Genomic DNA, 55,241 nt, shown 5'->3' on the forward strand with positions numbered 1-55,241 from the left:
TGGATCGACGAGGCGGAACTGGAGGCCAATCCGGGCCTTGTGAAGTCGAAGAATGTGCGCCCGCCGCGCGGCAGCGGCCGCATCCGGCTGGTCTGTATCGGCGACGAGGCTGCCGTGGACAGTCAGCCCTGCGGCGGAACGCATGTCTCGGAGACAAGTGAAATCGGCACCATCCATATCGGTAAAATAGAGAAAAAGGGACGCGAGAACCGCCGGTTCCGCATTCGCTTCGGCGAACTGCCCGGCTGATCGTCGCGGGAAAACACATGTCGGAAAAAAGCGCCTTCGTCGTCTCTGCAGACTGGCTTGAGGAGCGGCTGGGCCAGGAGGGCCTGCGCATTGTCGATGCGTCCTGGTATCTGCCTGCGCAGGAGCGCGATGCCCGCACTGAATACGAGGCCGGCCACATCCCCGGCGCCGTGTTCTTCGACCAGGATGCGGTTGTCGAACCCGGCGCGGACCTGCCGCACACCCTGCCGAGCCCCGCCGTCTTCGCCGACCATGCAAGCGCGCTAGGCATTTCCGACACAGACACCATCGTCATTTGCGACGGGCCCGGCATGTTCACTTCGCCGCGCGTGTGGTGGATGTTCCGCGTCATGGGCGCAGGCAACGTCTTCGTTCTCGATGGCGGCATCGACGGATGGAAGGCGGGCGGGCGGGCGGTCAGCACGGAGACACCATCCCATTCCAACGGCACATTCAATCCGACATTTGACGAAGGCGCCGTTATCCGCCTTGCGGAGATGCGCGACGTGGTGGATTCAGGCGCGAGCCAGATTGCCGACGCGCGCGGCGGCGGCCGTTTCACCGGCGAAGAGGCGGAACCGCGCCCGGGCATGCGCTCGGGACATATGCCGGGCGCCCGCAGCGTGCCCGTCTTCTCGCTTTCAGAGAACGGCCACCTCAAATCGCTGGACGACCTGCGCGCAACGCTCGAAGGGGCCGGCATCGATCCGCAGGGCCCCGTCATCACCACCTGCGGCTCCGGTGTCACCGCAGCCGTGATCACACTGGCGCTCAATTCGCTCGGCAATGACAGGACGCGCCTCTATGACGGCTCGTGGTCCGAGTGGGGGGCGCGCGACGACACACCCGTTGAAACCGGGGACCCGTGATGGCCAGGGGACGCGCTCCGCTCAAGGCGACGGTGACCTATCTGGAACAGACCCAACGGACGACACAGCTCTGCCCGATGCCGGTGAACCTGCATGTCGCGCTGATGAAGCAGGCCGAGATGCCGCTGCATTTCTACCGCTACCTGCAGCTTCGCACCGGCCGCGAATGGCACTGGGTGGCGCGGCTGCGCCTCAGCGACGACGCGCTCTCCAAGATCATCCACGCGCCGGAAGTCTCGATCCACGTGCTTTATCTCAACGGCGCGCCTTCCGGCTTCTTCGAACTGCGGCAGGTCAATGCCGAGACCGTCAATCTGGAATATTTCGGTCTTATGCCGCACGCCCACGGCCACGGGCTCGGCCGCTGGCTCCTGGCGCAGGCGCTGGAAACGGCGTGGGAATCAAGCCCACTTAAAGTGACGGTCAACACCTGCACGCTGGACCACCCCGCCGCCCTGCCGCTTTACCAGAAGCTCGGCTTTGCCCCCGTCGGCCAGAGCGAGACATTCATCCACCCGCTCACCGACGCGGATCTCCTGCGCATCGCGAAATCCGCCTGACACCTGCGTTTTCCTGAACGCCTCGTTCATCCCAGCTTCAGGCGCACTCCTCTGGAGCAATACGAATGGGGTTGAAAAGGCACCATCCTGTTTTCGCTCGAAAACCGGGCGGTGCCGATCGGAATCACGTCACCGGATTCCGGGATCCCTATCGAGAAACATTTTGGGCGCAAGGTAGGTATAGTCGTCACCGGGTTTGTTGCCGCGGGAGGCGGCAATGCCTGAGGCTATCAGCGAGCCGATCAATCCGCCGCTGGCGCCGGCATTGGAAATCCGTTCAGCGGTCAGGTTGCGGACCTTGATGGACTTGAATCTCTTCGTGCCTTTATAGGTGCATGACATCGAAAGATCAGATGTCTTGACACCAAAAACCGGCAGCTCGAGATTGGCGGGGGTCTTGTAGTTCAAGGAAAATCCGTTGCCATCCACGGTGCACGGTACGCCATCGATTTCCACCCGTTTTTTCTTATCGTTCAAGGCGGTCGTTCTGCTTTGCAAGATAACGTATTTTTCCACATCCGCGCGCGTGGCTTGCGAACTGAATTTAGCCGTGACCGGCGGTGTCGTCAGTGTCCGGGTCGATTCACAGGCGGTCAGGAACATGGCTAGAGAGACCGTGCAAACGGTCATTGGCAATCTCATTTCAAACATACCTCTAGTGAAGAAAATAATCGCAGGAATTGCATCTGCATATATCCACAACTTTTCATCGCTGACAATGGTAAGCGGCCCGCCAGGTGCCAATACCCATGCGGCGCATCACCGGGTGGTTGCCGGAGCAAGACCCTGATCCGCCCGCTCACCGACGCGGATCTCCTGCGCATTGCGAAATCCGCCTGACACCTGCGTTTTCCTGAACGGCCCGTTCATCCCAGCTTCAGGCGCGCTCCTCTAGCCTTTCTCCATCAGATCAGCGGCCGGATGGTCCGGCCAACGATGAGAGAGGAAGACAATTATGAAACGCCGCACGTTTTTGACCGCATTCGCCGCCGCGGTCGCCGCGCCCGCCGCGGCGTCCGCCGCAACACTCAAACTGACCGCCGACAACGCCAAGACACCCGAGAAGGTCTTTTATGCAAAGAAGATCAACAAGAAGGTGCCGGATGCGCTGACCATCGAAAAGAGCCTCAGCGCGCCGCCGGCGATGAAGATCAAGCCGTCGATGAAAGGCTCGGTCAAGGACGTCAAGCGCCGCCGCGCGCTGCGCCACATCGCGCCGTCGATCGAGATCCAGGCGATCAACTTCGCCTTCGGCTCGCCCCGGATCCCGTCGAACCAGCACTGGAAGGTGGAACAGATCGCGCAGGCCATGCACAACATGCTCGGCCACAATCCGCACGAACTGTTCCTGATCGAGGGACACACCGACGCCGTCGGCTCCTTTGAGGCCAACCAGGCGCTCTCCGAACGCCGCGCCACCTCCCTGCAGCGCGTGCTGACCGACTTTTTCGGCGTGCCCTACCACGCCCTGGAGACCGTCGGCTACGGCGAGGACGACCTGCTGGTCAACACGCCCTACGCCGACTGGCGCAACCGCCGCGTCACGCTGCGCCGGATCACGGATATTGTTTATCAGTGAGAATGAACAAGAACTGCCCCGCCTGGTTGGCGGGGTGGCCAATCCGGCAGACAACTATTCCCCCGCAAGCTTGTCGTCGTCCTTAATGTAGATCCGTAAAAACTTCAGAAGCTGATAATTGCGAAGAGCCGCTTCACCGTGGCCGCCAGGCTTCAACCATCCTTTCTCTTGCTCGATTTCCAGTGGCTTGAAAATGATATTCGCTGCATGTGGAACAACGCCCCAGCCCCAAAAAACAAACGCGCCGATACAGCCAATAATCCAGAGGACATAGACCAGGTAAAATTCGGTTTCCCGCTCCGAGCTTCCTTCAAAGATCTCTGGAAACGCAAAGGCAATGCCGACAAATACTGCCATCGGCAACAGGGCAAATCTCAATATCAGCCGGTTTGTTTTCCTCTCCACTAAGTGAATTCCTTATTCTGCTTTCAGCCAGAGGTACCGTCCGTTTCGGGAGACCATGACTATCAAAACAATCATATCATCGAGTATCAGAAGCGCGATATCATATCCCTCGCTTCGGACACGATGTTCTCGGCATGGACCTCGGAGGCAGGCAGGGATTGTGTGCTTGTGTTGGAGATGAACCCGCTCGAATTGCCTTTCAGTTCGATGGTCGCGTCTGCTTCAAACGGCTCGACAAAAAACAGATAATCGACACCGGCAACGACCGGGACACCGCAACCGCCAAAATACGCGTTATGTGTCGAAATCGGACCGATTTCGGTCGGCTGACCTTTCAGCACTTCCTTGAGCTCATAGTATACGTCCACCAACTGCCATTGCTTTTGCACATCCGAAAGACCCGCGTTGGGCCTTACCTGTACCTTTGTCACAAAGGCTCTGAATATCTCCTTCGCCGACCGATAAGCCTTTTCCTCAGACCAATCTGCTGACGATGAGCAGGCGTCGGCATGCGGGGAGAAAATGAAAATGCCTGCCGCAAGAAATAGAAAGGATATCGATTTCATTCATTGGTCCCTTCTTTGGCAAAATAAGAGCATACACTGCACGGTTGAGTTACATAATTCGCTTTCCTGTCGTATGGACGCCAGAAAAGCCGACTGAGCGCCATCTTTGAACATATGAATTGTTGGGCGGCGCAATAAACACTCTGTGGAGCGCCCAGCGAAACGTCGAGGAAGAAGAGTTCGCCGGTGGGAGGAGATGGTACACGGGAATTCCATATTACTTATTTAAATCATATTATTAGAATACTGAACACGTCACAAGATCCGGAAAAACTCGGCACCGATATGATTTTCATGCACACACTAGATGACGGGACATTCAAGGAGGGGTTGTCGAACAGTGATTAGTGTTGTTCATATCAATCCAGCAATCTCAGCCGCTTTTTCAACATGCATAGGTAGCAATAGCAACTATCACAACAGAATATGAGGACCACAGACAATGCGATTCCTAAATTACCTGGCGTTTGCCTGCATTGCGTCAGCATTAAGCGGATGCGCAGCAACGCCGATCGTTACCGGCGGCGGCAAGAGTCAGGGCCTGGTTGAGATGTCAGTGATGCATTCCACAATAGCTCCGCCTATCTTCGATTGGGCAGCAGCGCGAAAGAAGGCGTCTGCAACATGTAAGAATTGGGGATATCAAGACGCCATTCCTGCGAATGGCCCGGAGGATTACCGAGAAGGTGACACTCAGGAATGTGTATCTGGAACGGAAGCTTTATGCGCAAAACGGAAAGTATCCCGTCTTTATCAGTGCACCGGCTAAATCCTCATGGATCATCTACTGAACTGTAAATGCTGGCGTAGCTCTGATCGACTGAAGGATGAGCTCAATCGAGCTCTTGAGTAGTAGTGCTTCGGCCCCACTACCCAGCCAGCCTGACCGCCGCGCCAAATCCCCGCGCCCGGCCGTAGAACTCCAGCGTGACGGCGTTGAAATAAACCCGGTATTCCAGGCTCTTGCCGCCGCAATTGGCGAAATAGACCGGCAGGCCGCGGTGGGTGCGCGATTTCGTCCAGCCGCCGCTTTCGCGCAGGTCGTTCTCGCTGCAGATGCGGGCTTCGATCAGCCAGCGCGCCGCGCCGATGAAGGTCTCGCCATATCTGTCATGGTCGTCCGAATACGCCACCAGCCGTTCATATCCCTCGTCGGTGAGGGTCGGTGACGGCAAATCGGTCGCGGCCACCACACAGATGGCGCCGAACAGGCCTATTGCAATGAACGATCCGAAATTCACTAGACGCGCCCCCCGATATCTAGCTACGGCAAGGAGTGTAGCAAGGCGCGATTAAGGTCCGATTTTGGAAAACGCTAAAATTCGACGGAATTGATTCAGGGACTTACAAGGCAATCAGCGCCCTTCCCCACCCGGGCGGACAAAGTCAATCGAGCCGCCCGGCTTGTCCGGCCGGACAGCTTTGGATTGGTCTCTCTGGCCACTCAGGCGACCTTGAGCACCGTGTCGGCTTCGGCAAGCTCGTAACCGAGCGCCTCGGCAACGGGTTTGTTGGTAATGCGGCCGCGATGAACATTGAGGCCGGCGCGAAGATGCCGGTCTTCGGCGATCGCCTTGAGGCCCTTGTCGGCAAGCTGCAGGCCGTAATGCAGCGTGGCGTTGTTCAGCGCATGGGTGGAAGTCACCGGAACGGCGCCGGGCATGTTGGCGACGCAATAATGGATGACACCGTCAACCTCGAAGGTCGGCTCCGAATGGGTGGTCGCATGCGACGTCTCGAAACAACCGCCCTGGTCGATGGCCACATCGACAATGACCGAACCCTTCTTCATGCCCGACAGCATCTCGCGTGTCACCAGTTTCGGCGCGGCAGCGCCCGCGACGAGCACGGCGCCGATGGTCAGGTCCGCGGAGAAGACCTCGTGTTCAAGCGCCTCGATGGTCGAATAACGCGTGCGCACGCGCCCGTTGAAGATGTCGTCCAACTGGCGCAGACGGGGGATCGACCGGTCGAGCATCGTTACCTCGGCACCAAGGCCGGCGGCCATCTTGGCCGCGTTCAGACCGACGACACCGCCGCCGATGATGGTGACCTTGCCGGGCAGCACGCCCGGAACGCCGCCGAGCATGACGCCCCGGCCGCCATTGACCTTCTCCAGCGCCGTCGCGCCGGCCTGGATGGACAAACGTCCGGCGACTTCCGACATCGGCGCCAGCAGTGGCAGGCCGCCATGATCGTCCGTGACCGTCTCATAGGCGACGGCGGTGCAGCCGCTTTCGACCAGCCCCTTGGTCTGCTCGGGATCCGGCGCCAGGTGAAGATAGGTGTAGAGGATCTGGTCCTCGCGCAGCATCGCCCATTCCGACGGCTGCGGCTCCTTGACCTTCACGATCATGTCCGACTGGTCGAAGACGTCCCTGGCACTCGCCACGATCTTGGCGCCGGCGGCCTGGTAGACGCCGTCATCGGCGTCAATGCCGAGGCCGGCATTGGTCTCGACAATCACCTCGTGGCCATGAGCCACATATTCGCGGACCGAGCCGGGCGTCAGGCCGACGCGGAATTCGTTGTTCTTGATTTCTTTCGGGCAACCGACACGCATTGAGCGTCCTCCACATCTTCATGCGCGATTCGCGCGGCTTATCGTGGTCGCATTGCACCACACGAACCATGAAATGTCCTTGCGAAGTGTGGGCTTCGTGGCGGAAAAATGCGAATATTGTTGCGAGAATCTAAATTTTGTAGAAGAATCGTCGAATGGATAAGCTCGATACAATCGATGTTGCCATTCTGCGAACCCTTCAGGAGGACGGCAGAATCTCCAATGCCAACCTTGCCGAGAAGGTCGGCCTTTCGGCATCCGCCTGCTCGCGCCGGCTCGATATCCTGGAAAAGTCCGGCGTCATCCGCGGCTACCACGCCAGGCTTTCCAACAAGGCACTGGACTATACGATGACGGCGATCGTGCACATTTCGCTGTCCGGCCAGTTCGAAAAGACGCTGAGCGAGTTCGAGGCGGCGGTCAAACGCTGCCCAAACGTGCTGGTCTGCTACCTGATGTCCGGCGAATACGACTATATCCTGCGCGTCGCCGCCAAGGACCTGCAGGACTATGAACGCATCCACAAGGAGTGGCTGTCGGCGCTGCCCCACGTGGTGCGCATCAATTCGGCCTTTGCCTTGCGGGAGGTCATCGACCGGCCGAATATCGACGTTGATAAACGGTAGCCTTCCCGCCTAAGCTGAAATATCGAAATTTGGCGCCGGAGATTGGCAATGGCGAAACGGTCTCGACTGACTCGATGGTTGTACGGCATTGTCGTGCTGATAGTCGCAGGCGCAATCCTCATTTATCTGGGACCCCGCACGCATGTGAGCACCGATATCAAATTCGATCCGGCGACAATCGGCGAGGATGTCGAGGACTTCATCGCCAGCCAGGAAGCCCGTTTTTCCGATATCAGGCCGGGCCAGGGCAAACAGATTGTCTGGGCCTATCCGGCTTCGCGCGCCAAGACGCCGCTTTCTCTGGTCTATATCCACGGCTTTTCGGCTTCGCCCGGCGAAATACGTCCGGTGATGGACATCGTCGCAAAGGATATCGGCGCCAATCTCTTCTACACGCGGCTGGTCGGTCACGGACGCACCAGCGATGCGATGGCGGAGGCAACGGTCGAGGGCTGGGTCAACGATCTCGCCGAGGCCATCGCCATCGGCCGGCGCCTGGGCGAGCGCGTGATACTCGTCGGCACCTCGACCGGCGGCACGCTGACGACCTGGGCGGCAACGCAGCCGGACCTCACCGCCGACGTCGCCGGGATCGTCAATATCGCGCCTAACTACGGCATCCAGGCCGCCGGCGCCGGGCTGCTCACCATTCCCTGGGCGAAACAGATCCTCGGCGTCATCGCTGGCGAGCGCCGTTCGTTCGAGCCGAAGAACGACCTGCAGCGCGCGAACTGGACCCATGAATATCCGTCCGAGGCGGTTTTGCCGATGGCCGAACTGGTCAGGCTGGTAAAGGATTCCGATTTCGAGACGATTGATATCCCGATCCTCTTCATCTTCTCGGAGAACGACACAGTCGTGCAGCCGGACGCGACCAAGGTCGTCGCCGGCCGATGGGGCGGCGAAAGCGAGCTGGTCATCATCAATGACAGCGACGACAAGGATCATCACGTGATCGCCGGCGATGCCATTTCGCCCTCGACGACACAGAAAACCGTCGACATTATCGAACAGTGGATCGGCAAACTTCCAGGCGAATCCTAGAGCGTGCCTGGCTTCTTGTCCTGTGAAAAGAAGTAGATCGCGACAGCGAGCGCCAAAATCACACCGTAAAAGCCGAAGAGCATCGAGAAGGTCGGCGCCGGATCGAGCGGATCGAAACGCGCCTGCGCCATCTGCCCGGTCAGGAACTGTCCGAGGCCGACCCCGCCGATCGTGAAGAAGTTCATGAGCGTCACGCCGCGCCCGGTCAGCTCCTTCGGAAAGAAATCGCGGGCATGGGCCATCATCACACCGAAGCTGGCTCCGAAAAGGCCGACGGCGAAAAGCAGAACCGTTACCTGCCACAGCGGCTGCACCGGAAACAGCGCAAGGAAAATCAACGCCAGCGCTCCGAGTAGATTGCCGAAGAAGGAAACCCATTTGCGCGTCCCGAAGAGCGTGTCGAGCGGCCCGTAAAGAACGCTGCCCAGGATCATGGATACGGCCATGAAGAGCGAGATCGTGCCGATGAGCTGCGTCGAGGCGCCATAGACATCGGACAGGTAGGGACCGACCCACAGGCCACGCATTCCGGCCGCCGGCGCATAGTTGACCGCAACGAGCGGGATGATCAGCCACAATGCCGGTATCTTCAACAGTGCGACATAGCCGGAAAGGCCGGTGCTGCCGCCCTCTTCCCGCTCAACCTTCGGATCTCTCACAAAGGCGTAGATCGCAAGCGCCGTCAGCAGCGACAGCACGCCGAGGCCGAAAATCGTCTCCCGCCAACCGAAACTCTCAACTGCGATCGCCAGTGGCTTCGCGCCGATGACATTGCCGGCGGTGCCCAACGCGACGAACCATGACGACGCGATCGCGAAACGCGCCGGCGGAAACGTATAGGCGAAAATGAAGAACGCGGCCATCAACACGGGTGAACACCCGATCCCGATCAGGCTCATCGCAATGATGATCTCAACGGGCGTTGTCGCCGCGGCGAACAGGAACGCGCCGCCTCCGACGCCGATGGCGAACAGGACCGTGGCTGTGCGGCGCGGCCCGAACCGGTCAAGCGAGATACCGACAACGAACTGCATCAGCGCGAAGGTCAGGAACCAAAGGCCAGAGGCCTGCGAGAGGTCGGCCTTGCTCATCCCCAGCTCTTCGGTGAGTGCCGGCGTCAAAACCGCAAGAAACGAACGATAAAACTGCGAGAAGATATAGGCCGCGGCCAGCGCGGCGATCCCGGCCATCAGGCGCGCCGGACGGCACACGGCGCGAACGGCTGCTTCGCTTCGCTCTCGACATCGCGCGCTGCAGGTAAAATACCGTGCATGTGCCCCCACTCAGAATAATGTGCCGGTTGAAAAATCAGGCTGGATGGCAACTCATTATCGGTAATGGCTTTTTTCTGCAAACGGCTTTTTGGTGACGCAGTATCCAAATCTCACAAGGCAATGGCATGGATGGCCGGATCGCCTTCGCCGCGAAAACAGATCGCGTTGCACTGTTTTGCAGTGATTTCTTGAATGCGGCGCGGGCGCGATTATGTTGTGCGACACGGACGTGCTGCCGGACTTACAACAGGAATCAAAGATGAACGACAGAGTCGCCAGAAAACCCTCGCGCGCGCAAATGCCCAGGACGCGGTTCGAGCCGATTGATGTCCTGACGGCAGCCGTCGCCGGATTCGCGATCATTTTTGCATTGCTGACGGCTTGGGCATTTATCCAGATTTCCGGCCTTCGGGCGCAGCTTTCGGCCGTGCGCACCGAACTTGCCGCGTCACAACAGGAAACAGCGGCGCTTGCGCAAAAACTCGGTGTCGTCGAAGGGAGCCTCTCAGGCGATCTGGCCCGGGATGCGGACGATCTGCGCAATCAGATCGTCCAGTCTGCCTCCGCCAAGCTCGACCATTCGATCAGCGCGGCCATGAGCGAACTGTCCTCCTTCGGCAACTCCAATTTTGTCTTCCACATGTCCGAGTTCGAGCGCCGGTCTTGTGTCAAGGGCGGCACTTTCATCGGCGAACAGCCCGACGGTTCCCTCCAGGAAGAAACGTTCGACGCCAATCACATGGTCGAAATCCAGCCGTCGCATGAAGACATCCGCGGAATTCCCTTCTACCGCGTCACGATCAACGATCAGACGCTGCAGTCGGCCGGCGGCCCAGGAGCCTACAGACACGGGACCATGCGAATTTCCTGCAGCTAAAGCGCTTCCACAAAAAATAGCGTATAATCCTCTGCTTCTCGCATTCGAGAGCTTGGGAGGAATGCCGCAATGAAGAAGGACTCCATGAAGCGCCGGCACCATCGCGCCAAACGCGCCGCCAATGAGAAGAAGCGTAAAGCGAAGAAGAAAGCCCGGTAGGGATCGGTCGTCATAACGGCCTTGCAGTCAGGACTTGGTCCACAATTGCATGCGCCGCTGCTTGATCCGCGCATCGCCTTCCGACGTCCCGTCATGGAAGGTTCGGAACCAGCTGTCCCACGGCGTCTCCCAGGTGCCGTAATTGCAGTCGAAGAACTTGTGATGCAGTTGGTGGAAGAAATCGCCCAGCTCGATACCGTCGCGGCCGCCGATCTTAAGGCGCTCGAAACCGGCATGGGATGTCGGCGCGCCGATCCCGTGGTGAAACAGCAGAAAGAGCACGTGGACGGGATGCGCCGGCACGATGAAGAAGATCATCGTATCGAACATCAGGAAGAAGCTCTCGACCGGATGCATCGCCAACCCGGACCAGGGCCCGGTATTGATGTTCTTGTGATGCCACGCATGGACCCAGATGTAGAGCCTGCCGACGTGAAGCAGACGGTGCAGCCAGTAGAAGTGGAATCCGGCCCAGATCGGAACAAGCACGATAAGCGCGACAAACCAGACCGGATCGCCTTCGAACGTGATCATCCTCGCCCAGCCATTGGCATAGGACCACCACATCAGGCACTCCCAGAAGGTCCAGAACTGAAGGGCTACGAAGGACCAGAACATATTGTCGTAGACCTGGTTCTTGAAGGAAAAGACCTTCGCGCCCCTGGCCATCGGCCGCAGATCGTAGCGATAGTCATCGCCCTGCAGCCTGTAGCGCAGCAGGAACAGGTGGAGACCGCCGGCAACACCGGTGAGGATAACGAGATTGCGCAGCCAGACCTCGAATACCCAGCCGAATTCGACCGTTTTTGCCCGCTCGATATCCGGCGTGAACCAAAGCCAGGTGGCAATGGCGGCAAGCAGAATGACAAACCGCATGGCGACCGGGTTCCAGCTCTTCAGCAGATAAAGCAAGGATGCCAGAGGCCGCATGGGCCAGTCCCAGTAAGGCGCCAACCGCAACGGAAGGACCGGTGTGTAATGCCACACCTTTCGGGCCGGCCGCTTGGCCGGTTTGGCGGGTTTGCTCATGATCCTTGCTCCGGGTTCAGGCCTTGTCCCGCTCGGCCGCACTCGCGGCATTAACCAGTGGCTCGCGCGCACCGGGGCGGATGACGTCCTTGTCGTACGGATTACGGTCGAAAACCTCCCGCACCATCGGTGCGAAGAATTCGAGAGGAAGATCGTCATAATCCGGGTCGAAGCTTGCCTGGTCCCAACGTTCGCAGAACGCCGCGCAATCATCGAAATACTGGTGGCCCCGGTGCCGCTCGCGCTTGTTCCGATCGAAGCCATCCAGGTGATGTCCGTAATAGACCATCTGGAAATCGCCATGGGTCTGCACACACCAGGTGCATTGCTCGCGGACGAATGGCTTGAGGATGGCGGCCGCGTACTCATCGTGATTATACGGCGCATAGATATCGCCGATATCGTGCAGGAGCGCCGAAACCACCCAATCGATATCCGCGCCGTCGCGCCAGGCACGCGTTGCCGACTGCACACAGTGGCCAAGCCGGGTGACCTGATAGCCCGACAGGCTCTCATCAAGCTCGGTCATTGCCTTGAGCAGCCGGTCGGCCGTGTGTTTCGTGTGTCCGATTTCCTCTGCAACCAGGAATTCGTAATCTTCCCTGGTGCCATCCTTCATCTGGGTAAAGCTGACCTTCTTCATCGCGCACGTCCCAAAGCGTTACCTTAGCCCAAGTTTATCGCATGATAAAATTGTCAGAAATGCCTGAAATTGATAGGCTGCCATAACACGATATTATAGCAATGACTGGAATTTCGATGCGCCGACGCCTTCCGCCGCTCAATGCGCTGCTTGCCTTCGAGGCCGCAGCCCGGCACAGCAATTTCACCCGCGCGGCCGAAGAGCTGGGCGTCGCCCAGCCAGCCATTACCCGGCACATCAACAACATCGAATCATGGCTCGGCATCGACCTTTTCCGGCGCACCGGAAATGCCGTCATGCTGACGGCGGATGGCGAATCCGTCTCGGAACTCGTTACAACGGCCTTCGATCGGCTGGAAATATCATTGGGTGCGCTTGCATCCAGCAAGAGCAACGAGATAACCATCGGCGCCTCCTTCGGCATCACCCATTTGTGGCTGATGCCGCAGATCACCGCCATGCGCGGCGCCGCGCGCGGCGCGGCCATCAATTTCATCACTTCGGAGAATTATGTCGATTTCGACGCCGGCAAGGTCGATTTCTCGATCCGCTTCGGCTCGGGCGACTGGCCGGGCAAGCGCGCGGATCTTCTGTTTACCGAAACAACCTATGTGATCGCAGCGCCGGCCTTTCTGCAAAACACCCCCGAGATCGATCCTGACAACCTTGCCGCAACACTGCGCCCCGAATGGCTGCTGGAACACGGCGATATGCACGATTACGGCTGGATGACCTGGAGGAAATGGTTCGAGCAACACGGTTCGGTGCTGTCTGGAGAACTGCGCAATGCCGATATCCGCAACTATCCGACCCTGCTCGATATGGTCCGCTGCGGTGAAGGCGTGGCACTTGGCTATGTCGGCCTCGACAATCACCTCGTCGAAGCCGGCGAGATCCTTCGCTTGGGAAAACCCGTCAAACGCCCCAATCTGGGCTACTATCTCCTGACAAACGCCGGTGACGGCATACATGGCGCAAGCAAGGAGCTGTGGCAGTATCTGACATGTGAAGCCGGCCAGACGAAGCGGCACTGATATCGGTGCAATCAGCGCGCCGGTCGATGACGGTCACGATCCAGGCCACATGACCGCAACCAAATCGATTGCCTGATGCGACACCCGATCCTTGCCGTTACACCGTTGCGCGTTTCCGGTCATGCGAGCGCGATTCTCAAAACCATTCCCGTCAAAGCGCTTCAACCAGCTTGATAAAGCGCTCCGCTGTCGGCTTTGGCGCGTAGTGAGTCATTGCCCACTCCGACCCGTTCTTCGCGATCTGCTCCACATGATCGAAGTCGGAAATCTGCTCCACAAAACTGGGAACATCGGTAAAATCCAGGGCAAGATAATGCACGTTCTTTTCGGGCATGACCGGCAATTCGCACCCGTACTTCTCCAGATCGTAGTGGATCGTACAGCACCCGGACGTGAAGGACTCCCACAGCCGCCACGAGTCGAACTGGTTTATCCGCTCGAACTCCAAAGTCATCAATCTTTCGACCGCCGCGGTCACAAGCTTCGAGAACATGTTTCCACGATAAAGGAACCGTGTCTTCACCTCACCGCCGATCGTGCAGCAAAAGGCCGTATTTCCCATTCTCTCGAAATAGTTGGGATAGTGGCGCTTGTCGGTCTGGCGCCAGAACAACATGTCCAGATCGTTGAAGTCCGGCACTTCGAAACCGTCGGTTTCATCGTCCTTCGGGTACATGGTGTAGATATGCTGCTGGGCGATCTCCTCCCAGCGGCGACGCGCATAATGCATCACGCGAAAATTGGTGGAAATAACCCGTCTTCTTTCCGTGAACGCTTTGGGTTTGGAATAGTCGATGATTCTGTTTGTCAGCCCGAACTGCCACGGCGTGAAATTTTCGGGAGTGTCCTGTTTCCTGTTGAAGTGCGCTTTCAGAACGAGATCGGCACCTCTGAGTTCGTCCCTGAAACCGGGCGTGATGACCCCGGCAATCGCATCAATGAAGATAAGCGCGTATTTCCGTGTCTTCGAAAACAGATCTTCAGGAAGAAGGCCCTCATTCTTCAGGGCGTAATAATGGAATGAGAAGACGACGACATCATAGTCGTTCAAATCGGATGATGGTGCGGCCCGTATGAGAAAGTCATCCGGATCGGTCGAGCGTTGCCAGTAATTTATGTTGCCGTAGATTTCATGCCCGAGTTGGCTCAGACCTTCCGCAAGAGCGACAATTCCGTGTTCGTATCCCACGATCTCCGATACGTCGGGCGGATAGCACAGAAAGAATATCTTCATGGCGACGCTTATGTTTCCGATTGGACAACTGACGGTCTATTAGACGTCGAGGGACGATCGGTAAACCGCCCTTTACAGAACGAACGTTAGCGGACGAACGAGCAGCCATGCTGTCTGATGACTCATGCCTTCGTGTTTTGCGAGAGCACAGACCCGAATTTCAGGCTGGTGCCCCCTGCCGGACTTGAACCGGCAAACCCTTTCAGGTGACAGATTTTAAGTCTGTTGCGTATACCAATTTCGCCAAGGGGGCCCGCGCCTACTGGTAATTATCCATGACAGGATTGCAAGCTATTTAATACGGATCAGAGCTCGGCCTATCCGTGGTTGCAGACGCAATGAATTCGCTCTTTACCCGCCGCAATGTGTTTTACATCCGCAGCGAATGTGCATAGGATAATGCATAACGCATAATTCCTGAAAAACACCAAAAGTATATTCAACGGCTTCATAATTCTGCCATGGCTCAACTCAACACCAGACTGAAGGCCGCGCGGGAGGCGGCCGGGTATAGGACCGCCGCGATCGCCGCCGAGGCGCTCGGCGTGAGCTACTCCACCTATGCATCGCACGAGAACGGTTCGCGCGGTGTGAGCCGCCCTGCCCTTACGCAATATGCCAAACGGTTCAAGGTAACGACCGACTGGCTGCTGTCCGGAAAGGGCGACGGCCCGGACAGCGATGCCGACGGTTACCCGAACACCAGACTGGTCTCTGCCAACGGATCCGATACGGAACTCGATCTCGAACTGTTCGATCAGGCCACGCATGCGGCCGATATGATCATCGAGGACTACGGACGGCAGGTGTCGCTGGAAAAGCGGCACAAGCTCATTCAGCAGCAGTACCGCAGGCTGCGCGCGCTGCGCTCGAAGAATCTTGTGAAGGAAAGCAATTAGAAATTATCTTATCATCCAGGCGCCGGTAAGATTTTGGGGAAGTAACAGGAAATCCATAAATGATAAAATCCATAAATGTGAATATGGTCGGTTTCGACCATCCCGCCGCGCAAGCTATTTTAGACGCCCCTGACCGCTACGCCAACGACCGTGAATATCTCGACGCCATGTGCGAGCACTACGGGTGCCACCTGTCGCGTGACATAATTGCGGTAACCGTCGCCAGCCACACCGACATTGAGCGCTTTACCTCTGCGGAATGGGACAGGTTCGCTTCCCTGTTCGGTCGCGTAATCGCGCAGTTCGTGGCCGCCGAAGAGGCAGGATATGGCCGTCCACACTAAGCTTCTGGACGACGGTGTCTTCGACACGCTGGACGTGTCGAAAACGCAATTGGACCTATTCCGGTTGTGGGATCGAAGCGGCGGGCATGTGGACGAGCAACTGCATGCACGCCTTTTCGGTCTGGCCGATGAGCTGGTGCTGTTCGGAATGCCCATGAAGACCGCAATTCCGGAGATAACCCATGTCGGGCACCGCTCACTGGCGGGACGCGTCATGGGAACGGGATGGCGTAAGGATTTGAATGCCGGAGGCGGCAGCGATGCCGTCGCCGCCGCCTATCTGAAGGCCTGTCAAGGTGAGCCCGTTCTCGAACATGTAACCTACGAAACATGCCGCAATGAAGGGCGCTTCCAACTCGCCTACCGGCGTCTTGTCCTGATGATCAAGACACCAAAAGGTTTTCCATTTCTGGCGACATACTCGGAGCTTGAACAGCTGGACTGCGCAACTCGTCCTTCAGCCAGCCAAGGAATTCACTCCGGTTTATCGCGCCAAGCCAATAATCATGTTTTGCTTGGCTCGGGTGCTGCACCCATTGCAGCGCATTCTTTATCTGCGTAGTCAGTTCAATCGCAGCCATCAGGCCGCTGCGCACATCCTTGTTTTCCATGAAGATGTAGAAGAGGTCCGTGTCGGGCCAATAGCTCCAAGCCACCGGCTTGACGTAGGCCGCCATCAGTTGACCGATACCCTGCTTCTGATACTTCGGAAGCACCCGGTATTCGCCGCAATAGCACATTGTGCCGTGCATGCGCTCCAGGAAAGGTTTCTGATCCTTCTGGAATACAACCGGATTTTCCGAATCCGGCGTGTAGTAGCGCGTCCATGAACGCTTCGCGTAACTTGCCAGCGACTCCGAACCCAGCGGCTGACGCTTGCAGGCCACGGTGGCGACGCACTTGCCGTTGTCGTAAACGCCGACCCAGAACGCCTCGTCGCGGAAAAACGCGTTGAACCGCGGCGCAAAATGCGGCGTCGCCTCGAAGCCCATGCGCTCGGTTTCGGTCATGAAGAGTTCGAAGTCGGTGGAATGCCGCAATTCCAGTCCCAGTTCTTCGATCTTCCAGCGGTAATGCCCCGCTACACGGTTTATCGGTTCCAAATATTCTTGCATACAAAATCACCCACATACGTTCACTAAAGTATAGCGGTCTGGTAAAACCTGTACAATTTCAAGGGTATTAACGCGGATGCTTAATACGCCCTATGCATAATGCATAGACAATGGAACCACTCGCATTTGAAACATTTCGGAAACTTTGTTGACCGCAAGCGCGCCGTTGGGCCGTGAAATCGGCACCTCCGGCAAGGTATTCCTTAACAAGCGGCCGGGCGGACCCTGTCGGCCGGCGGGTTCGAAACCGGCATTGGGGCGTCAGGTCGCGCCCGGCCTTCAACCACGAGACGGAATAAACGTGGTGTACTCTTTATGCTTCCACAACTCGGGGTTGTCAATATCGCAATCTGCGGCCACCGAAACATCCACAATGAATCGTAAATCAACGATGCCTCGGACCGATCGCGTCAGCCCACGCCCCAGCCGCCGCCGCCTGGCGTCTTCATGCAAAACACATCATCAGGCGCAACCTCGGCATGATCGTTGCCTTCGAGCATTCGCTCCTGCCCATCGCTCCGCAACACGCTGTTTTCTCCGCAGGCGCCGTCCTCTCCACCGCGCACGCCGAACGGTCTCGTTTTCCGGTGCGAGGTCAGCGTGGTGACGGTCATGGCCTCGAGAAACCGCATCTTTCGAACGATCCCGTCGCCACCCGAATGGGCGCCGCTGCCGCCGGATCCGCGGCGGATGGCAAATTCCTCGACACGCACCGGGAAGCGCTTTTCGAGCACTTCCGGATCGGTCATGCGCGTATTGGTCATGTGAGAATGAACAGCGCTGGCGCCGGAAAAGTCCGGCCCCGCCCCGGTTCCTCCGCAAATGGTTTCATAGTTCTGCAGGCGATCATTGCCCCACACGAAATTGTTCATTGTGCCTTGCGATCCAGCGATCACGCCGAGTGCGCCGTAGAGGCAGTCGGCGATCGACTGGCTGACCTCCGTATTGCCGGCAATGACCGCGGCCGGATATTGCGGATTGATCATCGTACCGGCCGGTGCGATGATTCTGAGCGGCTTCAGACAGCCCTCGTTCATGGGTATGTCGGCACCGACGAGCGTGCGGAAGACATAAAGAACGACGGCCGTGCTTATCGATGACGGAGCGTTGTAGTTTCCTTCGTCCTGCCCGGATGTACCGGTGAAATCGATGGCCGCCTCGCGGGCGTCCGGATCGACGGTGATCGTGACGCTGATCTGCGCGCCGCTGTCGAGCGGATAGGTGAAATGACCGTTTTCAAGGCGCGTAATCACCCGCCGGACCGACTCCTCGGCATTGTCCTGCACATGCCCCATATAGGCGATGACGGCCTCCTGCCCGTAGGTGGCGATCATCCGTCGGACCTCGCGCACGCCCGTCTCGTTGGCGGCGATCTGCGCTTCGAGATCCGCCATGTTCTGATCGATGTTCCGGCACGGATACCGGCCCGATCCGAGCAGCGCTCGTGTTTCATCGCCAAGCAGCCGGCCGTCTTCAACCAGCTTGAAATTGCTGATCAGAACACCTTCTTCATCGATGTGGCGGCTGTCCGGCGGAGCCGATCCGGGCGTGCGACCGCCGATATCGGCATGATGACCGCGCGAACCGACAAAGAACAGAATCTCCTCGCCGGCTTCGTCGAACACGGGCGTGATCACAGTCACGTCCGGCAGATGCGTGCCGCCCTCGAACGGGTTGTTCAGCATATAGCTGTCGCCGGGCCGGATCTTGCCGCGGTTCATTTCGAGCACGGTGCGCACGCTCTGGCTCATCGAGCCCAGATGCACCGGCACATGCGGCGCATTGGCGACCAGCCCGCCGGATGCGTCGAAGAGCGCGCAGGAAAAATCGAGCCGTTCCTTGATGTTGACCGAATAGGCCGTGTTGGCAAGCGTCGCGCCCATCTGTTCGGCGATCGACATGAAGAGGTTGTTGAACACCTCCAGCATGATCGGATCGGCCTCCGTACCCAGCGCCGCCCGACGGGCCTTTTCGACAATACGGGTCAGAACGAGATTTCCGTAATTGTCGATGCGCGCCTGCCATCCGTCCTCGACCACATTGGTTCCGGTTCGCTCGGTGATGATGGCCGGTCCGGCAACGATCTGCCCCACGGCAAGTTCATCGCGTTCATAGAGCGGAGCATCCGTCCAGCTTCCGTCACTGAGCATGCGAACTGCGGCACGCGGCATGGCATCTTCCAGCCGGCCGGTGGCCAGCGTCTCGGATGCGGCTTCCGCCAAGCCGATCGCCTCGGCCGCCAGCATGTCTATGATGAGTTCCCGGCTCGGCGAGGCGAACCCGTAACGCGCCTCATGCGCGGCATCGAAGCGCCGCTGCATCTCTTCAGCTGTACCGAATGCCACCTCAAGCGTCTGGTGAGAGCCTGCATAGCGAAGGTGCGCCCGAAGCTCGGTCCGGATCCTTTCGGCTTCCACACCCTGCTGTGCCACCTCTGAGTGAACCTCCGCCTCGATCCGGTCCAGGACTTCACGCGCCCGTGCCGAATCGTCCACGCCGCCATCGAACTGCTCTTCCCGCATTGCCCGGATTTCAGCCAGCCCCATTCCGTATGCGGAAAGAACGCCGGCGAACGGGTGGATAAAAACCGATGTCATGCCGAGCGCGTCGGCGACCAGGCAGGCATGCTGGCCACCGGCGCCACCGAAACAGTTCAACGTGTAGGCCGTGACATTGTATCCGCGCTGAACGGAGATCTTCTTGATCGCATTGGCCATGTTCTCGACGGCAACCCGCAGAAAGCCCTCCGCCGTCTCTTCGGCTGTCAAAGGCGGCGATCCGGTGCGGTTGGCAATCTCCTGCGCCATCTCGGCAAATTTCAGCCGGACGATTTCGGCATCCAACGGCTGATCGGCATGCGGCCCGAAGACATTGGGGAAATGCTCCGGATTAAGCTTTCCCAGCATCACGTTGCAGTCGGTCACTGTGAGCGGCCCGCCGCGACGATAGCAGGCGGGACCGGGATTGGCCCCGGCGCTTTCCGGCCCGACCTGATAGCGTCCGTCGCGGAAACTCAGGATCGAGCCTCCGCCGGCCGCGACCGTGTGGATGTTCATCATCGGCGCGCGCATGCGCACGCCGGCGACTTCCGTCTCGAAACTGCGTTCATATTCGCCGGCATAGTGGCACACATCGGTGGAGGTTCCGCCCATGTCGAAGCCGATCAGCTTGTCGAAACCGGCTAGCCCGGCGGTCTTGACCATTCCGACGACACCACCCGCCGGCCCGGACAGGATCGCATCCTTGCCCTGGAAAAGCCGTGCATCCGTCAGGCCGCCGCTGGACTGCATGAACATGAGCCGCTCGCAGGCACCGCCCTCGACATCGAGCGCCTCGGCGACCTGATCGACATAGCGGCGTAGGATGGGCGTAAGATAAGCATCGACAACCGTCGTGTCGCCGCGCGAGACCAGCTTGATAAGCTTGCTTGTTTCGTGGCTGGTCGAAACCTGTGTGAAGCCCATTTCGCGAGCAAGCCCGGCGACAGCCAGTTCGTGTTGCGGATTGAGATAAGCATGCATGAAGGCGATGGCGACGCCCCGCACCCCATTGTCAAAGGCGCGTTGAAGCGCGATCCGAGCGGATTCCAGATCGAGCGGCGTCACCACCTTTCCCTCGGCGTCAAGCCGTTCGCGCACCTGCCCGACATCGCAGTAAAGCAGCGCCGGAAGTTCGATCTTCAGGTCAAACAGGCGGGGACGGTTCTGGTACCCGATGCGCAGCAGATCGCCCAACCCTTCGGTGATCAGGAGCAATGTGGGATCGCCCTTGCGCTCAAGCAGCGCATTGGTCGCGACGGTCGTGCCCATTTTGACCGCCGCAATGGTCGATGGCGGAAGCGTGGAACCGTCGGGAACGCCGATCAGTTCACGAACCCCCTGAACAGCGGCGTCCTTGTATTGCTCGGGATTTTCCGACAGCAGCTTATGCGTCACGAGCGATCCATCGGGCCTGCGAGCCACGATATCGGTGAATGTTCCACCACGGTCTATCCAGAATTGCCACATTCGGCACATCTCCATTCTTCGGCGGCCCGAAACGCCCACCGTCTGCATTTTTCAATTTTCAATCAAGCCTTCCGGCTTTGAGGGTCCTTAATAGACCAGCGAGGGCAGCCAGAGCGCCAGTTGCGGAAAGGCCAGCAGCAGCGCGATCATCGCGAACATGGTGATGACAAAAGGCGCCGCGCCCTTCATGACATCGACAATCTCGCCACGGCCGCGAATGCCCTGCACCACGTAGAGGTTGATGCCGATGGGCGGCGTGATCAGCGCGGTTTCCAATAGCACCATCAGCAAAATGCCGAACCACACCGGATCGTAGCCGAGCGCGATGACGATGGGTGTGATGATCGGCGCCGTCGTCAACAGCATCGACAGTGTTTCCATGAAGCATCCGAGCACCACCAGCACGGCGATGATCAGCAGCATGGTCTGGAACGGTGTCAGCCCGAGGCCGGAAACGAAATCGGTCAGTGCCGTCGTCAGGCCGATGACCGACAGGACGAAGTTCAGGAACACCGCTGCAAGGATGATCAGCATGATCATGGAGGTGGTGCGCATGGTGCCTTCGACCGCATGGCGCAACATCGTCAATGTGAGCTTGCCGTTGCGCGCGGCGAGGATCATCGCGGCGACGACACCCAGCGACGCCGCCTCGGTCGGTGTCGCTAGCCCCGCATAGATCGAGCCGACGACGACCAGGAAGATGCCGATCGGCGGTATCAGCGCCGGCAGTGCCGCAAGTCGCGCGCCCCAGTCCGTTCTGATGGCTTCGCCACCCCAGCCGCGCCGCATGAGACACAGGATCACCACCGTGCCCATGAACAGGCTGGCCAGGAGAAAACCCGGAATGAAGCCGGCGAGGTAGAGCTCAGGCACCGAGGTGTCTGTCAGAAGTCCATAAAGAATGAGGTTGATCGAAGGCGGGATGAGAATGCCGAGCGTGCCGCCGGCCGCGATCGTTCCGAGAAACAATGGCTCGTTGTATCCGCGCTTTTCGATCTGCGGCACGGCCACGGTGCCGATGGTTGCCGCCGTTGCGACGGACGAGCCGGACGTTGCGGCGAACAGCGCGCTGGAGCCGATATTCGAATGCATCAGTCCGCCCGGCAGCCAGCCGACCCAGCGTACGATGCCCTCATACATGCGCTCGGTGATGCCGGCGCGCAGCAGTATCTCGCCGAGCAGCACGAACATCGGGATCGCCACCAGCAGGAAATCGGTTCCGGTCTGCCACACCATGTCGCCGAGCGCCCGGTGCAGCGGCATCGGGCTTTCCAGATATTGCAGCGTCAGCCCAAGCCAGCCAAGCGACGCGGCAACCGGGACGGCAAGCGCAATCAGCGCGATCAGAATGAGGAGAGTTTTGACGAGCATGTCAGACGGCCTCGTCCTCGATCTGCTCTTCCACCGATTTGACACCGATGAGCAGATTGGCACCGGCGCCATCGCCCCGCATCAGCCGCATCAGCGCGACCAATCCGAGCAGCGCGCCGCAGAAAACGAAGAACATCCAGCCGAACAGCCAGGGAATCTGAGGAAGCGCCAGCGGCGTGCGCAGCGGCGTGATCGACCGCGAACCGTGTTCAAGCGTGTCGGCGACAAGCGACCAGGCCATGGTGGTCACGACCCCCGCGAAGCCGACCAGCAGGACAAGTCCGAGGAAATTGCAGAGCGTGCGAAGCCATGCGGGAAAGAACGGAAACAGCGCATCGACCCGGATATGCGCCCGTTCGAATAGAGCGAAGGAGAAACCCAGCGTCGTCGCGACGCCGAAGGCATAGCCCGAAAGCTCATCGGCACCGCCGATGCTGACATTTAAAATCTTGCGCAGCGCGACCTCGACGGTGACCAGCAGCGCGGAGCCGATGATCAGAACACCGCCTGTCCACACCAGCAACCGGCTCAGCCGCTCCGAAAGCAGCAGCGACTTTTCCAGCATGACGTCCTCCCCGCATGCACGGCCGGCTGCTATGCCGGCCGTGGTCCTTGATTTTTGTTATTTTGCCTCAGCCTTCATCCCGAGGATGGAGCCGACGGTTTCGTTCCAGTTCCTGGCACAATCCTCGCCGCAGCGTTCCGCCCAGCGGGCGAGCACAACATCATTGGCCACCTGGTCGCGCCGTTTGAGATCCGCTTCGCTCGGCGCCACCAGTGTCATGGCGCCCGGCTCGCCGATCTCGCAGGCTCCGCCCGTGATGCAGGAGATCGCCACCTCGTCCTCCGTCGCCGTCTCCGCCCACATGGCATCGGTCAGCGCATCGAGTTCCCTCTTCAACATTGCCTGCTGTTCCGGCGACATGGAATTCCACTTGTCCATGTTCATCGCGCCGAATGCCAGGCCCCAGCCGACGCGCAGCGTATAGGCATGGGTCGCCACCTGGTGCCATTTGGCCTTGTAGGCGGACATGGTTCCGGTGATGCCGCAGTCGACTACGCCCTTTTCGAGCGCCGGGATCACCTCGGCAAAGGGCACCGTGACCGAGGTTCCGCCAACGCCTTCGACGAAATCGCCGAGCGTCGTCGCGTAGACGCGGATTTTCTTGCCGTCGAGGTCATCGAGACCGTTGACCTCGCCATTGCACCACAATGTCTGGCTGGGGAACGGGTAAAGCTGCAGGAGCTTGGCGTTGTAGATGTCGGCGAAGGCTTTCTCCAGGGTCGGAAAATAGGCTTCTGCCACCTTGCGCTGGGTCTCGATGTCCTGCGTCAGCGAGGAAAGATCGGCGCCCTCGAAAACGGCGTTTTCAGCCGCGACATAGCCCGGCAGTCCGAAGGCATAGTCAAAGACACCGTTCTTGACGAGCCGCATGATCTCGAACCCCTTGAGGCCGAGCTCGGTCTGCGGCCGGATCTCGCCGACGATCTGTCCGCCTGTCGCCGCATTGATGTGATCATTCCAGAACGGGCCCTCATGCTTCTGATAATTCGTCAGACTGCCCCACGTGCCCACCGCCTTCACGGTCACGGGCTTGTCAGCGGCCTGTGCCGCCGTCGCGATCATGGCGGCGAGACCGACGCCCGCGGCGAGTGTTTTCAAGATTTTCATCAGATGTGCTCCTTCTCTGATTTTACTGTTTTGTCTGTTTGTTGATCCTTGGCGGATTACGCATTCGCCGGCCGGTAGACCGGAACCTCCTGGCTTTCATCGACATCGGTGATCAGCATGCAGCCCGGCTGGTGGGTGATGCAGATGTCCGCACGGGCATTCAGCACGGCGTTCTGAGGCGTCACTCCGCAGGCCCAGAACACCGGAACCTCGTCTTCGGCGATGGCGCAGGCCTCGCCCCAGTCCGGGCGTTCGAGTGCAGCAATGCCGATTGCCTCCGGAGCGCCGACGTGCAATGGGCCGCCATGGGCGAACGGATAGCGCGCTGAAATCGCCGTCACGCGCTCGACATCGCTCCGTTTGATCGGCCGCATGGAAACGACGACACCGCCGCGAAACGGTCCGGCAGGCTCGGTTGCGACGGATGTCCGATACATCGGAACGGTGATGTTTCGCTCGATATGCTGGAGGCGGATGCCTTCAGCCATCAGCGCGCGCTCGAAGGTGAATGAGCAACCGAGCGCAAACGCCACGAGATCATCGCGCCAGAATTCGCGAATGTCGGAAACCTCTTCCTGCGCCGCGCCGTCGCGGTAGATCCGGTAGGACGGAACATCGGTGCGGATGTCGATATCGCCACCCAGCGTGTGCATCATCGGGCTCGCCCGGTCGGACACGCCGACGAGCGGACAGGCCTTCGCGTTACGCTGGCAAAAGCGCATGAAATCGACGGCAAATGCCTCGGGCAGAATGACGATATTGGCCTGCAGGTGCCCCGGCGCCAGCCCGGCGGTATGGCCGGTGTAGCGGCCGGAACGAATGACCTCACGCAAGGAGGCCGCCGGCAGGTTCCGCAATTCGCTGTAGTTCTGGACGAAAGTCATGCGCGCCTCTGTGACACCGGTTGTCCCGATATTGAGTGTCACAGATCATTCGCAATCGGCATGATTACGTCAAATTGTAATTTTCTTTCACTTTTGATCGAAAATCATGATCACCCCATATGGGCGACCGCGACATTACGGGCGATATGCGCCGCACGCTCTGCCAGGTGGCTTTTCGGCTCACCCAGATAGGATGCTGTAAAGCGAAGCGTGTCCGGCCGCCAGCCGGGATCGAAAACCTCTAATTGCCCGCTCTCGATCTGATCCCGGATCAGGTGCTCGGGAAATGCGCCGACGCCAAGGCCGGTCGCCACCATGCGGATACAGGCAGAAAGTGACGGTGAAGGAAACAGGCGAACCTCGCCGCCATGGCGCTCGAGCAACCTGACCTTGAGGTCATGATAGGGTCGCGTATTGCGGGCATAGGTAATGACCGGGGTGGTCCGCAATATGTCTTCATCCGGACCGTCGAAGTGCAGCGACGGTGCCTTGATCCAGACAAGATCGAACGCAGGCAATTCGATATTGTTGACGCTGGATTCGGAGATCGGCCCCATGAGGATCGCAAGATCGAGCGAACGGTTCAAAAGCTGGTCGCGCAGATTGTGCGAAACATCGACGGTGATCTCCACATCGACCTGCGGATACTCCGCGCGCAGTTCGGCCACAAACTCAGGCAGCCAGGACTGCACGACCGTCTCGGAAACGCCCACACGCAGTTGCCCCTCCAGTCCCGCCGGGTCGACAATATCGGCCTTGATGTCCTCCTGAATGCGATGGATCTGTTCGGCATAGCCGAGCAGTTTCTCGCCGCGCTTGGTCAGGCGCATGCCGCTTTGCGCGCGGTCGAACAGTGCCGCCCCGAGCGCGGTTTCCAATGCCGCGATCCGCGCCGAGACCGCTGGCTGCGACAGGTTCATCTGTTCGGCGGCGCGGCGCACGCCACCCAGCCGCGCCACCCACAGGAATGTCCTAAGCTGCTCAAAAGTCATCGGTTCTTTCCGTTCGATACCAGCGCCGACAAGATACACGGTTCAACGCACACGGCTACAAATTCTTGCGGCCCGTTCCGATGCGCGCTACCTGTGGAAGCTGTAATGGCGTTGAGGATGAAGGCAGGCATGTCAGAAAAAATCGTTACGGCGGCAATGGTCGCGATCGGCGACGAATTGCTCTCCGGCAAGACCAAGGACAAGAACATCGCGCACCTTGCCGACATGCTGACAACCGCCGGCATCGAATTGAAGGAAGTGCGCATTGTCGGCGACGAAGAGGCGGACATCGTCGCAGCCGTCAACGCGCTTCGCCAGCGCTACACCTATGTCTTTACTTCAGGCGGCATCGGCCCCACCCATGACGACATCACCGCCGAGGCGATTTCCGCCGCCTTCGGCGTGCCGTGCGAATATGATGACGAGGCGCTGAAAATCATGGGCGCGGTTTATGAAGCCCGCGAGATGGAGTTCACCGAGGCCCGCAAGCGCATGGCGCGCATGCCGCGCGGCGCGGCCCATATCCGCAACCGCGTTTCCGTGGCGCCCGGCTTCACGATCGAGAATGTCCATGTGATGGCCGGCGTTCCGGCGATCTTCCAGGCCATGCTGGACTGGCTGCTGCCACGGCTCGAAACCGGCGCGGTCATCCACTCGAAGATCGTCGACTGCCCCTATGGCGAGGGGACCATCGGCGAGGGCCTTGAAGAAATCCAGAACGATCACTCCGATACGGTGATCGGCTCCTACCCGAAATTCGACGGCGAGACCTATTCGACGCAGATCGTCGTGCGCTCCCGTGATACGGAGGCGATAGACCGGGCGGTGCTCGCGATCAACGCCATGCTGTCGGAAATAAAGGCCGCAAAGGCGACCAAGGTGCAGCGATAAAAAAAGCCGCCCAGCGGGTGGGCGGCCATTCTTCTTGAACTCTGATTGTTCCGATTAGTCGAGGTGGCGGTTGCCGGCAACGACGCTCGGAATGTCGGCCCGGAAAATGCCGAGATCGGCGAGTTCACGGTCCGAAAGATTGCTGAGCTCGCGGCAGGCGCGGTTGTGGGCGCGGCGCTGCTGCATGGTCTTGAATATGGACTTCATTTTGTTTTCCTTTTCCGGCTGGTCCGGGGTGTTTCGTAATTCGAAACGCCATATGGTGCGTTAACCGCTGAATTTGCAGTGATTTTTCTGCAAGGGAGCTTTGCATTTTTGCATTGCACAATTTCATGCCCCGCCAAAGCGGCCATGCGACGAAAGCACTAGGCGCGGCGCGATCGATTTGACAGAAATCAACGCGGTTTACCGCTATATCTGAAATTGTGTCGCCAACGGATCGCGGGGCGATGCACCTGCGTGTCCAAATTCCGTGCCGAGACCCGAGGGAGACGAGCATGCCTTACAAAACCGTTTTGGTGATCCTGCGCAGCGAGGAGGATTGCGACCATGTACTCGATGAAGCACTGCAACTGACGCGCACATTCGGATCGCACCTGATCGGGTTGCATGCCGAAGCCGCGGTGAAGGTCTCCTATGCCGCACCGATCGAGATTCCCGACGCCAGCGTCTTCAAGGCCGACGAGAGCGAGATCCAAGAGCGCATGGGCGAGATGGGCACCAAGTTCAAGGAAAAATGCGATCGCGAAGGCGTTTCCTGGGAATGGCGGCCGATCCGCTCGCTGTCCGGCGACAATGCCCTGTCCGCGCTGTCTAGCGCGCGCTGCGCCGACATCGTGGTCGTGCGCCAGCACGAAGAGGAGAAACAAGAGGATTTTGCCGATCTCGAGGCGCTGGTGCTCGAAGGCGGACGTCCGGTGCTGTTCGTGCCCTATGTCAACCGCAAGGCCGAACCGGTCAAACATGCGATCATCGGCTGGAACGGCACGCGTGAGTCGGCACGCGCCGTGTGGGATGCCCTTCCCTTCCTGACGACAGCCGAGAAGGTCGAAATCCTGTGTGTCGACCCTGAGGAAACCGCCGAGCAGAGCAGATCCATGGCCGGCGCCGAGATCGCCGCCGCGCTGACCCGCCACGGCGCCGATGTCACCATCAATACGGAGATATCGGACGGCCTGCCGGCCGCCGCGATCATTCAGAACCGTATGGCCGATACCGGCGCCGACCTTCTCGTCATGGGCGCCTACAGCAAGTCGCGGCTGCGTGAATATCTCTTCGGCGGCGTGACCCGCACCATGCTGCAATCCATGCCGAACCTCACACTGATGTCGCGATAACCGATACGAATGTCCTTTTTGCTGGGCCGGCCCGGCGGTTGACCGGGCCGGCCTCTTGCGTTGCCGTCGCGTTCCCGGCTAAATCCGCGGCACCACGAAAATGCCGCAAGGAGTGCAGGAACCCATGTCCCTTCCAGAAAAAGCCTTCCCCGTATCCTGGGATCAGTTCCACCGCGACGCGCGCGCCCTCGCCTGGCGCATTTCGGGATCGGAAAAACAGTGGCGCGGCATTGTCTGCATCACCCGCGGCGGGCTGGTGCCTGCCGCCATTGTCGCCCGCGAACTCAATATCCGCATGATCGAAACGGTATGCGTCGCCTCCTATCACGACTATTCGAGCCAGGGCGAGATGACCGTGCTGAAGCAGATCAACGCCGAGCTGTCGTCCGACGACGGCGAGAACGTGCTGATCGTCGATGACCTGACCGATACCGGCAAGACCGCCGAGATCGTCCGCGCCATGCTGCCCAAGGCACATTTCGCCACCGTCTATGCCAAGCCCAAGGGCCGCCCGATGGTCGATACTTTCGTGACGGAAGTCAGCCAGGATACCTGGATCTATTTCCCCTGGGACATGGGTTTCACCTACCAGGAGCCCATCGCCAAGGATCACGCCGGTTAGCACGCGATAGTCGCATCAGCGCTCGACCGAGATTCGCACTGGCATTGCCGGTCCCCGCATCCTATCTATGACAGGGTTGAACAAATATCGGGAGGATCAGTGTAATGGGCAATGCAAACGTCTTGCGCACGCCACAGGAGCGGTTCGAGAACCTGCCGGACTATCCATTCGCGGCGAATTACCTGAACATTGACGGCGGCGATCACGGCCCCTTGCGCATGCATTATGTCGATGAGGGCCCGAAGGATGGGCCGGTGGTGCTTCTGCTGCATGGCGAGCCGACCTGGTCCTATCTCTACCGCAAGATGATACCGCCGGTCGCCGAAGCGGGCTTCCGCGTCGTCGCACCGGATTTCATCGGCTTCGGAAAATCCGACAAGATCGACGACCGCAACGCTTACTCCTATCTCGGCCATGTGACCTGGATGAAACAGTTCCTGGCGGCGCTGGGTCTGAAGGACATGACTTTCTTCGGCCAGGACTGGGGCGGACTGATCGGGCTGCGGCTGGTGGCCGAGGAGCCGGATCTCTTTGCCCGCGTCATGATCGGCAACACCGCGCTGCCGACAGGCGATCATGATCTCGGCGAGGCCTTCAAGCAGTGGCGCGAATACAGCCAGACAACGCCCGAATTCAATATCGGCGGCATCGTCTCGCGCGGCACGGCGCGCGGCATGTCGGACGCGGCCATCGCCGCCTATGACGCGCCATTCCCCGACGAGAGCCACAAGGCTGGCGCGCGCGCCTTCCCCATGCTGGTGCCGGCAAGCCCGGACGATCCGGCCGCGCCCGACCAGCGCGCCGCGTGGGAGAGCCTGCGCCGATTCGAAAAGCCGTTCCTGACCTGTTTTTCCGACAAGGACATGATCATGCGCGGCGGCGAGAAGATTTTCCAGAAGCTGGTTCCGGGCACGAGTGGACAGAATCATTTCATCACGGAAAACGCCTCCCACTTCCTGCAGGAAGATGCCGGACCGTTGCTTGCCGAAAAGCTGATTGCCTTTGCAAGACAGAGCTGAATCGGGCAGCGGAACTCTCTACCGAGAATTGCGTTTCGGCCGGCGATTGATTCGCTTGCCGATGCCTGTGGACATGTCAAGAGACGGTGCGCACGCTGTGCATCACATATTTTTTTCACTGCACATATTCGCCCGCGAAATGGCTTGACGGACAGCCAAATGCGGGAATTGCAAGGCATTGCGCTTTCCCCGCTTTCCACATGATGCACCCACAACATCTGGTGTTCACAATTCTGTCTCAATCAAGCCCTTGACGGTCGAAAACGAGTCGCGTTGTACTGTGCAGACGTTGTTCCAGCAGCGCCGGTCTGCGCGTTCAAGGCAGATCACAATCAGTTGTAATGTGTAAGGACATGACGTCCCTGACGGGTGAGTTTCCAGTTCGGGACACGGGGAGTTTTTGCGCGGATTATAGCTGAGGCTATTGGAAAAATGTGATTGGCGAAAAGAAGCTGTTAATACTATCTTTAGTGTTTGCAGCAAATATCGACACAAGATATAGCGTCATATTAGCGAGGGGGGCTTCGCGAAAAAACGCTTCGATAGTTTAAGGTCTGCTGCAGTTCACTTGAGTAAACCGCACGCAGAAAGGGGAAATCGCGTCTTGTCGGCTGGGCGGCGGCAAGGCAGTCTTGAAACGAGGAAAGCAAGCATGCGCATTGAGCGTCAATTTACAAAAGAAGGTCAGTCGCCATACGCCGAGATCGCGTTTCGCAAGGCGACGAGCGAAATCAAGAATCCGGACGGCTCCATTGTCTTCCGTCTGGAAAATATTGACGTGCCCGAACAGTTCTCGCAGGTCGCGAGCGATATCCTCGCGCAGAAATATTTCCGCAAGGCCGGCGTTCCCGCGCGCCTTAAAAAAGTTGAGGAAAACGCCGTCCCGTCCTGGTTGTGGCGCTCCACGGCCGATCTCGAGGCGCTGGAAGAGCTGCCCGAGGACGAGCGTTACGGCTCCGAGACAGACGCGCGCCAGGTTTTCACCCGCCTCGCCGGCACCTGGACCTATTGGGGCTGGAAGGGCGGCTATTTCGACACCGAAGAAGACGCCCGCGCCTTTTATGACGAGCTTGCATACATGCTCGCCACCCAGCGCGTCGCGCCCAACAGCCCGCAATGGTTCAACACCGGTCTCAACTGGGCCTACGGCATCGATGGCCCCGGCCAGGGCCATTTCTATGTCGATCCCTTCACCAACAAGCTGGTGAAGTCGAAATCGGCCTATGAGCATCCGCAGCCGCATGCCTGCTTCATCCAGTCGGTCGAGGACGATCTCGTCAACGACAACGGCATTATGGATCTGTGGGTGCGCGAGGCGCGGCTCTTCAAATACGGCTCCGGCACCGGCTCCAACTTCTCGCATCTGCGCGGCGAAGGCGAAAGGCTGTCGGGCGGCGGCAAGTCCTCCGGCCTGATGTCCTTCCTGAAGATCGGCGACCGCGCCGCCGGCGCCATCAAGTCGGGCGGCACCACGCGCCGCGCCGCCAAGATGGTCGTCGTCGACATCGACCACCCCGATATCGAGGCCTATATCAACTGGAAGGTCAAGGAAGAGCAGAAGGTGGCGGCGCTCGTCACCGGCTCCAAGGTCGTGGCCTCCCATCTGAAGGCGATCATGAAGGCCTGCGTCAATTGCGAGGGCCCGGACGGCGACTGCTTCGATCCGAAGAAGAACCCTGCCCTCAAGCGCGAGATCCGCGCCGCCAAGAAGGCGCAGGTTCCGGAGAACTACGTCAAGCGCGTCATCCAGTTCGCCGAGCAGGGCCACAAGGACATCGAATTCACCACCTATGACACCGACTGGGATTCCGAAGCCTATCTGACCGTCTCCGGCCAGAACTCCAACAACTCGGTCTCGGTCAAGGACGACTTCCTCAACGCCGTCGAGGCCGACGGCAACTGGGATCTCATCGGCCGCATCACCGGCGATGTGACGAAGACCGTCAAGGCGCGCGACCTGTGGGACCAGGTCGGCCATGCCGCATGGGCGTCGGCCGATCCGGGTCTCCACTTCAACACCACGATGAATGACTGGCACACCTGCCCGTCCGCCGGCCCGATCCGCGCCTCCAACCCGTGCTCGGAATATATGTTCCTGGACGACACGGCCTGTAACCTCGCCTCGCTGAACCTGCTCCAGTTCATGGAGAAGAAGACCAACAAGTTCCGCATCGGTGAGTTCGAGCATGCGACGCGCCTGTGGACCATCGTTCTCGAAGTCTCGGTGATGATGGCGCAGTTCCCGTCGAAGCAGATCGCGGAGCTTTCCTACAAGTACCGCACGCTCGGCCTCGGCTACGCCAATATCGGCGGCCTGCTGATGACCTCCGGCATTCCCTACGATTCCGATGCCGGCCGCGCCATCTGCGGCGCCATCACCGCCATCATGACAGGCGTTTCCTACGCCACCTCCGCCGAGATGGCGGGCGAGCTCGGCCCCTTCCCCGGCTACAAGCCGAACCGCGCCAACATGCTGCGCGTCATGCGCAACCACCGCCGCGCCGCCCATGGCGAGACGGCGGGCTATGAAAAGCTTTCCACCAACCCGGTGGCCCTCGCCCATGACGACTGCCCGGACGAAGAACTCGTCACCCATGCGAAAGCCGCATGGGACAAGGCCGTCGAGCTCGGCGAGAAGCACGGCTACCGCAACGCCCAGGCGACCGTCATCGCGCCGACCGGCACGATCGGCCTCGTCATGGATTGCGACACGACCGGCATCGAGCCCGATTTCGCGCTGGTCAAGTTCAAGAAGCTCGCCGGCGGCGGCTATTTCAAGATCATCAACCGCGCCGTTCCCGAAGCCCTGCGCACGCTCGGCTATTCGGAAAGCGAGATCGCCGAGATCGAGGCCTATGCCGTCGGCCACGGCAATCTCAACCAGGCGCCGGCGATCAACCCGGCTTCGCTGAAATCAAAAGGCTTCACCGACGAAAAGATCGAGGCGCTCAATGGTGCGCTTGCATCGGCCTTCGACATCAAATTCGCCTTCAACCAGTGGACGCTCGGCACGGATTTCTGCCGCGAGGTTCTGGAGATCTCCGAGGAAGAACTCAACAATTTCGAGTTCAACATGTTGGCTTTCCTCGGCTTTTCGAAGAAGGATATCGAGGCCGCCAATATCCACATCTGCGGTGCGATGACGCTGGAGGGCGCCCCCTTCCTGAAGGACGAGCACCTGCCCGTCTTCGACTGCGCCAATCCATGCGGCAAGATCGGCAAGCGCTATCTTTCCACCCAAAGCCACATCCGCATGATGGCCGCGGCCCAGCCCTTCATCTCGGGCGCCATTTCCAAGACCATCAACATGCCGAACGAGGCGAGCATCGAGGACTGCAAGTCCGCCTATATGCTCTCCTGGAAACTGGCGCTGAAGGCCAACGCGCTTTACCGCGACGGCTCCAAGCTCTCGCAGCCGCTCAACGCCTCACTCATAGAGGATGACGACGACGAGGACGCGCTGGAGGAACTGATCGAGGCGCCCGCCGCCGCCAAGGCGGTGTCGGTCAGCGAGAAGATCGTCGAGCGTGTCGTCGAGAAGGTCATCCGCGAGCGCGAGAAGCTGCCCAACCGGCGCAAGGGCTACACCCAGAAGGCGGTGGTCGGCGGCCACAAGGTCTATCTGCGCACCGGCGAATTCGACGATGGCCGCCTCGGCGAGATCTTCATCGACATGCACAAGGAAGGCGCCGCCTTCCGCGCCATGATGAACAATTTCGCCATCGCCATTTCGCTCGGCCTGCAATATGGCGTGCCGCTGGATGAATATGTGGAGGCCTTCACCTTCACCAAGTTCGAGCCGGCCGGCATGGTCATGGGCAATGACGCCATCAAGAACGCGACATCGATCCTCGACTATGTCTTCCGCGAACTCGCCGTCTCCTATCTGGAGCGCCACGACCTGGCCCATATCGATACGTCCGACTTCTCCAACACGGCGCTCGGCAAGGGCATCAAGGAAGGCAAGACCGCGCCCGTCTCCAAGGGCTGGACCCGCGGCCACAAGCTCGAACTCGTCGCCCCCGGCGGCCAGCCCATGGGCGGCGCCCCGGCCGGCAGCGGCGGCTCCAACGTCACGGCCATATCCGGCGGCGCCGCCGTCGTCTCCGAGGCCGTCGCCGCGATGAACGCCGAGGAAGCCGCCGCCTTCAAGCGCGACTATGAAGAACGCGCCCGGCAGCTCTCCGAGGAGATCGCCGAGGAAGAAGAACTCTTCGACGGCGACGCCATCGAAGACGCCCGCGCCGACGCAAAACAGGTCGAAGCCGACCGCCGCGCCAAGGCGATCATGCAGGGCTACACGGGCGATGCCTGTTCGGAATGCTCGAACTTCACGATGGTCAGGAACGGGACGTGCCTGAAGTGCGACACCTGCGGGGCGACCAGCGGGTGTAGTTAAGGCACCGAGGTCAACACCGGCACCAGTGAAATGAAGAAGCCCCTCGCAGAGATGCGGGGGGGGGGGTGACTTATTATAAAAGTGGCAAGAACGGGATACTTCGTTCGCTTCGGATAAAGAGGATGCTTAACGCAAGAAAGTCTAGAGGCCTATGCTGCCCAGAAGATCGACAGATTTTTTGATATTCTCATCGGTTGCTTTGCCTGTCTTCCTAGCTTTTAGCTCTGCTTCCCACTCAGCAACGCCCTCTTTCTCACGGAGCCAATGAATCGTAGCAGCAAGCTCTATGACAACTGAAGTTGGAGCTTCCAAAGTGTTAACCAGAGTCTTTATGTCATCCGATGACAGCTTTCCAACTTCCGGAGACATTTCGTTTGCATTTTCAGACAATGAAAAAACACTATAGATGTTGCCAAGCTTTGTCTTGCCTTGAGATTCAACGATCACTTTATCAAAAAACTCAGCAAAAAAGAGCGTGTTAGAAAGGTCTTCAGAATATGGACCATAATGGTGGTAGGAATACGTAAAACCAGAATCAAGACCAAGTTGATCAAGAAGATAAAAGATTTTTTGCAATCGGATTTTACCAAAAACCTTTTTATCTTCTGACGCACCAATAACATCTGTAATCAGTGAGCTATCCATCCTCAATTCCCACGCGCTGCTTTCAACGCTTCGCCACGAAGTTCCCGAGTCGGGAAATAGTAGCGAATCAAACGTCGTTTTTCCGTTAACTTAGAGCTAATGATCGTATTCTCAAAATCCTTGATTTCTACAGGTTTGCCATCGCCATCCATAATACGCACAACTTTGTGCATTTTTTCCGCCTCCCCCTCATTCGCTGAGTAAAGATTCACAGACGGAGCATCTCGAAAAACAGTATCAGAGATCTCATTTTCAAACTGTTTTTCGACGGCAATTCGAGCATTTGCAAGTCGCGCACTATCATCACCAAATTCACGGAACAAATCAAGAACAAAATAATGCTCTCGGTTTAAGAGACGCTGTGCTAACTCTCCGACATTCGCCTTTTTCGAAGCCCGCATCCGTTTGACGGCACTCCAGATTTCGTAGTCGTCTAGATCTAGATAGTCAGCGACGCTCTCCCGCTCACGCAAAAACCTTACCAGGCTAGAATGGCCATCCAGCGCCAAATCTTCGGCTGGAATATCTCTGTCACCAACGAACCTAAGAAGCCTTGACAGCATCGTCTCCAAGCCTCGGGTCGTTTTGTGCAAGTAAACTTCTGTGTATAGGCGATACCGAGCAAGCAAGAAATCCTCTGCAGCTTGTCTTCCTTTGAGTTTAAAAACAAACGTTGGAACCATTTGTGGTTCGTCGTCATCGTCTTGCGCTACGGCTATTTGTTTTTCTGTCAAATTGTCTATGAGCCAATCGTCATCAATTGCACCAGCCCCGGTACCAGTCATGTACCTATCACGAACTAGGAAATCTAAGCGGTCGGCATCAAAGGAACTGGAAATTACAGCATGATAGATGTCTACGGGATCGTCGGCTTCAATGATTGCTGCAACTTCATTCGACAGCCCCGGTCGCCTATCTTCTAGGATAGGAAAAATTGAGCCGTCGACATTTCTAATGATACGCGCTGAATATATTTCATGATTGTCAATCGCATCCTTCCCGCGAGCTTTTGCAATAGCCTCTCTTGAATTCTCAAACGCATGACTGAATGGCCCGTGTCCTATGTCGTGAAGCAGCGCCGCGTACAAAACAGCTTCTTCCCGTTTTGGATCAAACTTACGACCTTCAGAGTCTTTAACCACCCTCATGAGCTTTCGGGCATTGTTGCAAACCCCAATCGAGTGGGAAAATCGGTTGTGTGTCGCACCTGGAAAAGTGAACTCCGAAAACCCCAATTGCTTGATCCGCCTAAGTCGCTGCATCTCAGGAGTTTCAATCAGCTTCCAAGCAATCTTGTCGTTGTCACTATCAAATACAATCAGCCCGTGGATTGGGTCTCGAAGTCGCTGAGTTCCACTCATATTCTTCTCTTACCTGCCTGAGTTAAATCCAATGACCTATCATAGGGCGAAACACTTACTTTAAAGCGAATAAGCGATGCTCCTTCAACCATTTGCAGCTTATTTGCGTTTCTAAACTGTCGAAAACGAAGTGCGAAAACACCCAGCAACAAAGCCTCCACCAGACTTTCTCTAGTCTGACCCATCGACATACTGATTTCACTAAAGCGTGGATTATGAGTCACCTATCAATTCTGACAAGGACGCAATGGATCCGATGTCCCGGATGAAGGGTAACCGCTATACACAGTTCACTTCATGGCGTTCAATCCCAAAAACGCAAGTTGATAGGTGCACGCGAAAACGACGGTATTCCTATCGAATATTCCAACCAGTTGCGGAAGCTTGAAAGCAGGCTGGATAGGTTCTAATGCCGAGCAAGCGAGGATTGCGGTGACAGATTACTCAATCCCCAATTTATATCAAACTCCAATCCATGGCACGCATCGCACATCTCTATATTCCTGGTCTTCCGCATCACGTCACCCAGAGGGGCAACCGACGTGAAGGAACGTTCTTTGAGGACGGCGACTATGCGCTTTATCTCGATCTTCTTGCGGAGAGCAGCGCACGCGCCCGAGCGGAGGTGTGGACTTATTGTCCTATGCCCAACCTTGTGCACATCATTCTTGTTCCGTCGGACAAAGACGCCTACGCCGGACATTCGCCGATCTGCATCGTCGATACACCGGTTTCATCAACGCGCGAGAACGGGTCACTGGTCATTTGTGGCAAGGACGTTGCGCATCGGTGGTGATGGACAAGAGCCACCTGCTCAACGCGGTTCGCTACGTGACGATCAATCCCATTCGGGCGGAGCTGGTGACGCGCACACGGGAATGGCAATGGTCAAGCGCCCGGGCGCATCTGACCGGCAATGACGATCACGTCGTGACCGTTGAGCCCGTGCTGGAGCGAACCGGAAAATTCACGGCATTTCTGGACAAGCCAATCGATGGCACCAAGCCCTACGGAGCGGTGCCCGCGCCGAAACCGTCGGCCGCCCGATCGACGATCCCGCCCGGTTGAGAGAGCTCGAACAAAAGACCGGTCGAATTCTGACGCCGAGCAAGCGAGGGCGAAAAGCATCGCAAAAAGGGCTTGAGTAAACTGTCACCGTAACCACTGAATTCATAAGGAGTCATTCACCTCTTACAATCGCAATTAATCTGCTGAAATTTTCGTCTTTGTCATCACTTTTCCAGCGGTTCACAAATCGACAAACAACTTGCAGATTACCCTCCTCATAATGTCCGTCGCTGTCGATACGGTCGAGCGATGGAAGCATTTCGGAATCAGTGTGCTCACCATCAAGCTGGAGCGGCAAATCTGTCAGTGCACATAGACGCTCCTGACTCTCCAAGAGAGCCATTACGTAATTCTCAAGCTCCTGCAATGTGAAGTGGACCTCCTTGTTCTTGATTGTTCTTGTTACTTGCTGTCCAGATGACTGCTTAGCTGTGTCAAACGCTGTCATTGCCATGCGGGTCGCAGCGCGTTGAAAGGCATTAAATACAGTTCCCGGCTTGGTTTTTGCGTTCTTAAGTGTTGTTTGCCAATGCGGCCGCAAGTGCCATGGATTGAGATCGTCGCCAGCTATCAGAGCAAGAGCATACTCCGCATTGTCTTGTCCCAATTTTTGAAGAGTACCTTCAGTGAACAGAAATTCTTTGGCTCTCGGGTGGAGAGTTCCCCACTCGAGGCGATTACCAAGTCGGGTTTGATTAGACCAAGGATCGCACTTTTTGTGGCAGGCAAAAACTGGTCGTCCCCCATCGTAAGTGGGATCGACACTTTCTGAAATCACCGGGGGTTCCGACTTGGAACGCGTCCACCAGAGTTGCTCTTTCTCACGGTGAATCCATATATCGTTTTCACTTTCGGAGATGATTGTCATCAGATTGAACCATCTCGAAGCCACTGGTCGTGTAGGTTTGATTCCGGCTGCCGTGGAACCGAACTTAAGTTCGTAGTCAATGAAACCTTCTCTGTCTCCAGCAACCCAAAAATGATGTGTTGCATGAGAATTCATTGTAGCAATTGTGTTATTTTTCAGACACCTCTGCCACTCATAGTTCTGGCGTCCGAAGTTTGCGATAAAAACCTGCTGCATCGTCCAACTTTACCATTCATTTGCAACCAAGGATTACAATTATAGCCTACTTGCACTCCAGTAAATTCCATTTTTCCACTCACAACTCCACTACCTGACACTATCTCATGAGAAATTGGCTGCAGCGATGGTCCCACCAGCGAATTTGTCGCATTCTCCAAGCACAGCCGATCACATACACACCCACCACAAAAACCCACCCACAACCCAAACTTGCCCTTGCCCACACATCCGATCTCCCTTAAGACCCATTGTCGTCATGTTATGTTGTAACATTACGATGCTCCAATAACTGATTGAGGTTCAAAATCATGCGTAAAAGCTTTGCCGGAATTTCCTGTGCGTTTCTTCTCGGTGGTGCGCTGCTGGCCGCGCCCGCGGTGGCGGAGTCCAAGGACAAGTCCGCCCACAACCACAGCCACGGCGATGAGAAGCGTATCTACAAGGGCTATTTCGAGGACGATCAGATCAAGCCGCGCCCGCTTTCCGACTGGCAGGGCGACTGGGCGAGCATCTATCCGCACCTCAAGGACGGCAAGCTGGACGAATGGATCGCCCACAAGGCCGAACACGGCGACAAGTCCGCCGAGGAATTACGGTGACAGTTTACTAAATCCCCAATTTACCCTAAACTCCTGCTGATGGCACGCTTGGCCCGAATTGTTGTTCCTGGTCTCCCGCACCACGTCACCCAAAGAGGCAACCGGCGGGAAAGAACCTTCTTTGAGGATGGCGACTACGCGCTCTACCTGGACCTCCTGGCCGATGCCAGCGCACGCGCCCACACCGAGATCTGGGCCTATTGCCTCATGCCCAACCACGTTCACATCATTCTGGTGCCGTCGGACGAGGATGGCTTGCGCCGGACTTTCGCTGATCTGCACCGTCGCTACACCGGTTTCATCAACGCGCGGACACGGGTCACCGGCCACCTGTGGCAGGGCCGCTACGGATCCGTGGTCATGGATGAAGGTCACCTGCTCAATGCGGTTCGCTACGTAACGCTCAATCCTGTGCGGGCAAAACTGGTGAAGCGTGCGCACGACTGGCAATGGTCAAGCGCCGGAGCGCATCTGGCCGGCCAGGACGACAAGGTCGTCACTGTTGCGCCCGTGTTGGACAGAACCGGCGAATTCCGGGCGTTTCTTGATGAACCAATCGATGAGGCAGAAGCTTACGGGGCATTGCGGCGCGCTGAAACAGTCGGCCGCCCGATCGGAGATGCCGGTTGGCTAAAGAAGCTCGAACAGCATACCGGACGGATTCTGATGCCGGGCAAGCGCGGTCGAAAACCGGCACAAAAAGGGATTAAGTAAACTGTCACCGTAATTCACCCAACGCTAACAAACGCTTTTATGTCGGCCTTAGAGGGTTGCGAAGGGAGAATACCAAAAGAAAACTACTCAAAAATTGATAAAACGGTGCAGAGGAGAAAACGGTTTTGCAAAACCCATGCATCGTGTTCAGAGCGAGTAAGACGCGGCTGCAGTCAGTTCGACAGGGCCCATGTACAGCTCTGTTCCCTACATCGGTGATGCCACTACGTGTCTAGCATTCAGTGCGAACTCGCGATTACGTTGACACCGCAATTGTAGGAATTGTAGCCAATCTGGTTTGCGATGAGAGACTAGTTGAACTGTAACCATAGTGTATTTAGCTCGGCATTTTCGCGCGATTAGAAGAAGACTGGATGAGTGCAAATCTTCAATTATCTGGCTTACTCGGTTCGTCGTTCTCTTCGATCCAAGCCCTGAGCAACTCCTTAAACGCGGTTATCGAAATGCTCATATTAATATGGTGTTGCACGATCTCTCGATCCGGGCCTGAGATATTTTGCTCCCAGTCGTAAAGCATGGCCGTCACCTTTTGATGCACTACCTCGCCGTGCTCTGTACGAACCGTGTAAGACTGTGGGAGTAATCCAAGCACAACTGCTGTAATTGCTGTTCTCCAAATTGTGGGGTCAACAATGTAACCGTGTAGTTCGAGCTGACTGATGCGCGCCTGACGAAACTGATAGGAGAACCCCGCCTCAGACTGACGATCCACTTCGTACCCAGAAATAAACTTTAGAGAATCGCGATTACCCAAAGTAGGAATTGAGGTCGGAAACCTTGCAGCTCGACTTACGCGTTGTCCTCTTGGTTCATCACTGTCCGAATTTGCCTGCTCCAGAAAATAGCTGAAATATTTTTGAATAACCTCCTTCCTACGGATAGGTGCGCACATCCGAACGAAATCAAGAATTATTGCCCAATTGAGAAAATCCTTGGTCAAATAGCAATATTTGTCATCTCCCAGAAACCCAACGTTTCTGTCTCCGCTTTCCTGCGCAAATTCCAGGACTGCGATATCAAAAGGTTCCAAAGTCCTTAGGATATCAGCGGGGTCTTCTAGCTTAAGTTTCTCCGCTGCGACCAAATCTCTCATTAGACAGCAACCACAGTTAACCTCTATTAGTGTGGCAGGTTAAGTAAGCCCTCTTTGATTGTGAAGGCTATACCGCATGCCGCTGCACTGTGGTCCACAAATTCAGCCTGATAGTGCCGGATCACTAGCTTAGGTCACTTTCATAAAAACCCACCCCATAATCCCACCCACAACCCATCCTTACCCTTGCCCGCGCACCCGATCTCCCTTAAGACCCATCCTTGTTGCGTTATGTTGTAACATTACATTCTTTCAAAAACGGATTGAGGTTCAAAATCATGCGTAAAAGCTTTGCCGGAATTTCCTGTGCGTTTCTTCTCGGCGGTGCGCTGCTGGTTGGGGCTCCGCCTGCGGCGGCGGAGTCCAAGGACAAGTCAGCCCACAGCCACAGCCACGGCGATGAAAAGCGTATCTACAAGGGCTATTTCGAGGACGATCAGGTCAAGCCGCGCGCGCTTTCCGACTGGCAGGGCGACTGGGCGAGTATTTATCCGCACCTCAAGGACGGCAGGCTGGACGAATGGATCGCGCACAAGGCCGAACACGGCGATCAAACCGCCGAGGAATACCGCGCCTATTACGAGACCGGCTTCAGGACCGATGTCGACCGCATCGTCATCGGCGAAGGCAGCGTGACCTTCTACCGGGACGGCAAGCCGCTTGAAGCGCGCTATGAAAGCGACGGCTACGAGATCCTCACCTACAAGAAAGGCAATCGCGGCGTGCGCTTCATCTTCAAGAAAGCCGGGGGCGATGACGCGGCGCCCCTCTTCATCCAGTTCAGCGACCACAAGATCGCGCCCGGAAAGGCGGACCACTATCACCTCTACTGGGGCGAAGACCGGGCGAAGATCCTCGAGGAACTGACCAACTGGCCGACCTATTGGCCGGCCGGCATGAGCGGCGAAGAGATCGCCCATTCCATGATGGCCCACTGAGTGCCTGACAAGAAACGCATGAAAGGCCGCCGGCGGCGCGGATTGCCGCCGCCGGCCGGTTGACGGGCCGGCGGCCGTAACCGCCCTACCCGCCCACCGGCAGGTTGGCGATCAACACCGCAACGGCGATGAAGAACAGCACGCTGCCCGCCAGCACGAATACGTGCCAGATCGTGTTGTGGAAAGGCAGGCGTTCCGAAAGGTGGAACCCGACGCCGACCGTGTAGACAATGCCGCCGGCGGTTATGATCCAGAAAACCGCCGGGGAAAGGCCCGCGATGATCGGGCCGCCGGCCAGCAGAACGGCCCAGCCCATGGCGAGGTAGAGCGCCAGCGCAAGCCATTTGAACCTGCCGGGTGCGAGCATCTTCAAGAGCGAGCCGACGGTCGCGGCGCCCCACAGGCCCGTGAGAAGCCCGGTCGCCGGAACGCCCGATACGAGCACGAATGGCGTATAGGTTCCGGCAATTTTCATGTAGATCGCCGAGTGGTCGAGACGGCGCAACAGGCCGGTCCACCGCGCGCTGTCGACCATGTTGTAGAGAGCCGAACAGCACAGCATCGCGACCAGTGTCGTCCCATAGACCGAGACCCCGACAACGGGGCCGGGCTCCGAACGGAACAGGACCGTGAGCACGATCAACAGCGGCACCGCGATCATGGCAAGGCCAACGCCGACGACGTGAACCACCCCATCGCTGAGCCGCTCGGCGCGGCTGTATGCGGGGCGGATATGTGCGAAAGACAAGTTCACGGTCCCTCATTTTGATTGCGAAGCGGCAGCAACCGCCGCTCTTTTCAGTGGCCGGCGGCAAAACCGCGCCTCACCGTTTCCCAGGCACCACCATCAGATACCCGTTTTCGCAAAAGGGGCAACCGTTGCGAAATCACTTCATTGTAAGACGGCGTCCGCCCGCCCCGCCTGCCGCCACATCTCGGCAACCGATCCATAGCGGTGCCCGCGCCGGTAGAGCTTGCGTATGCCGCCGGGGCTCGGCCAGGAATGGTAGCTCCGTTTCGTCTCGTCCTGCGGCGTTCCCGGCACAGCGCCTTCACGCAGCCTGGCGACGCTTTTGAGCAGCAGGCCGGCGCCGCAATCGCTGCATTTGTTCGACAGCGAAATCACCGACTCGCCCGCTTCGATCGGCACCGTGCCCTGCACGATGATGTTGCCCGTGTCGAGATCCTCATCCACCCAGTGGACGCTCGCGCCGGTCGTCCCGTCGCCATTCGCCATCGCCCAGAAACAGGGCATCAGGCCCCGGTTTCGCGGCAGCAGCGCCGGGTGCATGTTGATGGTGCCGACCCTCGGGATTTCCAGCATTGGCGGGCGGATGACCTGGTTGAAATAGTTGGAGACGATGAGGTCCGGCGCCCATGCGCGCACGGTTTCAAGACAGTCTTTGTTGCGGGCATCCGCCGTTTCGAAAACCGGAATGCCGGCTTCGCGCGCCAGCGCCTTGAGCGAGCCGGCGCCGGCGGGCTTTCGCTGAAGCCTGAGATTCAATGCGCCGAGCTTTGCCACCCACCGGTGAAGCTGCCAGGCGCCGCCATAGCGCCAGCCCATGGCCCGCCCGAGCCTGACCATCGCCGCGCGGTTGGAGATGCCGGCGATCATCGAAGTGGACGCAACAATGCCCCTCACCTCGCCGGTGAGCTCCCGCAGCAGCACCCGCGTGACGACATTCGCCTCCGGCAGATCGAATGTCAGAATGACGATTTTCATGGAAGGCCCCTCACCAACCCGACGATGATCGACATTCGCCGCGTGTCACGGGACGATATACCCGCTGCCGGATTGGTGAACCGACCCGGTGAAAGGGCCGCGCCGGAGACCTCGACATACGGTACAATCCACCTGCGCCGTTTCGAACTAGCCGATCTTGATCGAGACGACTTTCAACTGGCCATTGACGATTTCATAGACGACCGTCACCTGATCGCCGACCTTGAACGCGCCGATCTTGATGGATTTGGGGATATGAAACGCGCGGTGGTCGATCACGATGATCCGCGCCTGAACATCGATATAGGTGATGCTGGCGGTGATCTCGGCCGCCCATGCGCTGACCAGGCCGGCCATGAACATTGCGATGGTGGACGCAACAATCAGAAATTTTCTCATGCAATCGATCCCTGTGTTCTGGTGCTCAAGCCGGACGTTTCGGCCCGCTGCCCACAATGCCCGGCTTCGGAAAACGCGACAACCGCCTAAGCGCATTGCCGGCCTCCAACACCGCCAGCGCAGCGTCCGCGAAAGCCGCCTCACCCGACCACAAAGGACGGCACGACACTGCCCTGTTTGGAAACATTGACGATCTCCATCTCCGAAACGCGCGTCAGATAACCGGCAAGCTGCCCGCGGGCGATCAGCGGGTCGGTATCCTCGAACATCGCCCGTTCCGGAAGGCCGGGCCCGGCGGCGGGATAAAGGGCGCTGCGCATGGGCACGCGCTCCTGGACGATGCTGTCGGCATCGAGCGCCGCCTTGACCGCCGCCTCCCAGGACGACGCATCATGGTGCCAGCCAAGCTCGACACCATCGCCCTTGGCCGCATGGGTGGGTTTCAACACGAGCTTTTCCCGGTTCGCCAGCACATGTTCGATCAGATCGACCCGGCGCCCGTCCGGCCCGGCGGTCACCGCATCCCGGACCAGCCGCCCCCAGGGAACATGATCGCGGACCATCGCGCGCTCCGCCGCCGTCAGCCCGAGATCGGCATCGGGATCGGTGATCAGCGCAAAGAGCGCCTTGTGCCCCATCAGCTCGGCGCGGAACGGGTTCACCATGCAAACCGCGTTCTGCCGCAGCGCGTCCAGCAGCGGCTTCAGCGCAGCGCGCGCGCCAAGCACATCGCGCGTCAGCATCAGGCGATAGAGCAGATCGACCTCCACCCCGCCGACACGCAGCCGGCGGCCGTCGAACTCCAGCGTTTCGGGAACGTCCGCCACGATGCCACCGATCCCCGCATCGCGCAGCGGTTCGGCGTCGGTGGTGACGGCCTCGGCAGTGGTGCCGAAACTTTCGAACCATCCGACCACCCCGACCGTCGGCGGGTGTCTGCCGCCCCACTCGCGCCAGGCATCCATCATGGCCTTGCCCATGGCCGGCTGCAGCATCAGGGGTTTCAGGCCGAATTCGCCGTCAACGGCGCGAAAGGTCTCCAGCGCCTGAAAAACATCCGCAAGCCTGTCATTGTGGCCAGCGCCGCCGGGACAATCGGCATTCAGTTCGACGAAGTTCATCCCGGCATCGGCCCGGAAACCGTCGAGGCGCGTGATAGCGCCATGGTCGACGCCTTCCGGTTCGAGATGCATGAGATCGCCGATCCAGTCATAGTAGCGTCCGAGATGCTCGGCCTCCCGCTCGCGGTTGGCCACGACATGATCGCGTGCGCGCACCAGCGCGTTGGAAAGCACGTTGACGACATGACTGTGCTTCTTCAGTTCGTCCTCAGTTACGAAATGCGGTCTGGCGACGGTGCAGAGCGGCCGCTCCCGGATCAAAAGGCGCCTTTCCCGCTGCGCCTCCAGCAGGTGCTCGACGTCCTGCAGCCCGGTCTTTGCCAGTTGCTCGTTCCAGCGCTCGCTTACGCGGCCAACAAGGCTCATCTCCGTTCCAGTCATTTTGCCTGGCGCTTGCGTTCCGGTCAGCTTTGCCGGCCCGTGACAAAGATTAGCGGCGCCCAATTGGGGGATCAAGAAACAAGGCAAGACGTCCGGACCGCAATGCCGGTTCAATGCCAGTTTACTAATCGCCCCAGTAATGCCAGTTTCCGCCCATGGCTCCCCTCGCCCGCATCCTCGTTTGCGCCGTCGGCATTGCCGCCGCGATTGCCGCGCCGGCACATGCCGACATCCGGCCGAAATATGTCGAGAAGTTCTATTCAGTTTCCGGAACCAGCGGCATCGAACTTTATGAGTCCATCGGCGCGCGCGGCCCGCTCATTCGCGGCGGCACGTCGCGCGCCATCGCCATCACCGAATTCGACCTGAAATGGGGCCGCGATTATGTACGCGATGGCAATGACTGCGTGCTGGCCGCCGCGCGCTCATTCCTGACCATCACCTACACCTATCCGAAACCGGCGGGAAAACTGCCGCCGCATGTGGCAGCCCGCTGGCGTGTCTTCATCAAGGGCATCCGCAGCCACGAGGCGGTGCATGGCCGGTATGTCGTCGAGATGGCGCAGCAGATCTACGATACCACCGTCGGTTTCCGCCAGCCGAACGATCCGACCTGCAAGAAAATCCGCCAGGGCATCCAGGCACCGCTCAAGGCCGCATTCGACCGCTACAAGGCCCGCAACCGCGCCTTTGAAGAGGACGAGATGAGTACGGGCGGCAACGTCCACCAGTTGATCCTGCAACTGGTGAACGGGCGGTAGTTTTCCGGTGCCGGTTGCCTGACCGGCAATTCACACCAGCCGCGCCCGCGCGACCTGACGGAAATCCGAGAGATCCAGCCCGGTCACGCTTTAGACTCTCACCACCTTTGTGCACGGGTCATACGAAGTCATGGCATTCCAATCTTGCAGCAAGGTTTCGGCGCATGGGTCGGCGTTGCGTGGCGCAATTAGTGATTGAGTAAACTGTCAGCATCAAACAAGATGCGCACCAGGAACCAACCGGAAGAGATCGGCGGAATGACAAAAGCAACGACCGGTATGAAGGGCGACGGCTATTATGACGCGCATTCGTCGTTTCAGAGCGATGTTGCCGCCAGCGGCGCGGCGCTTTTGAAGCAGGCGGTCGACGCAACCCGGCTTCCTGCCGACGGAGGCGTGACGGTGGCTGATTATGGTTGCGGCGAAGGCAAGAACTCCATGGCGATCGTCGGCAGCGCGCTCGACCTGCTGGCCGGCCGCGGCGCCACCGAACCCTCGGTGCTGCACAGCGACCTGCCGACCAATGACTGGGACAGCCTGGCGGCCAACCTGTCCGGCGCAGGCAGCTACCTTGAGAAACACCCGAATGCGCGCGCACTCTTCGCACCGCGTGGCTTTTTCGAACGGGTGACGGCGCGCGCCAGCGTCACGCTCGGTACCTCCGGTTCGGCGGCGCACTGGCTGTCGCGCCAGCCGGCCGGCCTGCACATGCCGGACGCGCTCTACCGCTCGGATGCGCCACCCGCTGAACGCGACAAGATCCTTGCACAGGCGGCGAGCGACTGGCTGGACTTCCTGACCGCGCGCGCCGACGAGCTGCAGCCGGGCGGCGTACTGCTGGTGCAGATGCTCGGCTCGGACGGAAATGCGGACCCGGTCCGCGTCAGCGCCGCCGGGCTCCTGAAACTGATGAACGAATGCGCCCGGCAGATGATCGAGGACGGCGATGTGCCGCAGGACGCCTATGCCGCCTATTGCTTCCCGGTGGTTCCGCGCACGATCGAGGAGGCCGCAGCGCCCGTAAACGGCCCGCTCGCGGACCGTCTCGAACTGCTCCACTGCGGCCTGACCGCCGTCCCCTCGCCCTACCATGTCGCGCTGGAAAAGACCGGCGACGTCGAGGCCTTCGCCACCGGCTACACGGCCTTCACCCGCGCCTTCAGCGAGACCAGCCTGCGTCAGGGCCTGTTCTCCACGGGCAAGGGCGATCCTGCCGCGCTGGCCGACCGGTTCTTCGCGCTGATGGTCGAAAAGCTCACCGCCAATCCCGGGGACTATCCCTTCGACGACCTGACACTGGCGATAACGGTCCGCCGGCGATAGGCGACCTCAACGGCACCGGACCCGTTTCTTGCGGCGGAAAATCAAAACCGCCTCCATCCGTTGAGAATACCGGCAGATCAAAGTAGTAGAGTTCCGCCTCGAATAAAAATTCGGCTTTACAAGCTGATTACGGGTGAACGGACGGGTTGCTGCATGAATATACTTATCGCGCCGGACAATGACGTCATAGCCCCGACCTGCGTGCTTCTCAATTCCCTGCGGCTCAACCATCCCGACATAGATATTGTTGTCTATCTGCTCTGGTGCGACCTCACCGCGGAAAATCGGAAGCATATCGAAGACTACGCGGCGACAATCGGTCTTACGGTGGTTTCTTACAGGCTGGATCCCGTCCGGGTCCGGCCGATCTTCAACCGGATACCGCCGACGGATCTCACCATTTCCTGCCTGTTGCGGTGCTTCGCCGGCGAGATACTGCCCGAATCGGTTGGCCGCATTGTTTATCTGGACACCGATTTGGTTGTCGCGGCGCCGATCACCGAACTGTACGACACCCGGCTCAAGGGCAACATCGCCGCCGCAGTCCTCAACCCCGGACATGCCCATCTTGAAACACACGGTGTGGGCGAAGACGCCTATTTCAACTCTGGGGTTTTGCTCATTGACCTCGACCTGTGGCGGCAAAACGATGTTGACCGCCAGCTGCAATCGTTCCTGACGAGTCATCCCGAAAGCTGCAGATATTTCGATCAATGTGCGCTGAATGTTGCGCTTCGGGGAAAGGTGCTTGCACTCGACAATCGCTGGAACGTAATGGGCAGTCTCAAGGACGCAAGCCACTTCACCAGCGTCTCGATCATACACTACTCCGGTGACGTAAAGCCTTGGCGCAATCCCGAAAGCCATCCCTATGGAATCTTCTACTGCAACTACAGCAAAGGCACGCCCTGGCCCCAGCGCTACCGGTACAAGCTTTTGAGGCAGAGCAATCCTTTCATTTTCCGCACCCGGACAATCTTCAAAAAGGCCGGGCGAAGGCTGACCGGTCAGTTCGGCCGGCCATCTGCCCGAAAGCATCGATGAGCGCTTGTTCAGTCCAGCATCGATGTCATCCGGGCCAATACCGAACCCTCAGCAATTCCGCCGTCCAGGGTCTTTGATGACCAGAGATGGATAGCCAGGCTTCGATTGGTGCTCAAATCGCTGAAATCCAACCCCGGTTCGTTGAGCAGCGACTTGTGTTTAGGGCTCACGGGGTAGAACCAGTCGGCCGGCTTTGCTGCATCTTCCATGCCGAGCCGCTTCAAATGATGGGTCAGCAAGTCGGGCCCTATGCTGCCCCAGTCGAGATCGGAGAGGTTCGGTCGTTTTCCTGAAAGCTTGCGTAACATCAGCTTGCGCACCTTGCGGCGGCTGTACCAGGGAGGAATGAAAGCCGGGTTCTCCGACGCTTCCATCATAGACGATAGAAGCTCGGACCCGGCCGGAATCCGCTGGACTGCGGTACCGATCAAATCATCGGCCTCCCACCCAAACAGATAGTCGTCACCCGGAAACGGTTTCAGGCAATAGACATCGCAATCAACGTAGATTCCCATCGCCTCCCTCTGGATGCGATAGCGGTAGATATCAGATGCCAGCGCCAGGCTGCCGCTGTTGTGACGTATGATCTCATCGCGCGCCATCAATCGTGTCGCGTCGAACAACTCGATACCTTCCGGAACGTCCTCGATTTCATCAAAGGCGTGCAGAACAACCCGGTGCCCCGCCCTGGCAAATGAAACGAGGCAGGATGCGTGGACGGGCCCGAGAACCGGGCCGATCCAGAGGGCATTTATGGCAGGGAGCATTTATTCAAGGATACTGGGCACATCGAAAGGTAAGTTGAAGCGCCAATTGTATAAATGCTGGATAGAACTTCAATCCCATCAAGCAATTCATAGGTATCCGGAGGAACCCGGTGATTGGAAAACGCCTCAGTTGACAGCCTCAATCAGCCAAACGACGCATCACTCTGCACCGTCTGCCAAGTCCGGCCGGCTGAACAATTCGGACGCAAAATACGAGCTCATCTGCCCAGGCAAAAAGGCTAAGCGAGAACAAGCATGTTAGCTTGGTTACCTCGCCCTCCTGGCCGTCTAACACTTATAGGCAATCACGCAGCGATTGTTGTCCCGTGTGATCACCGATACCGGACGCGAGGTGTTGTCGCGTCCGCAGCGCAGAAAACGCCCCTCGGCCTCGGGAACACCACCGTAGATCGGCAACACGGTGCCTGAACGCGTGCGCGTCTGCACGCGCCCCTGAGACTTGTACATTGCCTTGGCCTGTTCGCAGCTCATGTCATTGGTGATCTGTTGGGCCGCCGCCGGATCTGCAGCGGCCAGTCCCGCCACGACCAATGTCAGGACAAGCGGGGAAGCAACTGTCATTCTCATTGCAATTCTCCCTCGTGAGCGTTTGCTGCCAGCGGTCAACCGAAGTCGCCCGATTTCTGCTGGGCAGGCAGTTACCTATACGAACCGATCAGGCCAACGGATCAGACGAAAAGCGGCTATTCCAGCGCTCTCTTCGCGATTGCCGAGAAAATCGTGTCCAATTCGGCCGCCAGTGTCCGCAGTTCGTCCCCGCCCTCGTCCATATAAGGCGCGAAGACGAAACTGGGCGTCTTCCAGGCAAGGGTCGCGCCGCCGTCCTCATCCTCGACGATGTAGAAACGGATAGGCGCCTCGATGCCCGCCGCTATGCTGGCGTCGAGCATGCGCCGCGCAAAGTCGTTGCGATAGACGCCGACCACCCGATTGCCCGGTATCTCGAAGCCCTGTGCCTTGGCGCCATTTGAGGCGCTGGCTTGCGTGACAAGACCCATCTTCTCGGCCCGAACAGCCGCCTCAAGACGCTCGATCAGCGCCGCATAGGAAAGCTCCGTATCGAAGATCTGCCAGCCCTCTCGAGGCGCGATCGGTTGGGCGATGGCAACGCTCGACGCAAGAAAAAGCGCTAACAGTCCGGACACTGCAAATCGCATGGTCACACCTCTCAGGTAGCGGTTTCGCGGGACGGGATTATAGGCACGGCGACACGGCCTGACGCTGAAATCGGCATTATCAGCGATCAACTCTTCGCGAGTGGATTTCGCGCGGATGGGAAATTACCGGGACCAGGGATGTGACAAGCTGACCACCATCTCGAAAACCGCGTTGAACAAGCAAACCAACAGAGTCCTGCTGCGTTTCGACCCCCTGCAAGCAAGACGAATTCCAAGTCAACGCCGCGAATGCAGTATGGCCTAATGCGGCTTGACGGCGACCAGCACAACGCCGAGGCGCGATTCCAGTTCCTGCAGCTTCTTAAGCTTTTCGTCAGGCAAAGCCGCGGTTTGGGCGTCAACGCCTTCCAGCGCCACCACCGGGCTGCCGATTTCCTTTTCCAGGTTCTGGATCGCCTTCAGTTTTTCCGATTCGAGATGGGCAAGCGAATAAAGCATGGCATCCTCCAGTGAGCGGATGTCGCCCCTTGCAACCGGCATCGGGGCAAGATCCCTATCGGTTCACCAAGATAGATAGTGACTTCCGACCACAATACCATATCGTCAAACGGCCCTTGCCGGAACAGGACATCAAACAGAGGACTGCCGACATGCATGATCCGGGTCTCGGAGCCCCAGCCATTATCCTCGCTGCCGCGCTGCTCGCATCGGGCCCGGCGCAAGCGCAGATCGAAAGCGCTTATACCAAGCTCGATCTCGAAGGCAGCTGCACCGTCCTCGACCAGCCGGCGGAAGATGAGGGCGGCGAATGGATCGACTTGCTGTGTGCCGGCTATAAAGGCTTTCCGGTATTCTTCTCCGAAGGCGATCTGCGGCAGAGCGTGCACTATGGATTTCCGCCGCCGGGCGGGACTGTGTGGGAAAGCTTCGGTTCCTTCAACAGCGTCAGCGACACGATCGAGTGGCGGCTCCTGGATGGCAGGCCATTTGCGACCATACACCGATGGACTATCGACCCGGACGGCGTACAGGTGCTGGTTGTCGAAAAAGTCGGCCAACCCGGCATCGGCGAGGGCTGCGTTGCCGCCTATGTGCTGGCAAGCGGCAACCCGGACGCCAATGTGCAGGCCCGTGCGGCCGCCGACCGGCTTTTCTCCGGATTTGACTGTGCCTCCGACACCCCGGTGCGGATCGAAGGATCCGTGCCGTTGCCGCCGACCATGATCGACCGTTCCGGCAATTAATCGGCGTTCCGTCGCCTCCCGGCAGCTTAACCGTTGCCAAACCGATACGTCCGCACGAATATGCGCCCATGGGGGAGACGGTCGAACTGCCGCTGTGGCTTGTGGTGCTTGCCGGGTTACTGGCACTGGTCGGTATTGTCGACCGGCTGCTGACACCTTCTGTGCGCTGGTATCTTCACCGGCGCGCCAACCGGGCGATTGACGAGCTCAACACGCGGCTCAAGCTGAAGATCCGGCCCTTCCGCACCACCGGCCGCAGCATCGTTGTCGACCGTGTGGCGCATGATCCCGATGTTCTGGCCGCCGCGGAGGAGCACGCACGCGAACACGGCATGCCCGTCGAGGTCGCAATCGATACGGCGGAGCGCTATGCCCGGGAAATCGTTCCGGCTTTCAGCGCCTATGTCTATTTTCGTATCGGTACGCGCCTCGCCCGCTGGCTGTCGACTGCGCTCTACAAAGTTCGTCTCGGCTATTCCGATTCCGATGCCCTTGCAGCAGTCCCGTCCAACGCATCGGTTGTCTTCGTGATGAACCACCGTTCCAATATGGATTACGTCATCGTCACCTATCTCGCTTCCGCGACATCGGCGCTTTCCTACGCGGTCGGCGAATGGGCGCGCCTGCCGGTGCTGCAGACCCTGATCCGCGCGACCGGCGCCTATTTCATTCGCCGCGATGCGCGCAACCGGCTCTACCGTCGGGTTTTGGCGAGCTATGTGCGCATGGCAACGCAATCGGGAGTCACCCAGGCGATCTTCCTGGAAGGCGGACTTTCGCGCGACGGAAAGCTTCGTCCGGTCAAGCTTGGCCTTCTGTCCTACATTCTGTCCGCCACGGAAAACGCCACGGAAGACACGGTCTTCATTCCGGTCGGGCTCAACTATGACCGCGTTCTCGAGGATCGCTCGTTGATGGCCGCCGACGACGGCAGCGCTCCGCGAACGACGGTGCAAAAAACCGCGACGACGCTGGCATTTCTATGGAAGAACCTGCGCCTGCGTCTGGCCGGCCGGTGGCACCGCTTCGGCTATGCCAGCGTATCCTTTGGCAGACCTGTCTCGCTGAGTGCTTTTCTGGAGGAGAAGAACAGCACCCATTGGGCCGCTCTTGACGAGGCCGAGCACGCCACCTTGACGCAGGAGCTTGGAGAGCGGCTGCTGGCCGATGTCGGAGAGCTGATCCCCGCCCTGCCCGTTTCGCTGGTGGCGCTCGCGCTTGATGAAGCCGGCTCGGAAAAGCTCGACCGTCTTTCGCTGAAGGCCCGGGTCGACGCGCTGATCGATCGGCTGATCGAAAGCGGTGCCCATGTGCATATTGCCCACCAGGACCGTGACTATGAAGTCACGGTCGGCCTGCGCATGCTGACCATGCGCCACATCGTGGTGCAGGCCGATGACGGCACCCTGCAGATCGCGCCCGGTGACGAACGCCTTGTTGCCTACTACGCAAACGCGATCCGTCATCTGGTTTGATGGACAACCTGCAGAAAGATCACATCTAGCGCACATATCCCCGAAGCCTTCGGACCGTATCGGGATTTTCCATCTCCCAGACCTTGAAGCGCTCATAGCCCCGCAAGGCGATGGCATAGCGCTCCGCCAGAGGCCGCCCCCGCATGTCCTCAAGTTCGCCGGAGGTGAGGAACCGCATCTTCACCGCCTCCTGAAACTGACCGCACTCGGTAATCTGCTGACGCGTCAAAGGCCCCTGCTCCGCCAGCATGTTGCAGGCATAAAGGGCTCCGATCAAAGTCAGCAAATCAGGCATTTTGTTGCTCCGGTTTCCATGCCACTCAAAATGACGCCGGCTTCTTGATGTCCGTCAAATTCAAGATAGGGCGCTTTGTGTGCCCGTGCAGACAATAACACGGGGCAGTCCTTCGAAAAAACGCCATTGACCGGCTCGCGACCGCCTTCCATACGACGATCCGCATGCTAATGTCCGGCCATGCCATCGCATCTTCGCCTGTTGCCTGTCGCTCTTCTGTCGCTGCCTTTACTGTCCGGCTGCGAAAGCCTTTCCTATTATTCCCAGTCGCTGGGTGGGCACCTGGAATTGGTCAATTCCGGTCAGCGCATTGATCGTCTGATCGCCGATCCGCGCAGCGCGCCTGATCTCAGGGCACAGCTCACGGAGGCGCGCGCGATCCGGGCCTTTGCCTCCGAGCGCCTCGCACTGCCCGACAACAACAGTTACCGCTCCTATGTCGACACCGGACGCGAGTTCGTGAGCTGGGCCGTGTTCGCGACGCCCGAACTGTCACTGGAAGTACGCACCTGGTGTTTCCCGATCGTCGGCTGCGTGCCCTATCGCGGCTATTTCTCGAGGCAGGAGGCGTTCAGTTACGCGAAGGAACTCGCAGACGGGGGCGACGACGTCTATGTCGCGGGCATCCCGGCCTATTCGACGCTCGGATGGACCAGCGACCCGCTGCTGAACACGATGTTCCTGCGTGGCGACACCTATCTGGCGAGCGTCGTCTTCCACGAACTGACCCATCAGGTGGTCTATGTCCGCGGAGACGCAGCCTTCAACGAGGCCTTTGCCGTCTCGGTCGAGGACAGCGGCACGGTGCTCTGGCTGGAGCACAAGGACGACAAGGCAGGTTTAAAACGTTACCGGCTGAGTCAAAGACGCAACGCCGACTTCCAGGCGCTGGTCGCGCGGACGCGCGAGGAGCTTCATGGCATCTACACCGGCAACGGCAGCGATGCGGAAAAGCGCGCCGAAAAAGCGGCAGCCATCGAACGGCTGCGCGCCCGCTACAGGCGTCTGAAGACGCGCAAATGGGACGGCTACAGCGGCTATGACGCCTGGTTCAGCGAGCCGATCAACAATGCGAAACTCGCGACGATATCCGTCTACAATGATCTCGAACCTGCTTTTTCCCGTCTGCTTGAATTGTGCGCCTCGGACTATGGGCGCTACTACGAGGCCGTCCGCCGCATCGGCAGGCTCGACTTTGCGCGGCGCCGGGAGGTGCTGGAAGGCGCAACGCGTTGCGACTGACAGGTAATGAAACCGATCATCCTCAGAACCGCCGAACCATCGGACGCCGAATGCCTGGCGCGCATTCACAGATCCGCTCGTGCCGCCGCCATGCCATGGCTTCCCGTCCTGCACACACCGCAAGAGGATGTGCGGTATTTTTCGCAGGTGGTTTTGCCCCGACAGACCGTTTGCGTCGCAGAAATGGAAGGCTCGCCAACCGGCTTCATTGCCTTTGAAAACGACTGGATCAATCACCTCTATGTGGATCCGACCCATTGGCGTGAAGGCGTCGGCACGCTGCTGCTCCACCATGCGATGAAGGGCGCGGCCAGGCTTCAGCTCTGGACTTTTCAGGAAAACGGACCGGCGCGAGAATTCTATGCAAAATCCGGCTTTCGGGAGGCTGCCTTCACGAACGGAGCCGGCAATGAGGAACGGACACCCGATGTCCGCATGGTTTGGGAACAAGGCGCGGAGCAGCGGTAGCTGGTAAACGCAAATCAAACGAAAAGGGCCACCCGGTTGGGTGGCCCCGCATTTTTGTGTTCGGAAG

At 58.7% G+C, this 55,241-nt stretch carries 58 protein-coding genes and 1 tRNA gene (1 of these 59 only partly in view); 28 read left to right on the forward strand and 31 right to left on the reverse strand.

Features of this window, described 5'->3' with window-relative positions; all coding sequences use genetic code 11:
• The 3 genes in view from OOZ53_RS15135 to OOZ53_RS15145 are tightly spaced (at most 17 nt apart) and all read left to right on the forward strand, a layout consistent with a single transcriptional unit that may run on beyond the window.
• Positions 1–249, forward strand: partial view of an alanyl-tRNA editing protein gene (locus OOZ53_RS15135; protein WP_271090482.1) — the final stretch only. 486 nt of this gene lie to the left of the window's left edge; 249 of the gene's 735 nt are visible here — the last part of the coding sequence; its start codon lies beyond the left edge, outside the window; its stop codon occupies positions 247–249.
• Positions 250–266: 17 nt separating this feature from the next.
• A complete protein-coding gene (gene sseA, locus OOZ53_RS15140; RefSeq protein ID WP_271090483.1) occupies positions 267–1,118 on the forward strand; it encodes a 3-mercaptopyruvate sulfurtransferase in 852 nt (283 codons plus the stop codon).
• Entirely contained in the window at positions 1,118–1,678 is a 561-nt protein-coding gene (locus tag OOZ53_RS15145) for a GNAT family N-acetyltransferase (RefSeq protein WP_271090484.1), read from the forward strand. The genes sseA and OOZ53_RS15145 overlap by 1 nt, the downstream gene beginning before the upstream one ends.
• Before the next feature lie 129 nt (positions 1,679–1,807).
• On the opposite strand, the gene OOZ53_RS15150 is transcribed toward OOZ53_RS15145, so the two are convergent.
• The gene (locus tag OOZ53_RS15150; RefSeq protein ID WP_271090485.1) at positions 1,808–2,308 is read right to left on the reverse strand and encodes a hypothetical protein; all 501 of its coding nucleotides are present in this window, start codon (positions 2,306–2,308) and stop codon (positions 1,808–1,810) included.
• A 325-nt stretch (positions 2,309–2,633) separates the two neighbouring features.
• On the opposite strand from OOZ53_RS15150, the gene OOZ53_RS15155 reads away from it, so the two are divergent.
• Positions 2,634–3,257: an OmpA family protein gene (locus OOZ53_RS15155; protein ID WP_271090486.1), complete on the forward strand. Its 624-nt coding sequence runs from the start codon at positions 2,634–2,636 to the stop codon at positions 3,255–3,257.
• A 54-nt stretch (positions 3,258–3,311) separates the two neighbouring features.
• On the opposite strand, the gene OOZ53_RS15160 is transcribed toward OOZ53_RS15155, so the two are convergent.
• Both OOZ53_RS15160 and OOZ53_RS15165 read right to left on the reverse strand, forming a co-directional pair.
• A complete protein-coding gene (locus OOZ53_RS15160) occupies positions 3,312–3,662 on the reverse strand; it encodes a hypothetical protein (protein ID WP_271090487.1) in 351 nt (116 codons plus the stop codon).
• 86 nt (positions 3,663–3,748) lie between these two features.
• The gene (locus OOZ53_RS15165; protein ID WP_271090488.1) at positions 3,749–4,228 is read right to left on the reverse strand and encodes a hypothetical protein; all 480 of its coding nucleotides are present in this window, start codon (positions 4,226–4,228) and stop codon (positions 3,749–3,751) included.
• Positions 4,229–4,670: 442 nt separating this feature from the next.
• Here OOZ53_RS15165 and yecR point away from each other — a divergent pair, with 442 nt between their 5' ends.
• Positions 4,671–4,997 carry a YecR family lipoprotein gene (gene yecR, locus OOZ53_RS26560; RefSeq protein WP_425499158.1) on the forward strand — a complete coding sequence of 109 codons (327 nt, stop codon included), beginning with the start codon at positions 4,671–4,673 and terminating at the stop codon, positions 4,995–4,997.
• Between the two features lie 100 nt (positions 4,998–5,097).
• Here the strand turns inward: yecR and OOZ53_RS15170 are convergent, their stop codons facing one another.
• Both OOZ53_RS15170 and ald read right to left on the reverse strand, forming a co-directional pair.
• The gene (locus OOZ53_RS15170; RefSeq protein ID WP_271090489.1) at positions 5,098–5,469 is read right to left on the reverse strand and encodes a hypothetical protein; all 372 of its coding nucleotides are present in this window, start codon (positions 5,467–5,469) and stop codon (positions 5,098–5,100) included.
• A gap of 203 nt (positions 5,470–5,672) precedes the next feature.
• On the reverse strand, positions 5,673–6,791 hold the full coding sequence (gene ald, locus OOZ53_RS15175; RefSeq protein WP_271090490.1) for an alanine dehydrogenase: 1,119 nt from the start codon (positions 6,789–6,791) through the stop codon (positions 5,673–5,675).
• 155 nt (positions 6,792–6,946) lie between these two features.
• On the opposite strand from ald, the gene OOZ53_RS15180 reads away from it, so the two are divergent.
• Both OOZ53_RS15180 and OOZ53_RS15185 read left to right on the forward strand, forming a co-directional pair.
• Positions 6,947–7,417, forward strand: coding sequence for an Lrp/AsnC family transcriptional regulator (locus OOZ53_RS15180; protein WP_271090491.1), 471 nt, complete (start codon positions 6,947–6,949; stop codon positions 7,415–7,417).
• 48 nt (positions 7,418–7,465) lie between these two features.
• On the forward strand, positions 7,466–8,461 hold the full coding sequence (locus OOZ53_RS15185) for an alpha/beta hydrolase (RefSeq protein ID WP_271090492.1): 996 nt from the start codon (positions 7,466–7,468) through the stop codon (positions 8,459–8,461).
• Here the strand turns inward: OOZ53_RS15185 and OOZ53_RS15190 are convergent.
• A complete protein-coding gene (locus tag OOZ53_RS15190) occupies positions 8,458–9,651 on the reverse strand; it encodes an MFS transporter (RefSeq protein ID WP_271090500.1) in 1,194 nt (397 codons plus the stop codon). The genes OOZ53_RS15185 and OOZ53_RS15190 overlap by 4 nt on opposite strands.
• A 343-nt stretch (positions 9,652–9,994) precedes the next feature.
• On the opposite strand from OOZ53_RS15190, the gene OOZ53_RS15195 reads away from it, so the two are divergent.
• Positions 9,995–10,612 carry a hypothetical protein gene (locus OOZ53_RS15195; RefSeq protein ID WP_271090501.1) on the forward strand — a complete coding sequence of 206 codons (618 nt, stop codon included), beginning with the start codon at positions 9,995–9,997 and terminating at the stop codon, positions 10,610–10,612.
• 186 nt (positions 10,613–10,798) lie between these two features.
• Here the strand turns inward: OOZ53_RS15195 and OOZ53_RS15200 are convergent, their stop codons facing one another.
• Entirely contained in the window at positions 10,799–11,800 is a 1,002-nt protein-coding gene (locus OOZ53_RS15200; protein ID WP_271090502.1) for a sterol desaturase family protein, read from the reverse strand.
• 16 nt (positions 11,801–11,816) lie between these two features.
• Entirely contained in the window at positions 11,817–12,443 is a 627-nt protein-coding gene (locus OOZ53_RS15205; protein ID WP_271090503.1) for an HD domain-containing protein, read from the reverse strand.
• Between the two features lie 116 nt (positions 12,444–12,559).
• Here OOZ53_RS15205 and OOZ53_RS15210 point away from each other — a divergent pair, with 116 nt between their 5' ends.
• Positions 12,560–13,477 carry a LysR family transcriptional regulator gene (locus OOZ53_RS15210; protein ID WP_271090504.1) on the forward strand — a complete coding sequence of 306 codons (918 nt, stop codon included), beginning with the start codon at positions 12,560–12,562 and terminating at the stop codon, positions 13,475–13,477.
• Positions 13,478–13,628: 151 nt separating this feature from the next.
• On the opposite strand, the gene OOZ53_RS15215 is transcribed toward OOZ53_RS15210, so the two are convergent.
• On the reverse strand, positions 13,629–14,711 hold the full coding sequence (locus OOZ53_RS15215; protein ID WP_271090505.1) for a hypothetical protein: 1,083 nt from the start codon (positions 14,709–14,711) through the stop codon (positions 13,629–13,631).
• 166 nt (positions 14,712–14,877) lie between these two features.
• A tRNA-Leu gene (locus OOZ53_RS15220) sits at positions 14,878–14,964 on the reverse strand.
• Positions 14,965–15,172: 208 nt separating this feature from the next.
• On the opposite strand from OOZ53_RS15220, the gene OOZ53_RS15225 reads away from it, so the two are divergent.
• Together OOZ53_RS15225 and OOZ53_RS15230 are read left to right on the forward strand one after the other, a co-directional pair.
• Positions 15,173–15,610: a helix-turn-helix domain-containing protein gene (locus tag OOZ53_RS15225; protein ID WP_271090506.1), complete on the forward strand. Its 438-nt coding sequence runs from the start codon at positions 15,173–15,175 to the stop codon at positions 15,608–15,610.
• A 59-nt stretch (positions 15,611–15,669) separates the two neighbouring features.
• The gene (locus OOZ53_RS15230; RefSeq protein ID WP_271090507.1) at positions 15,670–15,954 is read left to right on the forward strand and encodes a hypothetical protein; all 285 of its coding nucleotides are present in this window, start codon (positions 15,670–15,672) and stop codon (positions 15,952–15,954) included.
• Between the two features lie 383 nt (positions 15,955–16,337).
• Here OOZ53_RS15230 and OOZ53_RS15235 read toward each other — a convergent pair whose 3' ends face one another.
• The 7 genes from OOZ53_RS15235 to OOZ53_RS15265 form a co-directional block, all read right to left on the reverse strand.
• Positions 16,338–17,069: a GNAT family N-acetyltransferase gene (locus OOZ53_RS15235; RefSeq protein ID WP_271090508.1), complete on the reverse strand. Its 732-nt coding sequence runs from the start codon at positions 17,067–17,069 to the stop codon at positions 16,338–16,340.
• A gap of 410 nt (positions 17,070–17,479) precedes the next feature.
• The gene (locus tag OOZ53_RS15240) at positions 17,480–21,076 is read right to left on the reverse strand and encodes a hydantoinase B/oxoprolinase family protein (protein WP_333780599.1); all 3,597 of its coding nucleotides are present in this window, start codon (positions 21,074–21,076) and stop codon (positions 17,480–17,482) included.
• Between the two features lie 87 nt (positions 21,077–21,163).
• Positions 21,164–22,447, reverse strand: a complete 1,284-nt coding sequence (locus OOZ53_RS15245) for a TRAP transporter large permease (protein WP_271090509.1) — start codon at positions 22,445–22,447, stop codon at positions 21,164–21,166.
• Between the two features lies 1 nt (position 22,448).
• On the reverse strand, positions 22,449–23,012 hold the full coding sequence (locus OOZ53_RS15250) for a TRAP transporter small permease subunit (protein WP_271090510.1): 564 nt from the start codon (positions 23,010–23,012) through the stop codon (positions 22,449–22,451).
• A 57-nt stretch (positions 23,013–23,069) separates the two neighbouring features.
• Positions 23,070–24,119 carry a TRAP transporter substrate-binding protein gene (locus tag OOZ53_RS15255; protein WP_271090511.1) on the reverse strand — a complete coding sequence of 350 codons (1,050 nt, stop codon included), beginning with the start codon at positions 24,117–24,119 and terminating at the stop codon, positions 23,070–23,072.
• Between the two features lie 56 nt (positions 24,120–24,175).
• Positions 24,176–25,003: a putative hydro-lyase gene (locus tag OOZ53_RS15260; protein WP_271090512.1), complete on the reverse strand. Its 828-nt coding sequence runs from the start codon at positions 25,001–25,003 to the stop codon at positions 24,176–24,178.
• 110 nt (positions 25,004–25,113) lie between these two features.
• Positions 25,114–25,995, reverse strand: a complete 882-nt coding sequence (locus tag OOZ53_RS15265) for a LysR family transcriptional regulator (protein WP_271090513.1) — start codon at positions 25,993–25,995, stop codon at positions 25,114–25,116.
• A gap of 129 nt (positions 25,996–26,124) precedes the next feature.
• Here OOZ53_RS15265 and OOZ53_RS15270 point away from each other — a divergent pair, with 129 nt between their 5' ends.
• Positions 26,125–26,886, forward strand: a complete 762-nt coding sequence (locus OOZ53_RS15270; RefSeq protein ID WP_271090514.1) for a competence/damage-inducible protein A — start codon at positions 26,125–26,127, stop codon at positions 26,884–26,886.
• Between the two features lie 54 nt (positions 26,887–26,940).
• On the opposite strand, the gene OOZ53_RS15275 is transcribed toward OOZ53_RS15270, so the two are convergent.
• Positions 26,941–27,093 carry a DUF1127 domain-containing protein gene (locus OOZ53_RS15275; protein ID WP_425499159.1) on the reverse strand — a complete coding sequence of 51 codons (153 nt, stop codon included), beginning with the start codon at positions 27,091–27,093 and terminating at the stop codon, positions 26,941–26,943.
• A 290-nt stretch (positions 27,094–27,383) separates the two neighbouring features.
• On the opposite strand from OOZ53_RS15275, the gene OOZ53_RS15280 reads away from it, so the two are divergent.
• From OOZ53_RS15280 to OOZ53_RS15295, 4 genes are all read left to right on the forward strand, one after another.
• Positions 27,384–28,223 carry a universal stress protein gene (locus tag OOZ53_RS15280; protein WP_271090515.1) on the forward strand — a complete coding sequence of 280 codons (840 nt, stop codon included), beginning with the start codon at positions 27,384–27,386 and terminating at the stop codon, positions 28,221–28,223.
• 124 nt (positions 28,224–28,347) lie between these two features.
• Positions 28,348–28,845: a xanthine phosphoribosyltransferase gene (gpt, locus tag OOZ53_RS15285; protein WP_271090516.1), complete on the forward strand. Its 498-nt coding sequence runs from the start codon at positions 28,348–28,350 to the stop codon at positions 28,843–28,845.
• A 104-nt stretch (positions 28,846–28,949) separates the two neighbouring features.
• Positions 28,950–29,864, forward strand: a complete 915-nt coding sequence (locus OOZ53_RS15290; protein ID WP_271090517.1) for a haloalkane dehalogenase — start codon at positions 28,950–28,952, stop codon at positions 29,862–29,864.
• A gap of 652 nt (positions 29,865–30,516) precedes the next feature.
• Positions 30,517–34,263 (forward strand): vitamin B12-dependent ribonucleotide reductase, encoded by a 3,747-nt coding sequence (locus OOZ53_RS15295; RefSeq protein ID WP_271090518.1) that lies wholly within the window; start codon positions 30,517–30,519, stop codon positions 34,261–34,263.
• A 141-nt stretch (positions 34,264–34,404) separates the two neighbouring features.
• On the opposite strand, the gene OOZ53_RS15300 is transcribed toward OOZ53_RS15295, so the two are convergent.
• Complete coding sequence (locus OOZ53_RS15300) at positions 34,405–34,908, reverse strand: hypothetical protein (RefSeq protein WP_271090519.1); 504 nt, start codon at positions 34,906–34,908, stop codon at positions 34,405–34,407.
• Between the two features lie 2 nt (positions 34,909–34,910).
• Entirely contained in the window at positions 34,911–36,269 is a 1,359-nt protein-coding gene (locus tag OOZ53_RS15305) for an HD domain-containing protein (protein WP_271090520.1), read from the reverse strand.
• A gap of 475 nt (positions 36,270–36,744) precedes the next feature.
• On the opposite strand from OOZ53_RS15305, the gene OOZ53_RS15310 reads away from it, so the two are divergent.
• Entirely contained in the window at positions 36,745–37,065 is a 321-nt protein-coding gene (locus OOZ53_RS15310; RefSeq protein ID WP_271090521.1) for a hypothetical protein, read from the forward strand.
• Positions 37,065–37,337: a hypothetical protein gene (locus OOZ53_RS15315; RefSeq protein ID WP_271090522.1), complete on the forward strand. Its 273-nt coding sequence runs from the start codon at positions 37,065–37,067 to the stop codon at positions 37,335–37,337. Before OOZ53_RS15310 ends, OOZ53_RS15315 begins: the two co-directional genes overlap by 1 nt.
• A 112-nt stretch (positions 37,338–37,449) precedes the next feature.
• Here the strand turns inward: OOZ53_RS15315 and OOZ53_RS15320 are convergent, their stop codons facing one another.
• Entirely contained in the window at positions 37,450–38,421 is a 972-nt protein-coding gene (locus tag OOZ53_RS15320) for a hypothetical protein (RefSeq protein ID WP_271090523.1), read from the reverse strand.
• A 311-nt stretch (positions 38,422–38,732) separates the two neighbouring features.
• Here OOZ53_RS15320 and OOZ53_RS15325 point away from each other — a divergent pair, with 311 nt between their 5' ends.
• Positions 38,733–39,023 carry a ZinT/AdcA family metal-binding protein gene (locus OOZ53_RS15325; RefSeq protein ID WP_271090524.1) on the forward strand — a complete coding sequence of 97 codons (291 nt, stop codon included), beginning with the start codon at positions 38,733–38,735 and terminating at the stop codon, positions 39,021–39,023.
• Between the two features lie 39 nt (positions 39,024–39,062).
• Entirely contained in the window at positions 39,063–39,737 is a 675-nt protein-coding gene (locus OOZ53_RS15330; protein ID WP_271090525.1) for a transposase, read from the forward strand.
• A gap of 388 nt (positions 39,738–40,125) precedes the next feature.
• Here the strand turns inward: OOZ53_RS15330 and OOZ53_RS15335 are convergent, their stop codons facing one another.
• Positions 40,126–40,851 (reverse strand): hypothetical protein, encoded by a 726-nt coding sequence (locus tag OOZ53_RS15335; RefSeq protein WP_271090526.1) that lies wholly within the window; start codon positions 40,849–40,851, stop codon positions 40,126–40,128.
• A 278-nt stretch (positions 40,852–41,129) separates the two neighbouring features.
• On the opposite strand from OOZ53_RS15335, the gene OOZ53_RS15340 reads away from it, so the two are divergent.
• Positions 41,130–41,789 carry a metal-binding protein ZinT gene (locus OOZ53_RS15340; RefSeq protein WP_271090527.1) on the forward strand — a complete coding sequence of 220 codons (660 nt, stop codon included), beginning with the start codon at positions 41,130–41,132 and terminating at the stop codon, positions 41,787–41,789.
• Between the two features lie 85 nt (positions 41,790–41,874).
• Here the strand turns inward: OOZ53_RS15340 and trhA are convergent, their stop codons facing one another.
• From trhA to OOZ53_RS15360, 4 genes are all read right to left on the reverse strand, one after another.
• Positions 41,875–42,537 (reverse strand): PAQR family membrane homeostasis protein TrhA, encoded by a 663-nt coding sequence (gene trhA / locus OOZ53_RS15345; protein ID WP_271090528.1) that lies wholly within the window; start codon positions 42,535–42,537, stop codon positions 41,875–41,877.
• A 144-nt stretch (positions 42,538–42,681) separates the two neighbouring features.
• Complete coding sequence (locus OOZ53_RS15350; protein ID WP_271090529.1) at positions 42,682–43,515, reverse strand: methionyl-tRNA formyltransferase; 834 nt, start codon at positions 43,513–43,515, stop codon at positions 42,682–42,684.
• Positions 43,516–43,662: 147 nt separating this feature from the next.
• Positions 43,663–43,914 (reverse strand): DUF1344 domain-containing protein, encoded by a 252-nt coding sequence (locus OOZ53_RS15355; RefSeq protein ID WP_271090530.1) that lies wholly within the window; start codon positions 43,912–43,914, stop codon positions 43,663–43,665.
• Positions 43,915–44,054: 140 nt separating this feature from the next.
• Positions 44,055–45,401: a hypothetical protein gene (locus tag OOZ53_RS15360; RefSeq protein WP_271090531.1), complete on the reverse strand. Its 1,347-nt coding sequence runs from the start codon at positions 45,399–45,401 to the stop codon at positions 44,055–44,057.
• Positions 45,402–45,571: 170 nt separating this feature from the next.
• Here OOZ53_RS15360 and OOZ53_RS15365 point away from each other — a divergent pair, with 170 nt between their 5' ends.
• The 3 genes from OOZ53_RS15365 (at position 45,572) to OOZ53_RS15375 (ending at position 48,544) form a co-directional block, all read left to right on the forward strand.
• Entirely contained in the window at positions 45,572–46,177 is a 606-nt protein-coding gene (locus tag OOZ53_RS15365; protein WP_271090532.1) for a DUF922 domain-containing protein, read from the forward strand.
• Between the two features lie 258 nt (positions 46,178–46,435).
• A complete protein-coding gene (locus OOZ53_RS15370; protein WP_271090533.1) occupies positions 46,436–47,500 on the forward strand; it encodes a class I SAM-dependent methyltransferase in 1,065 nt (354 codons plus the stop codon).
• Between the two features lie 153 nt (positions 47,501–47,653).
• A complete protein-coding gene (locus tag OOZ53_RS15375) occupies positions 47,654–48,544 on the forward strand; it encodes a glycosyltransferase family 8 protein (RefSeq protein ID WP_271090535.1) in 891 nt (296 codons plus the stop codon).
• A gap of 8 nt (positions 48,545–48,552) precedes the next feature.
• Here the strand turns inward: OOZ53_RS15375 and OOZ53_RS15380 are convergent, their stop codons facing one another.
• The 4 genes from OOZ53_RS15380 to OOZ53_RS15395 all read right to left on the reverse strand — a co-directional run bounded on the left by OOZ53_RS15380 (position 48,553) and on the right by OOZ53_RS15395 (position 50,990).
• Positions 48,553–49,311, reverse strand: a complete 759-nt coding sequence (locus OOZ53_RS15380) for a hypothetical protein (protein ID WP_271090536.1) — start codon at positions 49,309–49,311, stop codon at positions 48,553–48,555.
• Positions 49,312–49,599: 288 nt separating this feature from the next.
• On the reverse strand, positions 49,600–49,899 hold the full coding sequence (locus OOZ53_RS15385) for a hypothetical protein (protein ID WP_271090537.1): 300 nt from the start codon (positions 49,897–49,899) through the stop codon (positions 49,600–49,602).
• A gap of 116 nt (positions 49,900–50,015) precedes the next feature.
• Positions 50,016–50,477 carry a DUF302 domain-containing protein gene (locus OOZ53_RS15390; RefSeq protein WP_271090538.1) on the reverse strand — a complete coding sequence of 154 codons (462 nt, stop codon included), beginning with the start codon at positions 50,475–50,477 and terminating at the stop codon, positions 50,016–50,018.
• Between the two features lie 273 nt (positions 50,478–50,750).
• Positions 50,751–50,990, reverse strand: coding sequence for a hypothetical protein (locus OOZ53_RS15395; RefSeq protein WP_271090539.1), 240 nt, complete (start codon positions 50,988–50,990; stop codon positions 50,751–50,753).
• Between the two features lie 110 nt (positions 50,991–51,100).
• Between OOZ53_RS15395 and OOZ53_RS15400 the strand changes: the two genes are divergently transcribed.
• Positions 51,101–51,694 carry a hypothetical protein gene (locus OOZ53_RS15400; RefSeq protein ID WP_271090540.1) on the forward strand — a complete coding sequence of 198 codons (594 nt, stop codon included), beginning with the start codon at positions 51,101–51,103 and terminating at the stop codon, positions 51,692–51,694.
• A gap of 68 nt (positions 51,695–51,762) precedes the next feature.
• Positions 51,763–53,169 carry a 1-acyl-sn-glycerol-3-phosphate acyltransferase gene (locus tag OOZ53_RS15405; protein WP_271090541.1) on the forward strand — a complete coding sequence of 469 codons (1,407 nt, stop codon included), beginning with the start codon at positions 51,763–51,765 and terminating at the stop codon, positions 53,167–53,169.
• Positions 53,170–53,194: 25 nt separating this feature from the next.
• Here the strand turns inward: OOZ53_RS15405 and OOZ53_RS15410 are convergent, their stop codons facing one another.
• Positions 53,195–53,464: a hypothetical protein gene (locus OOZ53_RS15410; RefSeq protein WP_271090542.1), complete on the reverse strand. Its 270-nt coding sequence runs from the start codon at positions 53,462–53,464 to the stop codon at positions 53,195–53,197.
• Positions 53,465–53,644: 180 nt separating this feature from the next.
• Between OOZ53_RS15410 and OOZ53_RS15415 the strand changes: the two genes are divergently transcribed.
• Both OOZ53_RS15415 and OOZ53_RS15420 read left to right on the forward strand, forming a co-directional pair.
• On the forward strand, positions 53,645–54,706 hold the full coding sequence (locus OOZ53_RS15415) for an aminopeptidase (protein WP_271090544.1): 1,062 nt from the start codon (positions 53,645–53,647) through the stop codon (positions 54,704–54,706).
• Positions 54,707–54,712: 6 nt separating this feature from the next.
• On the forward strand, positions 54,713–55,174 hold the full coding sequence (locus OOZ53_RS15420; RefSeq protein WP_271090545.1) for a GNAT family N-acetyltransferase: 462 nt from the start codon (positions 54,713–54,715) through the stop codon (positions 55,172–55,174).
• Positions 55,175–55,241: the final 67 nt, after the last annotated feature.

Origin of the sequence: Allohoeflea poritis (genome assembly GCF_027889715.1) — a bacterium.
Classification (GTDB): domain Bacteria; phylum Pseudomonadota; class Alphaproteobacteria; order Rhizobiales; family Rhizobiaceae; genus Hoeflea_A; species Hoeflea_A poritis.

What these genes read in the sequence shown, in the direction of transcription:
- OOZ53_RS15350 (WP_271090529.1), bottom strand. Translation starts at nt 43,515, where the DNA reads ATGAAAATCGTCATTCTGACATTCGATCTGCCGGAGGCGAATGTCGTC.
- OOZ53_RS15295 (WP_271090518.1), top strand. Translation starts at nt 30,517, where the DNA reads ATGCGCATTGAGCGTCAATTTACAAAAGAAGGTCAGTCGCCATACGCC.
- OOZ53_RS15330 (WP_271090525.1), top strand. Translation starts at nt 39,063, where the DNA reads ATGGCACGCTTGGCCCGAATTGTTGTTCCTGGTCTCCCGCACCACGTC.
- OOZ53_RS15280 (WP_271090515.1), top strand. Translation starts at nt 27,384, where the DNA reads ATGCCTTACAAAACCGTTTTGGTGATCCTGCGCAGCGAGGAGGATTGC.
- OOZ53_RS15415 (WP_271090544.1), top strand. Translation starts at nt 53,645, where the DNA reads ATGCCATCGCATCTTCGCCTGTTGCCTGTCGCTCTTCTGTCGCTGCCT.
- OOZ53_RS15165 (WP_271090488.1), bottom strand. Translation starts at nt 4,228, where the DNA reads ATGAAATCGATATCCTTTCTATTTCTTGCGGCAGGCATTTTCATTTTC.
- ald (WP_271090490.1), bottom strand. Translation starts at nt 6,791, where the DNA reads ATGCGTGTCGGTTGCCCGAAAGAAATCAAGAACAACGAATTCCGCGTC.
- OOZ53_RS15360 (WP_271090531.1), bottom strand. Translation starts at nt 45,401, where the DNA reads ATGAGCCTTGTTGGCCGCGTAAGCGAGCGCTGGAACGAGCAACTGGCA.
- OOZ53_RS15290 (WP_271090517.1), top strand. Translation starts at nt 28,950, where the DNA reads ATGGGCAATGCAAACGTCTTGCGCACGCCACAGGAGCGGTTCGAGAAC.
- OOZ53_RS15410 (WP_271090542.1), bottom strand. Translation starts at nt 53,464, where the DNA reads ATGCCTGATTTGCTGACTTTGATCGGAGCCCTTTATGCCTGCAACATG.
- OOZ53_RS15185 (WP_271090492.1), top strand. Translation starts at nt 7,466, where the DNA reads ATGGCGAAACGGTCTCGACTGACTCGATGGTTGTACGGCATTGTCGTG.
- OOZ53_RS15195 (WP_271090501.1), top strand. Translation starts at nt 9,995, where the DNA reads ATGAACGACAGAGTCGCCAGAAAACCCTCGCGCGCGCAAATGCCCAGG.
- OOZ53_RS15405 (WP_271090541.1), top strand. Translation starts at nt 51,763, where the DNA reads ATGGGGGAGACGGTCGAACTGCCGCTGTGGCTTGTGGTGCTTGCCGGG.
- OOZ53_RS15265 (WP_271090513.1), bottom strand. Translation starts at nt 25,995, where the DNA reads ATGACTTTTGAGCAGCTTAGGACATTCCTGTGGGTGGCGCGGCTGGGT.
- OOZ53_RS15215 (WP_271090505.1), bottom strand. Translation starts at nt 14,711, where the DNA reads ATGAAGATATTCTTTCTGTGCTATCCGCCCGACGTATCGGAGATCGTG.
- OOZ53_RS15245 (WP_271090509.1), bottom strand. Translation starts at nt 22,447, where the DNA reads ATGCTCGTCAAAACTCTCCTCATTCTGATCGCGCTGATTGCGCTTGCC.
- OOZ53_RS15190 (WP_271090500.1), bottom strand. Translation starts at nt 9,651, where the DNA reads ATGGCCGGGATCGCCGCGCTGGCCGCGGCCTATATCTTCTCGCAGTTT.
- OOZ53_RS15385 (WP_271090537.1), bottom strand. Translation starts at nt 49,899, where the DNA reads ATGAGAATGACAGTTGCTTCCCCGCTTGTCCTGACATTGGTCGTGGCG.
- OOZ53_RS15395 (WP_271090539.1), bottom strand. Translation starts at nt 50,990, where the DNA reads ATGCCGGTTGCAAGGGGCGACATCCGCTCACTGGAGGATGCCATGCTT.
- OOZ53_RS15340 (WP_271090527.1), top strand. Translation starts at nt 41,130, where the DNA reads ATGCGTAAAAGCTTTGCCGGAATTTCCTGTGCGTTTCTTCTCGGCGGT.
- OOZ53_RS15320 (WP_271090523.1), bottom strand. Translation starts at nt 38,421, where the DNA reads ATGCAGCAGGTTTTTATCGCAAACTTCGGACGCCAGAACTATGAGTGG.
- OOZ53_RS15355 (WP_271090530.1), bottom strand. Translation starts at nt 43,914, where the DNA reads ATGAGAAAATTTCTGATTGTTGCGTCCACCATCGCAATGTTCATGGCC.
- yecR (WP_425499158.1), top strand. Translation starts at nt 4,671, where the DNA reads ATGCGATTCCTAAATTACCTGGCGTTTGCCTGCATTGCGTCAGCATTA.
- OOZ53_RS15240 (WP_333780599.1), bottom strand. Translation starts at nt 21,076, where the DNA reads ATGTGGCAATTCTGGATAGACCGTGGTGGAACATTCACCGATATCGTG.
- OOZ53_RS15325 (WP_271090524.1), top strand. Translation starts at nt 38,733, where the DNA reads ATGCGTAAAAGCTTTGCCGGAATTTCCTGTGCGTTTCTTCTCGGTGGT.
- OOZ53_RS15225 (WP_271090506.1), top strand. Translation starts at nt 15,173, where the DNA reads ATGGCTCAACTCAACACCAGACTGAAGGCCGCGCGGGAGGCGGCCGGG.
- OOZ53_RS15230 (WP_271090507.1), top strand. Translation starts at nt 15,670, where the DNA reads ATGATAAAATCCATAAATGTGAATATGGTCGGTTTCGACCATCCCGCC.
- OOZ53_RS15155 (WP_271090486.1), top strand. Translation starts at nt 2,634, where the DNA reads ATGAAACGCCGCACGTTTTTGACCGCATTCGCCGCCGCGGTCGCCGCG.
- OOZ53_RS15365 (WP_271090532.1), top strand. Translation starts at nt 45,572, where the DNA reads ATGGCTCCCCTCGCCCGCATCCTCGTTTGCGCCGTCGGCATTGCCGCC.
- OOZ53_RS15375 (WP_271090535.1), top strand. Translation starts at nt 47,654, where the DNA reads ATGAATATACTTATCGCGCCGGACAATGACGTCATAGCCCCGACCTGC.
- OOZ53_RS15235 (WP_271090508.1), bottom strand. Translation starts at nt 17,069, where the DNA reads ATGCAAGAATATTTGGAACCGATAAACCGTGTAGCGGGGCATTACCGC.
- OOZ53_RS15180 (WP_271090491.1), top strand. Translation starts at nt 6,947, where the DNA reads ATGGATAAGCTCGATACAATCGATGTTGCCATTCTGCGAACCCTTCAG.
- OOZ53_RS15400 (WP_271090540.1), top strand. Translation starts at nt 51,101, where the DNA reads ATGCATGATCCGGGTCTCGGAGCCCCAGCCATTATCCTCGCTGCCGCG.
- OOZ53_RS15200 (WP_271090502.1), bottom strand. Translation starts at nt 11,800, where the DNA reads ATGAGCAAACCCGCCAAACCGGCCAAGCGGCCGGCCCGAAAGGTGTGG.
- OOZ53_RS15315 (WP_271090522.1), top strand. Translation starts at nt 37,065, where the DNA reads ATGGACAAGAGCCACCTGCTCAACGCGGTTCGCTACGTGACGATCAAT.
- OOZ53_RS15380 (WP_271090536.1), bottom strand. Translation starts at nt 49,311, where the DNA reads ATGCTCCCTGCCATAAATGCCCTCTGGATCGGCCCGGTTCTCGGGCCC.
- OOZ53_RS15150 (WP_271090485.1), bottom strand. Translation starts at nt 2,308, where the DNA reads ATGACCGTTTGCACGGTCTCTCTAGCCATGTTCCTGACCGCCTGTGAA.
- OOZ53_RS15145 (WP_271090484.1), top strand. Translation starts at nt 1,118, where the DNA reads ATGGCCAGGGGACGCGCTCCGCTCAAGGCGACGGTGACCTATCTGGAA.
- OOZ53_RS15310 (WP_271090521.1), top strand. Translation starts at nt 36,745, where the DNA reads ATGGCACGCATCGCACATCTCTATATTCCTGGTCTTCCGCATCACGTC.
- OOZ53_RS15420 (WP_271090545.1), top strand. Translation starts at nt 54,713, where the DNA reads ATGAAACCGATCATCCTCAGAACCGCCGAACCATCGGACGCCGAATGC.
- OOZ53_RS15335 (WP_271090526.1), bottom strand. Translation starts at nt 40,851, where the DNA reads ATGAGAGATTTGGTCGCAGCGGAGAAACTTAAGCTAGAAGACCCCGCT.
- OOZ53_RS15210 (WP_271090504.1), top strand. Translation starts at nt 12,560, where the DNA reads ATGCGCCGACGCCTTCCGCCGCTCAATGCGCTGCTTGCCTTCGAGGCC.
- OOZ53_RS15275 (WP_425499159.1), bottom strand. Translation starts at nt 27,093, where the DNA reads ATGAAGTCCATATTCAAGACCATGCAGCAGCGCCGCGCCCACAACCGC.
- OOZ53_RS15370 (WP_271090533.1), top strand. Translation starts at nt 46,436, where the DNA reads ATGACAAAAGCAACGACCGGTATGAAGGGCGACGGCTATTATGACGCG.
- OOZ53_RS15300 (WP_271090519.1), bottom strand. Translation starts at nt 34,908, where the DNA reads ATGGATAGCTCACTGATTACAGATGTTATTGGTGCGTCAGAAGATAAA.
- OOZ53_RS15205 (WP_271090503.1), bottom strand. Translation starts at nt 12,443, where the DNA reads ATGAAGAAGGTCAGCTTTACCCAGATGAAGGATGGCACCAGGGAAGAT.
- OOZ53_RS15260 (WP_271090512.1), bottom strand. Translation starts at nt 25,003, where the DNA reads ATGACTTTCGTCCAGAACTACAGCGAATTGCGGAACCTGCCGGCGGCC.
- OOZ53_RS15250 (WP_271090510.1), bottom strand. Translation starts at nt 23,012, where the DNA reads ATGCTGGAAAAGTCGCTGCTGCTTTCGGAGCGGCTGAGCCGGTTGCTG.
- sseA (WP_271090483.1), top strand. Translation starts at nt 267, where the DNA reads ATGTCGGAAAAAAGCGCCTTCGTCGTCTCTGCAGACTGGCTTGAGGAG.
- OOZ53_RS15270 (WP_271090514.1), top strand. Translation starts at nt 26,125, where the DNA reads ATGTCAGAAAAAATCGTTACGGCGGCAATGGTCGCGATCGGCGACGAA.
- OOZ53_RS15255 (WP_271090511.1), bottom strand. Translation starts at nt 24,119, where the DNA reads ATGAAAATCTTGAAAACACTCGCCGCGGGCGTCGGTCTCGCCGCCATG.
- gpt (WP_271090516.1), top strand. Translation starts at nt 28,348, where the DNA reads ATGTCCCTTCCAGAAAAAGCCTTCCCCGTATCCTGGGATCAGTTCCAC.
- OOZ53_RS15305 (WP_271090520.1), bottom strand. Translation starts at nt 36,269, where the DNA reads ATGAGTGGAACTCAGCGACTTCGAGACCCAATCCACGGGCTGATTGTA.